General features: G+C 43.7%; 56 protein-coding genes (2 of these 56 cut by a window edge). 33 read left to right on the plus strand and 23 right to left on the minus strand.

Annotated elements, in window-relative coordinates; all coding sequences use genetic code 11:
* The 4 genes from ACED28_RS06950 to ACED28_RS06965 form a co-directional block, all read left to right on the plus strand.
* A protein-coding gene (locus tag ACED28_RS06950; RefSeq protein WP_009845706.1) for a hypothetical protein crosses the window boundary here: on the plus strand, positions 1-286 show its 3' portion. 191 nt of this gene lie to the left of the window's left edge; the window shows 286 of its 477 coding nt (coding positions 192-477); its start codon lies off the left edge, out of view; it ends in the stop codon at positions 284-286.
* Positions 287-571: 285 nt separating this feature from the next.
* On the plus strand, positions 572-841 hold the full coding sequence (locus tag ACED28_RS06955) for a PTS sugar transporter subunit IIB (RefSeq protein WP_009845707.1): 270 nt from the start codon (positions 572-574) through the stop codon (positions 839-841).
* A 10-nt stretch (positions 842-851) separates the two neighbouring features.
* On the plus strand, positions 852-2,108 hold the full coding sequence (locus ACED28_RS06960; protein ID WP_371709550.1) for a PTS ascorbate transporter subunit IIC: 1,257 nt from the start codon (positions 852-854) through the stop codon (positions 2,106-2,108).
* The gene (locus tag ACED28_RS06965; protein WP_371709551.1) at positions 2,105-2,554 is read left to right on the plus strand and encodes a PTS sugar transporter subunit IIA; all 450 of its coding nucleotides are present in this window, start codon (positions 2,105-2,107) and stop codon (positions 2,552-2,554) included. The genes ACED28_RS06960 and ACED28_RS06965 overlap by 4 nt, the downstream gene beginning before the upstream one ends.
* A 195-nt stretch (positions 2,555-2,749) precedes the next feature.
* On the opposite strand, the gene ACED28_RS06970 is transcribed toward ACED28_RS06965, so the two are convergent.
* Positions 2,750-3,763, minus strand: a complete 1,014-nt coding sequence (locus tag ACED28_RS06970; protein ID WP_135383670.1) for a succinylglutamate desuccinylase/aspartoacylase family protein — start codon at positions 3,761-3,763, stop codon at positions 2,750-2,752.
* 376 nt (positions 3,764-4,139) lie between these two features.
* On the opposite strand from ACED28_RS06970, the gene ACED28_RS06975 reads away from it, so the two are divergent.
* The 3 genes from ACED28_RS06975 (at position 4,140) to ACED28_RS06985 (ending at position 6,861) form a co-directional block, all read left to right on the plus strand.
* Positions 4,140-5,129 carry a porin gene (locus ACED28_RS06975; RefSeq protein WP_371709552.1) on the plus strand — a complete coding sequence of 330 codons (990 nt, stop codon included), beginning with the start codon at positions 4,140-4,142 and terminating at the stop codon, positions 5,127-5,129.
* Between the two features lie 155 nt (positions 5,130-5,284).
* Positions 5,285-6,175 carry a DMT family transporter gene (locus ACED28_RS06980; protein ID WP_371709553.1) on the plus strand — a complete coding sequence of 297 codons (891 nt, stop codon included), beginning with the start codon at positions 5,285-5,287 and terminating at the stop codon, positions 6,173-6,175.
* 68 nt (positions 6,176-6,243) lie between these two features.
* Positions 6,244-6,861, plus strand: coding sequence for a glutaredoxin domain-containing protein (locus ACED28_RS06985; RefSeq protein ID WP_012600280.1), 618 nt, complete (start codon positions 6,244-6,246; stop codon positions 6,859-6,861).
* Positions 6,862-7,017: 156 nt separating this feature from the next.
* On the opposite strand, the gene ACED28_RS06990 is transcribed toward ACED28_RS06985, so the two are convergent.
* From ACED28_RS06990 to ACED28_RS07000, 3 genes are all read right to left on the minus strand, one after another.
* Entirely contained in the window at positions 7,018-7,152 is a 135-nt protein-coding gene (locus ACED28_RS06990; RefSeq protein ID WP_004731825.1) for a hypothetical protein, read from the minus strand.
* 337 nt (positions 7,153-7,489) lie between these two features.
* Positions 7,490-7,840: a hypothetical protein gene (locus ACED28_RS06995; protein ID WP_004731829.1), complete on the minus strand. Its 351-nt coding sequence runs from the start codon at positions 7,838-7,840 to the stop codon at positions 7,490-7,492.
* A 122-nt stretch (positions 7,841-7,962) separates the two neighbouring features.
* Positions 7,963-9,168, minus strand: coding sequence for a multidrug effflux MFS transporter (locus ACED28_RS07000; protein ID WP_012600277.1), 1,206 nt, complete (start codon positions 9,166-9,168; stop codon positions 7,963-7,965).
* Between the two features lie 108 nt (positions 9,169-9,276).
* Here ACED28_RS07000 and ACED28_RS07005 point away from each other — a divergent pair, with 108 nt between their 5' ends.
* On the plus strand, positions 9,277-10,173 hold the full coding sequence (locus tag ACED28_RS07005) for a LysR family transcriptional regulator (RefSeq protein ID WP_102257522.1): 897 nt from the start codon (positions 9,277-9,279) through the stop codon (positions 10,171-10,173).
* A gap of 180 nt (positions 10,174-10,353) precedes the next feature.
* A complete protein-coding gene (locus tag ACED28_RS07010) occupies positions 10,354-12,198 on the plus strand; it encodes a bifunctional diguanylate cyclase/phosphodiesterase (protein ID WP_102257523.1) in 1,845 nt (614 codons plus the stop codon).
* Positions 12,199-12,362: 164 nt separating this feature from the next.
* Here the strand turns inward: ACED28_RS07010 and ACED28_RS07015 are convergent, their stop codons facing one another.
* The 3 genes from ACED28_RS07015 to ACED28_RS07025 form a co-directional block, all read right to left on the minus strand.
* The gene (locus tag ACED28_RS07015; protein ID WP_371707051.1) at positions 12,363-13,655 is read right to left on the minus strand and encodes a peptidoglycan DD-metalloendopeptidase family protein; all 1,293 of its coding nucleotides are present in this window, start codon (positions 13,653-13,655) and stop codon (positions 12,363-12,365) included.
* Between the two features lie 245 nt (positions 13,656-13,900).
* Positions 13,901-14,200: an isoamylase early set domain-containing protein gene (locus ACED28_RS07020; protein ID WP_012600273.1), complete on the minus strand. Its 300-nt coding sequence runs from the start codon at positions 14,198-14,200 to the stop codon at positions 13,901-13,903.
* 123 nt (positions 14,201-14,323) lie between these two features.
* The gene (locus ACED28_RS07025) at positions 14,324-14,971 is read right to left on the minus strand and encodes a hypothetical protein (RefSeq protein WP_371709554.1); all 648 of its coding nucleotides are present in this window, start codon (positions 14,969-14,971) and stop codon (positions 14,324-14,326) included.
* A 32-nt stretch (positions 14,972-15,003) separates the two neighbouring features.
* Here ACED28_RS07025 and ACED28_RS07030 point away from each other — a divergent pair, with 32 nt between their 5' ends.
* From ACED28_RS07030 to ACED28_RS07045, 4 genes are all read left to right on the plus strand, one after another.
* Positions 15,004-15,486: a GFA family protein gene (locus ACED28_RS07030; RefSeq protein WP_206208321.1), complete on the plus strand. Its 483-nt coding sequence runs from the start codon at positions 15,004-15,006 to the stop codon at positions 15,484-15,486.
* Between the two features lie 150 nt (positions 15,487-15,636).
* Positions 15,637-16,311 carry a YoaK family protein gene (locus ACED28_RS07035; RefSeq protein ID WP_009845723.1) on the plus strand — a complete coding sequence of 225 codons (675 nt, stop codon included), beginning with the start codon at positions 15,637-15,639 and terminating at the stop codon, positions 16,309-16,311.
* A 228-nt stretch (positions 16,312-16,539) separates the two neighbouring features.
* On the plus strand, positions 16,540-17,910 hold the full coding sequence (locus ACED28_RS07040) for a YjiH family protein (protein ID WP_012600269.1): 1,371 nt from the start codon (positions 16,540-16,542) through the stop codon (positions 17,908-17,910).
* Between the two features lie 431 nt (positions 17,911-18,341).
* Positions 18,342-20,213, plus strand: a complete 1,872-nt coding sequence (locus ACED28_RS07045; protein WP_012600268.1) for a methyl-accepting chemotaxis protein — start codon at positions 18,342-18,344, stop codon at positions 20,211-20,213.
* A 152-nt stretch (positions 20,214-20,365) separates the two neighbouring features.
* Here ACED28_RS07045 and ACED28_RS07050 read toward each other — a convergent pair whose 3' ends face one another.
* Together ACED28_RS07050 and ppiC are read right to left on the minus strand one after the other, a co-directional pair.
* Complete coding sequence (locus ACED28_RS07050; protein WP_371707050.1) at positions 20,366-21,751, minus strand: alpha-amylase family glycosyl hydrolase; 1,386 nt, start codon at positions 21,749-21,751, stop codon at positions 20,366-20,368.
* Positions 21,752-22,034: 283 nt separating this feature from the next.
* On the minus strand, positions 22,035-22,313 hold the full coding sequence (gene ppiC / locus ACED28_RS07055; RefSeq protein WP_009845728.1) for a peptidylprolyl isomerase PpiC: 279 nt from the start codon (positions 22,311-22,313) through the stop codon (positions 22,035-22,037).
* A 283-nt stretch (positions 22,314-22,596) separates the two neighbouring features.
* Here ppiC and ACED28_RS07060 point away from each other — a divergent pair, with 283 nt between their 5' ends.
* Positions 22,597-23,511 carry a chemotaxis protein gene (locus ACED28_RS07060; protein WP_371709555.1) on the plus strand — a complete coding sequence of 305 codons (915 nt, stop codon included), beginning with the start codon at positions 22,597-22,599 and terminating at the stop codon, positions 23,509-23,511.
* Between the two features lie 53 nt (positions 23,512-23,564).
* On the opposite strand, the gene hutZ is transcribed toward ACED28_RS07060, so the two are convergent.
* From hutZ to hutW, 3 genes are all read right to left on the minus strand, one after another.
* Positions 23,565-24,095: a heme utilization protein HutZ gene (gene hutZ / locus ACED28_RS07065; protein WP_017102763.1), complete on the minus strand. Its 531-nt coding sequence runs from the start codon at positions 24,093-24,095 to the stop codon at positions 23,565-23,567.
* A 141-nt stretch (positions 24,096-24,236) separates the two neighbouring features.
* Positions 24,237-24,758 carry a heme utilization cystosolic carrier protein HutX gene (gene hutX / locus ACED28_RS07070; protein ID WP_012600264.1) on the minus strand — a complete coding sequence of 174 codons (522 nt, stop codon included), beginning with the start codon at positions 24,756-24,758 and terminating at the stop codon, positions 24,237-24,239.
* Between the two features lie 58 nt (positions 24,759-24,816).
* A complete protein-coding gene (gene hutW, locus ACED28_RS07075; RefSeq protein WP_017102761.1) occupies positions 24,817-26,226 on the minus strand; it encodes a heme anaerobic degradation radical SAM methyltransferase ChuW/HutW in 1,410 nt (469 codons plus the stop codon).
* Positions 26,227-26,386: 160 nt separating this feature from the next.
* On the opposite strand from hutW, the gene ACED28_RS07080 reads away from it, so the two are divergent.
* The 6 genes from ACED28_RS07080 to ACED28_RS07105 all read left to right on the plus strand — a co-directional run bounded on the left by ACED28_RS07080 (position 26,387) and on the right by ACED28_RS07105 (position 31,271).
* Positions 26,387-27,148: an energy transducer TonB gene (locus tag ACED28_RS07080; RefSeq protein WP_029222881.1), complete on the plus strand. Its 762-nt coding sequence runs from the start codon at positions 26,387-26,389 to the stop codon at positions 27,146-27,148.
* A 2-nt stretch (positions 27,149-27,150) separates the two neighbouring features.
* A complete protein-coding gene (locus tag ACED28_RS07085) occupies positions 27,151-27,852 on the plus strand; it encodes a MotA/TolQ/ExbB proton channel family protein (RefSeq protein WP_012600261.1) in 702 nt (233 codons plus the stop codon).
* The gene (locus tag ACED28_RS07090; RefSeq protein ID WP_009845734.1) at positions 27,849-28,262 is read left to right on the plus strand and encodes a biopolymer transporter ExbD; all 414 of its coding nucleotides are present in this window, start codon (positions 27,849-27,851) and stop codon (positions 28,260-28,262) included. Before ACED28_RS07085 ends, ACED28_RS07090 begins: the two co-directional genes overlap by 4 nt.
* A gap of 175 nt (positions 28,263-28,437) precedes the next feature.
* A complete protein-coding gene (locus tag ACED28_RS07095) occupies positions 28,438-29,328 on the plus strand; it encodes a hemin ABC transporter substrate-binding protein (protein ID WP_371709557.1) in 891 nt (296 codons plus the stop codon).
* Positions 29,329-29,451: 123 nt separating this feature from the next.
* Entirely contained in the window at positions 29,452-30,489 is a 1,038-nt protein-coding gene (locus ACED28_RS07100) for an iron ABC transporter permease (RefSeq protein ID WP_029225469.1), read from the plus strand.
* A complete protein-coding gene (locus tag ACED28_RS07105) occupies positions 30,489-31,271 on the plus strand; it encodes a heme ABC transporter ATP-binding protein (protein ID WP_017100823.1) in 783 nt (260 codons plus the stop codon). The genes ACED28_RS07100 and ACED28_RS07105 overlap by 1 nt, the downstream gene beginning before the upstream one ends.
* A gap of 393 nt (positions 31,272-31,664) precedes the next feature.
* On the opposite strand, the gene ACED28_RS07110 is transcribed toward ACED28_RS07105, so the two are convergent.
* Complete coding sequence (locus ACED28_RS07110; RefSeq protein WP_009845738.1) at positions 31,665-32,126, minus strand: TetR/AcrR family transcriptional regulator; 462 nt, start codon at positions 32,124-32,126, stop codon at positions 31,665-31,667.
* Between the two features lie 529 nt (positions 32,127-32,655).
* On the opposite strand from ACED28_RS07110, the gene ACED28_RS07115 reads away from it, so the two are divergent.
* Positions 32,656-32,955: a YfcZ/YiiS family protein gene (locus tag ACED28_RS07115; RefSeq protein ID WP_009845739.1), complete on the plus strand. Its 300-nt coding sequence runs from the start codon at positions 32,656-32,658 to the stop codon at positions 32,953-32,955.
* A 36-nt stretch (positions 32,956-32,991) separates the two neighbouring features.
* Here ACED28_RS07115 and ACED28_RS07120 read toward each other — a convergent pair whose 3' ends face one another.
* Entirely contained in the window at positions 32,992-33,294 is a 303-nt protein-coding gene (locus ACED28_RS07120) for a YnjH family protein (protein WP_012600256.1), read from the minus strand.
* Positions 33,295-33,395: 101 nt separating this feature from the next.
* Here ACED28_RS07120 and ACED28_RS07125 point away from each other — a divergent pair, with 101 nt between their 5' ends.
* A complete protein-coding gene (locus tag ACED28_RS07125; protein WP_017102755.1) occupies positions 33,396-33,995 on the plus strand; it encodes a hypothetical protein in 600 nt (199 codons plus the stop codon).
* Between the two features lie 133 nt (positions 33,996-34,128).
* Here the strand turns inward: ACED28_RS07125 and ACED28_RS07130 are convergent, their stop codons facing one another.
* Positions 34,129-35,235, minus strand: coding sequence for a 1-acyl-sn-glycerol-3-phosphate acyltransferase (locus ACED28_RS07130; protein ID WP_029223825.1), 1,107 nt, complete (start codon positions 35,233-35,235; stop codon positions 34,129-34,131).
* Between the two features lie 175 nt (positions 35,236-35,410).
* Here ACED28_RS07130 and ACED28_RS07135 point away from each other — a divergent pair, with 175 nt between their 5' ends.
* The gene (locus ACED28_RS07135; protein ID WP_017097078.1) at positions 35,411-36,037 is read left to right on the plus strand and encodes a hypothetical protein; all 627 of its coding nucleotides are present in this window, start codon (positions 35,411-35,413) and stop codon (positions 36,035-36,037) included.
* A 122-nt stretch (positions 36,038-36,159) separates the two neighbouring features.
* On the opposite strand, the gene ACED28_RS07140 is transcribed toward ACED28_RS07135, so the two are convergent.
* Together ACED28_RS07140 and ACED28_RS07145 are read right to left on the minus strand one after the other, a co-directional pair.
* Entirely contained in the window at positions 36,160-36,651 is a 492-nt protein-coding gene (locus ACED28_RS07140; RefSeq protein WP_371709558.1) for a hypothetical protein, read from the minus strand.
* 22 nt (positions 36,652-36,673) lie between these two features.
* Positions 36,674-37,195 carry a nicotinate-nicotinamide nucleotide adenylyltransferase gene (locus tag ACED28_RS07145; protein ID WP_009845745.1) on the minus strand — a complete coding sequence of 174 codons (522 nt, stop codon included), beginning with the start codon at positions 37,193-37,195 and terminating at the stop codon, positions 36,674-36,676.
* A 109-nt stretch (positions 37,196-37,304) separates the two neighbouring features.
* On the opposite strand from ACED28_RS07145, the gene nadE reads away from it, so the two are divergent.
* Complete coding sequence (gene nadE / locus ACED28_RS07150; protein ID WP_371709559.1) at positions 37,305-38,135, plus strand: ammonia-dependent NAD(+) synthetase; 831 nt, start codon at positions 37,305-37,307, stop codon at positions 38,133-38,135.
* Positions 38,136-38,242: 107 nt separating this feature from the next.
* Here the strand turns inward: nadE and ACED28_RS07155 are convergent, their stop codons facing one another.
* The gene (locus ACED28_RS07155; protein WP_371709560.1) at positions 38,243-40,084 is read right to left on the minus strand and encodes an MOSC N-terminal beta barrel domain-containing protein; all 1,842 of its coding nucleotides are present in this window, start codon (positions 40,082-40,084) and stop codon (positions 38,243-38,245) included.
* 218 nt (positions 40,085-40,302) lie between these two features.
* Between ACED28_RS07155 and ACED28_RS07160 the strand changes: the two genes are divergently transcribed.
* From ACED28_RS07160 to ACED28_RS07175, 4 genes are all read left to right on the plus strand, one after another.
* A complete protein-coding gene (locus ACED28_RS07160) occupies positions 40,303-40,461 on the plus strand; it encodes a YqaE/Pmp3 family membrane protein (protein WP_008215717.1) in 159 nt (52 codons plus the stop codon).
* Positions 40,462-40,653: 192 nt separating this feature from the next.
* Positions 40,654-41,682 (plus strand): dihydroorotase, encoded by a 1,029-nt coding sequence (pyrC, locus tag ACED28_RS07165; protein WP_371709561.1) that lies wholly within the window; start codon positions 40,654-40,656, stop codon positions 41,680-41,682.
* 171 nt (positions 41,683-41,853) lie between these two features.
* Entirely contained in the window at positions 41,854-43,071 is a 1,218-nt protein-coding gene (locus ACED28_RS07170; RefSeq protein ID WP_241909256.1) for a GGDEF domain-containing protein, read from the plus strand.
* A 224-nt stretch (positions 43,072-43,295) separates the two neighbouring features.
* Positions 43,296-44,222, plus strand: coding sequence for a M14 family metallocarboxypeptidase (locus tag ACED28_RS07175; RefSeq protein WP_371709562.1), 927 nt, complete (start codon positions 43,296-43,298; stop codon positions 44,220-44,222).
* A 203-nt stretch (positions 44,223-44,425) separates the two neighbouring features.
* Here the strand turns inward: ACED28_RS07175 and ACED28_RS07180 are convergent, their stop codons facing one another.
* Entirely contained in the window at positions 44,426-46,033 is a 1,608-nt protein-coding gene (locus tag ACED28_RS07180; RefSeq protein ID WP_269334650.1) for a BCCT family transporter, read from the minus strand.
* 484 nt (positions 46,034-46,517) lie between these two features.
* The gene (locus ACED28_RS07185) at positions 46,518-47,090 is read right to left on the minus strand and encodes a malate synthase (protein ID WP_004731899.1); all 573 of its coding nucleotides are present in this window, start codon (positions 47,088-47,090) and stop codon (positions 46,518-46,520) included.
* A 469-nt stretch (positions 47,091-47,559) separates the two neighbouring features.
* Here ACED28_RS07185 and ACED28_RS07190 point away from each other — a divergent pair, with 469 nt between their 5' ends.
* Positions 47,560-48,987 carry an NAD-dependent succinate-semialdehyde dehydrogenase gene (locus tag ACED28_RS07190; protein WP_371709563.1) on the plus strand — a complete coding sequence of 476 codons (1,428 nt, stop codon included), beginning with the start codon at positions 47,560-47,562 and terminating at the stop codon, positions 48,985-48,987.
* Positions 48,988-49,147: 160 nt separating this feature from the next.
* On the opposite strand, the gene ACED28_RS07195 is transcribed toward ACED28_RS07190, so the two are convergent.
* Both ACED28_RS07195 and ACED28_RS07200 read right to left on the minus strand, forming a co-directional pair.
* Positions 49,148-51,334 carry a malate synthase G gene (locus ACED28_RS07195; protein WP_371709564.1) on the minus strand — a complete coding sequence of 729 codons (2,187 nt, stop codon included), beginning with the start codon at positions 51,332-51,334 and terminating at the stop codon, positions 49,148-49,150.
* 174 nt (positions 51,335-51,508) lie between these two features.
* Positions 51,509-52,462 (minus strand): LysR family transcriptional regulator, encoded by a 954-nt coding sequence (locus ACED28_RS07200; RefSeq protein WP_009845781.1) that lies wholly within the window; start codon positions 52,460-52,462, stop codon positions 51,509-51,511.
* Between the two features lie 141 nt (positions 52,463-52,603).
* Between ACED28_RS07200 and ACED28_RS07205 the strand changes: the two genes are divergently transcribed.
* Both ACED28_RS07205 and ACED28_RS07210 read left to right on the plus strand, forming a co-directional pair.
* Positions 52,604-54,202, plus strand: a complete 1,599-nt coding sequence (locus ACED28_RS07205) for an isocitrate lyase (protein WP_017102743.1) — start codon at positions 52,604-52,606, stop codon at positions 54,200-54,202.
* A gap of 212 nt (positions 54,203-54,414) precedes the next feature.
* Entirely contained in the window at positions 54,415-55,008 is a 594-nt protein-coding gene (locus tag ACED28_RS07210; RefSeq protein ID WP_032499336.1) for a hypothetical protein, read from the plus strand.
* A 125-nt stretch (positions 55,009-55,133) separates the two neighbouring features.
* Here ACED28_RS07210 and ACED28_RS07215 read toward each other — a convergent pair whose 3' ends face one another.
* Positions 55,134-55,526: a cystatin domain-containing protein gene (locus ACED28_RS07215; RefSeq protein WP_009845784.1), complete on the minus strand. Its 393-nt coding sequence runs from the start codon at positions 55,524-55,526 to the stop codon at positions 55,134-55,136.
* 416 nt (positions 55,527-55,942) lie between these two features.
* Here ACED28_RS07215 and luxM point away from each other — a divergent pair, with 416 nt between their 5' ends.
* Positions 55,943-57,130 carry an acyl-homoserine-lactone synthase LuxM gene (gene luxM / locus ACED28_RS07220; protein ID WP_122046182.1) on the plus strand — a complete coding sequence of 396 codons (1,188 nt, stop codon included), beginning with the start codon at positions 55,943-55,945 and terminating at the stop codon, positions 57,128-57,130.
* Positions 57,127-57,671, plus strand: partial view of a response regulator gene (locus tag ACED28_RS07225; RefSeq protein ID WP_032499780.1) — the start only. 2,113 nt of this gene lie beyond the right edge of the window; the window shows 545 of its 2,658 coding nt (coding positions 1-545); the start codon lies at positions 57,127-57,129; its stop codon lies off the right edge, out of view. Before luxM ends, ACED28_RS07225 begins: the two co-directional genes overlap by 4 nt.

Genomic DNA, 57,671 nt, shown 5'->3' on the forward strand with positions numbered 1-57,671 from the left:
AATTATGATTGGTGAAAAGGTTGAATCCGTTAAGCATGGCATATTAACTATTACCCAAGTTGAATCTGAAAATATTGTGGTTCTGACCAATATCAATAATGAAGAAATTAGAATGTTATTGCCTGCCGTACAGAAAATGAAAGATAAAACCGAAGAAATAGATGGTGAAAATGTTACCTCGCCAAAACCGACTTCTCTTAGCCAACTAACTAAAAGAAATAAAAAGACCAAAGACGTTAATAGCATGCTTAAGAAAATGCTTACCGACTACGGTCGATACGATTAATTCTCTATTTTCTTCAACAGACCCTCTATATATTTACATTCCAATAGACAAATACACTCCCCCCCAACCTTTCTCAATAGATACGTTGCATATTCGTGTGAAAAGTTAAATTTGATCAAAGTCTCACTCTGGATTTTCACCACACACAAGCGAGACCTCCGTCACAATCTCATTTTAGCTTTGTGATGGAGATATTATTGAAATCTCAATATTTCCATTACTATGCTCCCACACAATAAGAGAACGCAGTTTCTCAACCCCTAAAATCCAATTGAGACAAATATTATGAAAAAGATTCTTGTAGTTTGCGGTAACGGCCTTGGTACTTCACTAATGATGGAAATGGCAGTGAAAGAAGTGGCTAAAAAAATCGGTTTCGAAGCGGAAGTTGATCACGAAGATCTGTCATCAGCTGCATCAAGCAACGCGGATATTTGGGTAGCAGCGACAGACGTTGCAAACCAACTGAAAGAAGGCGGAAAAGAGAACATAATCAGCCTTAAAAATATTTTTGACAAAGCATCAATCGAAGAACAACTAAAAACTTTCATGTAAGGTCAAAATTATGCAGAACTTTTTCGAATTCATGCTCGGCTTATTAAAAGAGCCAGCAATCATGGTAGGCTTAATTGCTTTCATTGGCCTTGTTGCACAGAAAGCTGATATTTCCACCATTCTAAAAGGCACAATTAAAACCGTAATGGGTTTCCTAATTTTAGGTTTTGGTGCTGGCGCTCTTGTTGGCGCACTAAATAACTTCTCAGTTGTATTTACTGAAGCATTCGGCGTAAGTGGTGTTATTCCAAATAACGAAGCAATTGTTGCATTAGCACAAGAAGCATTCGGTTATGAAATGGCTCTAATTATGTTCTTCGCATTCGTTGTGAATATTTTATTGGCTCGTATTACTCCTTTAAAATATATTTTCTTAACGGGTCACCACACAATGTTCATGTCTATGCTAGTAGCGGTAATTCTGTCTACAGCAAACATTGAAGGCACAGTTCTAGTCGCAATCGGCTCTATCATTGTGGGTACATTAATGGTTGTGATGCCAGCGCTAGGCCAAAAGTACACTGAAAAAGTGATGAGTACTGATCAACTGGCTATCGGTCACTTCTCGACACTGTCTTACATCGTGTCTGGCTTCATTGGTAGCAAATTCGGTGACACATCAAAATCAACAGAAGACATCCAAGTTCCTAAAAGCTTAATGTTCCTGCGTGATACGCCAGTAGCCGTAGCAACAACAATGGCTATCTTCTTCATGCTTGCGTCTATTATTGCGGGCGGCGAGTTTGTAGAAACAGTATCAAGCGGTCAAAACTGGGTTGTATTTACCTTCATGCAATCTCTAATCTTTGCTGGTGGTGTTTACATCGTATTGCAAGGTGTGAAGATGCTAATTGCTGAAATCGTTCCTGCATTTAAAGGTATCTCTGACAAACTAGTACCAGGAGCAAAACCTGCTCTAGACTGCCCTATGGTATTCCCAGTAGCACCAAACGCGGTACTAATCGGTTTCCTTTGTTCTTTCGCGGCTGGCCTACTAGCAATGGCAGTTCAAGGTGCACTTGGGTGGACAATCATTGTAGCGGGTGTGGTTCCACACTTCTTCGTAGGTGGTGCGGCAGGTGTTTACGGTAACGCTACTGGCGGTCTACGTGGTGCAATTCTAGGTTCATTCACGCAAGGTCTGTGTATCTCTTTCCTACCAATGCTACTACTTCCAGTACTAGGTGGTCTTGGGCTTGAAGCGACAACATTTGCTGACTTCGACTTCGGTGTTGTTGGTCTGATTCTAGGATGGATTGTTTCATGAGCCTATTCGATTTAATCGGTAACCAAGGCGTTATCATCAACTCTGAAGAGAACCTAACGGTTGATGCTGCGATTGATTTAACCTGTTCAACACTGTTAGCAAGCAAGAAAATTGAAGCAAGCTATGTTGAAGCTATCAAGCAAAAGCACAAAGACATCGGCGCGTACTATGTTCTAGCACCAAAGATTGCGATGCCTCATGCTCGTCCTGAAGATGGTGTGAACGAAGCATCACTGCAGGTGACAGTATTCAAAAAGGGTGTTGATTTAGAGTCGAAAGACAACGGTGACGTTTACCTTTCAATCACTCTGGCAGCGATGGACTCAGATAGCCATATCCATACTATTATGGCGCTATCAGAGTTGTTCCAAAATGATGATGACATTGATGCCATTATCGCAGCGGAAACAGAGCAAGAGATCATCGAGATCTTAAAGCGATACTAGTTACGCTAGAAACTGTTACTTCAGAGAAAAGCTATCAGACCGAGCCCTGCTCGGTCTTTTTTTTACGCGTTTCAAATGACGATGCACCAGATGAACAAAGAGACACCTGCCAAAGAGTTTTTCAACTCAGTACTTACCAATTAGGAGCTTACCACTTAAGAGCTTTCAACTGCGAGCTTCTCACCTAAAAGCAGCTCAACTCAATAATCGACAGACAAGAGCCCCTGGCTCCCTTAATGCATCCACGTTATAGCTAAGTACACGTCCGGCAGACGGCGCATGATAACGACGACATTCATTACCAAAAGCGTCGTATTGAATCGCCAAAAGATCATCTTGCTCTACGCTTTGTAAAAGCTCGACCTGAGGCAACACAAACCCACCAATATCAGCGCGGATAGACACTACATTATTGCCCTCTATCCAATCTATACTCGGCAGTGGCTTTTTGTCTCGTAAACCTTCAGCATCAAGCATCTCGTAGTAAGAAAGAATATTAAAAACACCATCTACGGCTCGTTGAATCATGTCAGGTTGAGTAAATTTCCCCATCCCGACTTCCACTGTAATGCTCGGAATTCCACTTCGATTCCAGACCGTTTCAAGAATACCCGGATCGCCGGGATCATTAAGAACACAATCGGGCTGCATTAACCTCGCCATCTCCAAACATTGCTCTACTCGGTAATCAGCAAACACATAAAGTGGATACACGGCACCACGAGTTTGGGTATGCAGATCAACAGCAAATGTCGCGTTGTGTTTGAGTAAGCGATCCCACAGAGATGCGACGAATCGCTCCGCGGCTAAGCCGTGTGCATCCCCCGGAAAGAGTCGATTAAGGTTGGCAGGGCAAGAGCCCGGATCCGAAGAGATAAAATCGCGGCTGTGGTTAAGCAAGCCAGACAAATTCACAGTTGGTACAACTGTCACCGTGCCTTTTAATGTGTTGCCTACTAAATCTCGGATAATTTGCTGAGCAGCCAACACACCGTTTAGCTCATCACCATGAATCCCGGCAGTGATCAGCAACTTCGGGCCGTCTTGACTGCCTTTGAAAACAGAAACCGGCATGTTTTTAGGTTGCCCTAACCCATCACTGGTTACTTGAAACCAAAACTGATGCTCTCCAATCGGTAAGTCTTCAACATTTAAGGCGCCAATAACCTGCCTACCTTGTAAAACATCGCCTAAGTACTCTGTTTTCATCCAACGTCTCCATCTTGTTGAGCAAAATTTATTCTTTTCTAAGTTTTGGCATCATAGAGGATATCTTAATCAGTACAAACAGTTAATAAGATGAAGAAGCTCTAACCTCACCATAAGGTTCACTCATATCATTATCACCTCACCCAAATAGAAACTTGAAAAAGTAACCGAATAAGGAAATACGAGTGGTATACCCATTCACAAACCACTCAGGTTCCTGAAATAAAAGTGCAATAAAATCAACACTTAAAAAGTTCCCTATTCACGAAAATGTAATTTTACAGAAATGAAAGCTTAATTTAGCTGCTCTAGATTAGTTTCATATCGAAACGGAGAGCGCATTGCTCACGGATTTTAAAATACAAGGTAAGTGATTATGAAAAAGGCAGTTCTAGCTTCTGCAGTGGTAGCGGCACTAGTTTCAGGTTCATCGTTAGCAGCAACGGTTTACAGCTCTGATGGTACAGAACTTAAAATTGGCGGTCGTGCAGAATTCCGTGGTGATTTCATTGGTTCCGGTGGTGCTGAAGTTGAAGGTTCAATGAAAGATAAAACTCGTTTCCGTTTAAACCTTGGTGGTAAAACAGAACTTACAGATACTGCAACGGCATTCGGTTTCTACGAAGCTGAGCAAGACACAGGTTCTGATAAGTTTGAAAACCGTTACATGTACGCAGGTGTTGATTTTGACGGTCAAGCCATTTCTGTCGGTCGCCAAGATATGGCTTCAGTTATCGTATCTGACTTTACGGATATCACTGAGTTTTCTGGTGTGCAGCAAGCATTCGGTGCAGCTTCTGATAAAGAAGATGGCGTATTTGCGTACCGTGGCGGTTTTGATGCTCTGCAACTAGAAGCCACTTACCAAACCAACAGCAAAAAAGACTCTGACGGCTACGGCATTTCTGGTGTTTACTCACTGCCAATGGGCTTAGTTCTTGGCCTAGCCTACTCAGGTGAAGACCTAGGGGAAAATAAAGGTAGCGCAGACCAAATCCTTGCCGGCCTAGCGTATTCTCTAGACAACCTGTACTTAGCTGCGACTTATTCAACAGGCGACCTAGATGATAAAGCGACAGGTACCGATGCTAAGTCATTCACTGCTATGGAGTTTGCAGCGCAATACAAATTCACCAAGCAAGTATCTGCTGCAGTCGTATATACTTACCAGGAAGATGAAATCAACAGCGGAGCAAAAGTAGACGCTGTCGACGGTATTGAATTAGCCGGTTACTACAAACTAAACAGCAATTTCCGCACATACCTTTCTTACTACGTTAACGGTTTAGACGAAGTTAAAAATGCAAAAGGTATCGTGACAGCTGGTGAAGACACACTTCGCCTAGGTGTCCGCTACGATTTCTAATCTAAATCGACTTTAGATAGAGACTAGAAAGGTTGGGCGGTTGCTCAACCTTTTTTCATATTCAAATATTCTGACCAACTTCATCAATGCTTTTTCTGGTTAAGTGGTGCTAAATCCGTATCATAGGTGAACCACATCAAATAATTAGAAGCATCATGTCACAACACCATCCGATCCAAGGCGCTAGCTGGATGCTAACCGCAGGCCTAGCCTTTGCCGTTATTAATAGCCTAACTCAAGTCGCTAGCATTCATTTCGGACTTACTTCTACCACCGTTGCCGTCATTCAATACGCCATCGCGTTGTTCGCTATTCTTCCTTATCTGAAAACGCTGGGCATTCGCCACGCGCTAAAAACCGACAACCTAAAGTTGCACGTATTCCGTGTCTTCTTGTCTGTTATTGGTATTCAACTTTGGATATGGGCATTGGCTTACCCAGTACCTATTTGGCAAGGCATTGCCCTTCTCATGACGTCGCCATTGTTTGCAACCATAGGCTCAGGACTTTTCCTCAAAGAGAAAGTTGGGGCAGCTCGCTGGGGCGCGACCTTAGCCGGCTTCGCTGGTGCTATGGTGATTCTAGAGCCGTGGGCAGAAGACTTTAACTGGGCAACACTGCTACCGGTTGGCGCAGCTTTCTTCTGGGCATGCTACTCACTCATGGTGAAAAAACTCTCTTCGCAAGACAGTCCTTCAACCATGGTGGTGTACTTGCTGCTATTGATCACACCATTTAACATCCTGCTTGCCGCGCCAGATTGGCAGACTCCAAGCGGCGGTACAATTTGGGCTATCTTGATTGTTGTCGGTGTTATGACGGCACTCGCTCAATGGGCAATTGTAAAAGCCTACTCAGTTGCTGATGCTTCGTTTGTGCAACCTTTTGACCACGCGAAATTACCGTTAAATGTTCTAGCGGGTTGGATTGTATTTAGTTGGGTTCCACCGGGTCGTTTATGGCTAGGGGCTGCTATTATTATTGCGTCAGTTGCATTTATTACCCATTGGGAAACGAAAAAACCGGCGAAAATAAAGAAAGTTTAGGATCGATGAAATAAATAGTTCGACTGTCCGTTCTATATGGATAAGAGAATTCAAACGAGGCCGTAAGCATGAAGAAACCAGTCAAGATTACACTATACCGTTGGGCAGGCAGCTGGGGTCCATTTAAAGTTAATATCCCATGTGGGGAATGTACCCTTACCAAAGACATTCTTAAGGATACTTTTGAGAATGAGTTATCAGATGTCGATGTCGAACTGGAAGTGAAAGATTGGTTGTCTCACTGGTGGGAGCCGCTAAAACTGGGTTCTTGGCATGCTCCAATCCTTGTTGTTGAAGGCAAGGTTGTAAGCCAAGGCGAAGCGCTTAACCGCGGTGTGTTAGTTCAATCCGTGATCAAAGAGTGGACCAAACGCGACAGCCTAAAAGGCAACATCGTTTATGGTAAAGCGACCTGCCCATTCTGCGTTAAGGCAAAGAAAATGCTTGATGAAGCGGGTGTTGAATACCAATACCACGATGTCGTAAAAGACAGCGCAGCTTTGTATCGCATGATTCCAGAGGTCAAAGCGCACATTGGTGAGAAAACACCAGTAACCGTTCCTCAGATCTGGCTCGATGGTAAATACATCGGTGGAGCAGACAACTTAGAAGCATGGATGAAAGAAAATGGTTTAGATACCATCCCGAATAATGTTGTCGACCTATCCAACCAATCGACAGGTTAAACTCACACAGAGTTACAAATCCGATCGGGAATTAATCAGTGTTTTTTGTGTCCATCCACAACAAAACGAGCGATGACCTTCATTAATCGCTAAAACGAAAAAGGCCTTAAACTTCATCGAGTTTAAGGCCTTTTTAAATTCCGTTTTTGAAAATGCTTATTTCGCCATTTTCTTCATCATTCGCTTAAAGAATGATGCTTTTTTTGGCTTTGGCTTGCCATACAATGCTTCGTGCATCATGTTTTTTGCTACCATTTGACCAAGGTATGCGTGGCCTAGTTCGTAATTCATGCTTATCTCCGCACATAATCGATTTTCTTATGCGCGGATTCTACACTTAAAGCGGCCAAAAACAAGATCTAAATCACATTTTAGTGCAAATGACTCATCCTATTGCAACGTCCGTATTCTTGTTTCTGCGTAAATCAGCATTGTATCGTTATATCAATGAGTTAATGTTAAGTCCGTCTAACCTTGATTCACCATACCCATTTGCAATCCAAGACATTGGTTTAGACATTCATAAAAAAAGCAGCTCAAGAGAGCTGCTTTTTAAATACTTAGCTTAGAAACACTGACCTTAAAAAGGACACTATTCGCTAATGCCTAATAGTTAGTAACTAAAACACTAGCTACGCTTTGGCTGTCTGTAAGTTTTACCCGCAATTTGGTATGTGTCTTTTTGCTTTAATTCAAACATAGTTTCAAAGAACCAAGCTGCAAATTTGATTAAGTCATCGCCTTCATTCATGACATGTTCGATGTACTCTTGCTCTTCGCCTTGTTCATTTTCTTGAAGCGTCACGTGGTAAATACGCTTTTCGCCTTCAACTTCAGCTAGCGCAAATTGACCTGTTAGTGATCCAGCAGCCTCAGCGACTTCTGTATCCTCATTGGATTTCAATAACTCAAGTGCTTGAGGCAGGCCATCTAGTGCGCAGATAGCTTTTACCAGTACTTCAAATTCATTTTGCTGCATGTTTATTACCTATTAAATGGACGCTGGTATTGTAGAAAACCATCCATACAAATACAACGTATTAACGACTGTATGCTGAACTATAGCGAGCTAGCTGTTTAACTGGTCTGTACTTCAGCTGCTTAACTGTACTCAACTTCGGTAGCTGTGGCTTTCTTATTCATTCTCGTTGAAGACCAAAGTACTGTAGCCATACAAGCGCCAATAATCAGATAAAACACGCCGAGCTGTAGGTGAGTCGTCACCCAACTCTCGACTAGATATCCACCAAGTAAACCCGCCAAACACATCTGAATTGAACCTGACAGTGCCGACACCGCGCCCGCTTTCTTCTTATGAGGTTCTAATAGCATACTGATCGATAGAGGGAAGGAGATACCTTGAGCGATAGCTAACCACGTAAATGCCCACACTAAGTTAAAGATGGATAACTCATGAGTAAGTAACCAAGTCCCTGAAGCTAAAATGATCAAAATCGCAAGACTCATCAATTGTGGTGTACTAAACCTACGATTGAGCAAGTTCAAAGCCACGCTACCAATCAGTAAGCCAGCCGAAGGGACTATCATCAACGATCCGTATTCAGCGGCTGTCAGCCCCAATTGCTCTTGCATTAAGAATGGAAACAGCGATAGCGACACCAAACTCGCCATGTAACTCATCCAATTATAACTGGCACTGGTCAACACTTGGCGATTCGTCAACAAACGGCCATAGTTCTTGACCACTTGACTGACTTCAAAGCGGCTCTTCCCGTATGGTAAAGTTTCATGAAGAACAAAATAGCCGAGAGTGAATATCGCCAGTAAATACACAAGAACAAACAGGAACACCGCCTGCCAACCGAGGTGGAATGAGATCCAACCACCAAACACGGGCGCAATAATCGGCATGATCGAAGCGGTGACCGAAATATAAGACAGTGCTTTGGTCAGTTGAAGGCCATCATAGCTGTCGCGCAGCACACTTCGCCCAAGAACCGAGGCACTACCCGCACCTAGACCTTGCAACAAGCGACCAACCTCTAACGCCGTCATGTTGTCGGAAAAAACAACACAAACAACAGTACCAATCAAATAAACACCCTGACCTAACAAGAAGATAGGTCTTCTCCCCACGGCATCGGACATCGGCCCGTAAAATAGCTGAGACAAGCCAAAACCCACAAGAAACAGCGTAACGAGCAGCTGTACATCTACCTGAGTCACACTTAAGTCTGAAGCAATTAGCGGCAATGATGGTAAATAGATACTCACCCCTACCTGTCCTGTAGCTATGATCATCATGGCTAAGAGTAGCGGTGTTTTTTTAAAGGTCGATTGGCTCAAAAAATTCCCTATTCGTTTGTTATTTGTTCATCAGATGAGTTTACATTCAAAACCAATAATTGATAATTAGCTAAATTGGAATTTAATTAAGTCCCAACAGGAAATAGTATGGATTGGATTCTTAACGTAAAAAGTTATGTAAAAGTGGTGGAAGAAGGCAGCTTCAATGGCGCAGCGCGTAAACTCAATACCACCAGCTCAGCGATCAGCAAAAGAGTGAACTGGTTAGAAGAACGTATTGGCACTCAACTATTAAAGCGCACCACGCGCTCAATCAGCCAAACCGAAGCGGGGGCTCTCTTTTATCTGCGAGCCAAAGATCAGCTCGATAATTGGCAATCGATTATTGATGAAACCCGATCGGTTAACCAAACGCCTGCGGGCCTGCTAAAGATTGGCGCAACCATTGCTGTTGGTTCTAAGTTTCTCGTGCAATACATGGACGACTTCTTAGAAAAGTATCCAGACATTAAAGTACAGCTTATCACCACCACGCCAGGTCAATTACCTGAGCTTGGCTTGGACCTGGTGATCAGTCGTGAACTGGAACAACTCAACTCGTTAAGCTTCAAGAAAACACCACTATTTGAACACAAAGCCAGCTTTTATGCCGCTCCCAGTTACTTGGCTAAACATGGTTATCCCATCAACGAGCAAGACTTAGAACAGCACAACTCCTTAATATGGGGAGAGCGTCCTATTCGTGAAGTCACGCTAACTAAAGGACAACGCATCACTTTGAACGGTAACTTTGCGACCACCAATCCTGAGGCTTTGTTTCATGCCGCGAAGCGAGGAATGGGCGTACTGTTAACCATCAAAGCAATGATCAAAGAGGATCTTAAACAAGGGACACTGGTTCCAGTATTACCAAATATAACAGCCGACGAAGTGATGGTTTACGCGTACTACCCTAAGCTTGACTACTCACATACACGAACCAAGCTATTTTTAGACCACCTAAAAGATAGGCTAGACAAAGAAAGAAATAGTCAAATTTTTTGAAATATATCGCACTAAATTTGAAAAATCACACAACACGATCGATAATAAACTAGACGCATATCAAAATTATTAATGCAAGTTGCATTGTTAATATTTAAGACGGTGCTGCTACAAGATCGTATACACAAGATCATACACATACAGCTTACACACGATTCTGGTTGGCTACGGATGGTGACTATGACTCAACATACACGCAATTGCATGATAGACACAGAGCGCATTGGCCGCTTACTCAAATTGGAAGGTATCGACCTTTTAGAGTCTGCCGTGCTTACTTTGCATCAAACCTTCGGTACTCAATACACCAGTATCATTGAGAAAAAGCACTTCCCCGATCAAATGGTTCCTTTGGTCATTGCCCATTCTGACCATGTACTGCATGACAAAATAAACGCACGCCATGGTCACATATACCAACAAGCCGTTAATCAAAAACACCCAGATTGCTCATTTGCTCAGTATATCGTTCAGTCACTCCCAACATCAGCATTTAGACAGGAAATCACCTCACAGAACTCAATCGCTATCCCAGCACGCAGTCAAAGTGGCGAAGTCATGGGTGTGCTTTTCTCAACCTTTAGTTCGCCTATGAGTACAGATCAGCAACAAGACGTGATAAAACACCACCAGTTGTTCGCAGATATCGTCATTCACACCTTGCGTGAAATGTGGTTCAACGACCGTTCTGAGCAACTGGTTAATCAACTCAGTTACGAAGTATCACACGATAGTCTAACTGGGCTATTAAACCGTAGCTGCTTATCAGACACCTTGGAATCGATCACTCAGCAGAGTGTCACTCCCTTCACGCTCGCTCTGCTCGACATCAATAGCTTCAAAGCCATTAATGATATGCACGGTAATTATATTGGCGATAAGGTGCTTCAGTTCGTTGCAGAGACCTTGCGCCGAACCTTGCCCGACAACAACCTGACGTTCCGGACGGCTGGCAATGAGTTCGCATTCATTACCTATCATTCAGACCCAATAGCGGTTTGCAAACAAATACTGGATAAGATAAAGCAAGGTTACACTAGTATTGATATCAAAATCGATTTCGACGTCAGCATCGGCATTGCCCGGTCAGATGGAGACAATAAAGACGTAGAGCAAATCATCTTCAACACCAGTTTGGCGCTAAAAGAGTGCCAGCATAGTCAAGATACTCATATTCAATGTTACGACACTCACCTAAGGGTTCGTTACCAAAGGAAAGCCGAGTTAATCGCCGCCTTACGAAGTGAGCTTGATAGCACCATATCAGACAGTCAGGCACCTAATGACAATGGAATGTACGTGGTTGTACAACCAATCGTTGATCACATTGATACACGATGGGATTACTTCGAGGTGTTAACTCGTTGGAAAACCACAAGACATGGCGACATCTCGCCAGTGGAGTTCATTCAGGTAGCGGAAGAATCGGGGTTGATTGTGGAACTGGGTGAACGGATCATCGAATTGGTATGCCGCGCTAAAACAACATTGGAGCGAGGCTTAGGCTACAAAGTTAAGCTTGGAATAAACTGCTCCGCTCACGAGCTTACCGATTCTAAGCGTTATATTTCCTATCTCACTCGAACGATTGAACAGCATCACTTTAAAGCAAACGAGTTTGTCATTGAGCTAACCGAAACCGTGCTGTTATCTCCAACTCAAGAAACAAAGTCAGCACTCGACTTTCTAAGGGGACAAGGGTTCACGATCGCTCTAGATGATTTCGGTACTGGTTACTCAAGCTTAAATTACATTCATAGCTACCCTATCGATTGTATTAAGATTGATGCCACCTTTATTCGAAATTTGCTGACAAACTCAACATCCGAAAGTGTTGTGTGGTTGATTGTTCAACTGGCACACAGACTCAATGTGTCATTGGTTGCGGAAGGCGTAGAGAAGCGTGAGCAATTAGAAAAGCTGCACGCAATGGGGTGTGACAAAATTCAAGGATACCTCTACTCTCCACCTATGCGACCAGAAGCTATCGTTAGCTACGTCACTCACTCAGAACCTCTAGCCTAAACGCCGTTTACTACCTCAACCTAAAATCAAAAAGCCGCGAGCGTATCACTAAACATTTAAGTATTTAGTTCTGCACTCACGGCTTTAAAGGCTACATCATTACTCGCAACCATCTAGCTAACGGTTACCTTGACGGCATACAGTCAGCTATTAGCTATTAGCTATTAGCTATTATTCGATTGTTTTTCTAGAGCTTTCTTTAATAGCTTGTCGGCTTCATCTCTAGCGGCTACGAATGTCGCTTTTTCCTTTTTAGGTACGGAATCGGCCATCGGAATATTTGCTTTCATTGCATTGACAGGACGACCACGTTCGATCAATTCGTAATGTAAGTGCGCCCCCGTCACTCGGCCCGTTTTACCTGATAAGCCAATACGCTGACCACGAGATACCGTTTGTCCTTTACGAACGAGGATCTTACTCAAGTGTAGGTAGCGTGTTTTGTATGTGCTGCCATGCTGAATCACCACATAGTTACCCGCATATGGGTGCTTACGAGTCATGATCACTTTACCATCACCTGTTGCTTGAACGGGTGTGCCAATTGGCGTCGCGAAATCTGTGCCGTTATGCGGAGAGACTCGCCCAGTCACAGGGTGTAAGCGCTTAGGATTAAACTGAGAACTTTGACGCCAGCCACTGCTCACAGGGTAACGTTGGAAAGCGCGTTGTAAGCTATCACCATTGGCATCGTAATATTGCCCGTCAGTGTGTAAGTACGCTGAAACAACACGGTTACGGTTCATGATCTTGATGGCTTCTATTTCACGTTTCCCGGTTGCGACACCATCAACGAATTGCGCTTTTTGAAGCACTTCAAACTGATCACCCGCACGTAAGTCTCGGCTGAAATTCAGCTTATCTTTGAGAAGAGTCACAATATGGTCAATCTCAATACTGTTCAGGCCAACTTTGTTCGCTGACATAGAGAAACTGCCTTGAATATCACCCACTAGAGGTTTCTGCTTCCATTCACCCGGAATAGAAATATCTTCGAATTCGTAGCTGCCGTCATCAAGCAGTCGATAAACCACTTTGTCCGCGACACTAAATTGAAGTTCCATTTTTGAAAGGTTGCCCGTCGCTTCGTCACGCCAAAAGCGTAATGTATTACCCGGACGAAGCGTGTCTAACGCAAGGAAGTTCAAATCGGTTTCCATCACGCTCATCATCGAGTTATAAGAAAACCCAAGCTGAGTGAAGATGCTACTTAAGTTATCACCTGATTGAATTTGATATTCAAACGTCGGTGGCTCAATAACGGTAGCAGAAGGAGGTGACAGAATTGACTCAATAACGGTTGAGTCTGGCAAATCAAGATCGATCGTTTTCGTCAGACTTGATTGTGAATATTGCAAAGCAACACTAATCACTGCAATAAGTGGCAGTCCTAAAATTGCTGCTTTTTTTACAGGTGAAAGCTCAGCAAACGGAGAGGAAAATATTTTTGAATACACGGTAAACAGGTCTTTCTACGATATAAAAGCACAGGATATGCTTTTCAGGCGTATAAATCATCATTGCATTGTCATAATATGATGTGAATCTGCGCAATCTCGGCTAAGTCATTGAGTTACCGTTAATGAAATAGGCACAACTCAAAAAATTAATGAACCAACGATTTAGACATTAAAAAGCAGAAACATCTAGTTCCTGCTTTTTAACTAATTCATACTATTTCAATTAAGTCATGCTATTTCAATTAAACGTTAACTGTCGATACCAAGCAATTATCTTCACCAAATTCATTCGGGATATAACGATCAGCATTCGCATCGTTCACCCATTGTTGATCATCAACTAGGTAGCGAAATTGAAACTCGCCATCTTTCGGAAGACGAGTTTTAAACTTGTAAACCTTCCCTTTCGCCAGTTTTTTCATTGGGGTCGCTTTCCAATCCAGAAAGTCGGCAACGATTGATACAGAATTAGCTTCTTGAGCTTCTAGCTCGAAAGTCACTTCAACTTCATCTTTCGTCTTAAAAAAACGTTTATTAATCATTCGCAAGCTCCATTTGTAAAGTAAGCAGACACAAAGCTAAGTGTGTCTAAATTTCATTCATCTACTTAAGATAATATGTAATTTAGCTCACATAAACAACAGTTCCTTGCTCTAACAAAAATGTCATTGCTCATCAATTGATTGCGTATTGAAAGAAAAACTCATTAACACCTTTTCAGATTGCAATTCTGGAAAAGATTGTTCCGCAGAATGTCGAGTAAAGCCGATAAAACCTTCCCCAGAGAGTTTGCTTTGTGAATCGAGCAGCTGAGTAATCTCTAAAGTTTGGATTCTCACACGGTCACCAAGAAAGAATTGGTCAACTAACACGACGCGGCTTCGATGCTGGTCATGTTTAAACAGGCCAAGATAATAGAAAACGCCACTGCCTTGGTTAGATACCCACATAGGTGCAACAAAGAAACTCGCCTTGCCTAACGTGACACTTGAAAGGTTGTTGGTGTCTACGGTGACCACACCACGCTCAACACCGGAGTCATAGCGTCCAAACGCGATTGATCTTGGTCCATCGACTTCATTAATAAAGGCGTACGCGTTGGTTTCAGGAACTTTGATTGTCCATGGGTTAGTCGTCTTCAAATCAAAAACGGTTTCAACAACAGGGTCATAACTGACTTGAGAAGAAGGAAACTTCGCCAAGATCTCTTCGTCACTTAAGCTAAAGCGATAAATACCCGCCAGTATCACCACAACCAGCATGATAATAGGAATCAGTAAAATCAGAGGTATAGGTAAGATTTTCTTTTTCATGAGCAATTATATTCTTTTGTTTTCATCCAGTTGTGCAGACCATAAAGGGCTTTAGTATAATTATCAATACAGGGTTAACCAGAAGTGGAGCACGGATGGATATCAATCATATTAAAGAGAAGAATATCAGAAGTTGCGAATGCCGCTGTGGAGCCGTCAATTTAGTCTGCAGAGGCGAGCCTCAACGCACCTCCGTATGCCATTGTTATGAATGTCAGAAGCGCACCGGAAGTGTGTTCGGGGTTCAGGCTCGATTTCCCATAGAACAAGTGACACTCAACGGAGAGGTCACCTCCTTTTCACGTATCAGTGACACGGGAAATGAAGTCACCTACCAGTTTTGCCCTAAATGTGGCACTACCATGCTATTGCAGTCGGTTGCCGCCGCCGATTTTTATGTCGTCCCGCTCGGACTATTTAAAGAGCAAGACTTTCCGCTACCAAGCTTTTCAGTCTACGAAGAACGCAAACACGGATGGGTCAAATTTGAACACCAGATGAGTCACTACAACTAGCCTGTTACTGACCATTTTCTCTATAAAGCAACAGTATTGGAACAAACTGCAAGACTGTTGCCTAAGATCAAATATCAACGTTCTACAACGCTAGCGTATCTTTTCGCTAGCGTTATAATCTGCTCCTCTTTTTAACCCAGGGTGAACCACATGATTTCTAAACTACCTCGCTGGGTTGAATACGGCGCCTTACTGTTAGCGGGCCTTGCTGGCAGCGTTAATGCTATTGGTTTACTCGGCTTCCAACATCAAGCTATCTCCCATATTTCAGGCACCATGTCTTTACTTGGCAGCAGCCTACTCACGCCGACTTCAACTTCTATGCACCTCCTGCTAATCATTATGAGCTTTATGCTAGGTGCCGCGTTCAGTGGATTCTTTATCGAAAATCAAGCATTGAAGTTAGGACGCCGTTACGGTGTTGCGCTATGTATTGAGGGTGGATTGCTGTTCTTGGCGCTTTGGGCACTGTTACAAGGCTACACTTCAGGCCAGTATTTCGCTTCAGCCGCGTGTGGGTTGCAGAACGCAATGATCACCACCTATAGCGGGGCGATCATTCGCACCACACACATGAGCGGGATCATCACAGACCTTGGGATCATGATTGGCGCACGCTTAAAGGGGATGCCTTTTGACCGCCGTAAAGCCAAACTTCTTATGTTCATCGTTGTTGGCTTTCTGTTTGGTGGTTTAAGTGGTGCTTGCCTGTTCCAGCGCTTTGAAATTTTGGCACTGGCTTTCCCTGCCTCTTTCGCGTTCATTGTCGCGTTTAGCTACTGGCTCTACCTAACTTATCGAACTGAAGCCTCAGTAAATTTATAAACGCCTAGTAATAACCATGAGAATATGTAACATCTGCAACACTTTATTCTAAACTCATAATTTGTTGCAGAATAACCTGCGTGAATATTTAGCGATATTTGATGAATAGTATTGCAAGTGATATTAATACTCGGTAATCTTGCACCCAATGAGAAAATACGGATGTTTAGAGAATAAAAATGCCAAGGATGTGGCTTTTTTACATGTAGAAATACGAGAATAATTAACATGTCTAACAACACGAATACTGCTCAACCAGAGAAATCTAAAGGCAGTTTCTGGGTTTTCTTAATCCCATCTCTGATTGGTTTGTTCCTCTTCATGGCGCCAATTAGCTACCAAGGTGATCTCACGATCCCTGTCGCTATTCTAGCCAAATCAATTCAAGCGGTTTTCGGTGAGTCTCTAGTTGCTATTATCACTGCAATCGTTGCCTTCATGTCTGTAGCTTCCGTGTTAAGCACCATTTTCAAACCTACATTCATTACATCGAATTCATTTCTAAACGGCCTTTTCAACCCATCTCCACTGTGGTTGTTGGTTCGTATTATCGGTGGTGCTGCAGCATTCATGGCTTTCTTCCAAGTTGGCCCTGAGTTTATCTGGGAAGAAAACACCGGTGGTCTCGTGTTAGAGGGCCTATTGCCGACTCTATTTTCAGTATTCATCTTTGCCGGTTTACTATTACCACTTCTACTTAACTTCGGTTTGTTAGAACTGTTTGGCACCTTACTAAGTAAAGTGATGCGTCCAATCTTCAACCTGCCGGGTCGTAGTGCTATCGATTGTATGGCTTCTTGGTTAGGTGACGGCAGCGTTGGTATCCTGCTTACAAGCAAACAGTACGAGAAGAAATTCTACACTCAACGTGAAGCCGCTGTTGTTGGTACGACTTTCTCAGCAGTATCTATCACGTTCAGCCTTGTAGTGATTGCTCAAGTAGAACTAGAGCACCTATTCCTACCTTTCTACGCAGCAATCTGCTTAGCAGGTATTGTGGCCGCGGTAATCATCCCTCGCCTTCCTCCACTGAGCATGAAGAAAGACACCTTCATTGATGGTACAAAACCTCACAAAGATGCTGATGCAATCCCAGCGGGTCACTCGACTTTCTCTTGGGGTCTTGAACTCGCGGTAAATAAGGCATCACAAGTTAAGTCTGCTAAGTCTGTATTTGGTGAAGGCATTCGTAACGCAGTCGACATGGTATTTGGCGTTCTTCCTGTTGTAATGGGTCTAGGTACAATGGCATTGGTTATTGCAGAATACACATCTGTGTTCTCATTCCTAGGTCAGCCTTTCATTCCATTCCTTGAGCTACTTGGAGTACCTGAAGCGGTTGCAGCATCTGAAACCATTGTTGTTGGTTTTGCGGATATGTTCATCCCAGCGATCCTTGCCGCTTCTATCGACAACGAGATGACTCGCTTTGTTATTGCAGCAATGTCGGTAACTCAGCTGATCTACATGTCTGAAGTAGGCGCTCTACTTCTAGGCAGTAAGATTCCAGTGAACATCTTAGAACTGTTTATTATCTTTATTCTACGTACGTTAATTACGCTTCCAGTTATCGCAGGTGTAGCGCATCTAATATTTTAAATTAGACGTACTGATACAGTGTAATAAATAACCTGATTTGTAATAGCCTCACTTTTGTGGGGCTTTTTTTCGCCTAATATATTCACTCTCCGGTTTAAAATATCGCCAATATACGAATTGAGAATATCATTTGATTTCATATTAATTCCCTTACACCTCTCCCTCATATAATAAACCACACGCATACTCGCCAAATTAATACCCTCCTCACTTTCTTTACCTTTGATTAAGCTAACTCTTCAACTCATTGAACCAAATAGCAAAAGTAGCAAGTATGTAATTAACTGAATTTTACGTTGTGCGGATTGTTGTATTTTTGTAGTCTATTTTGTGAAATTACATTCAAGTAAACTTCAACCCTGTCGATATATATAATTACAAAACACGATTAACTTTAGTTTTCGCAAAGCTTGTGAGAAGAGGAAAACACAATGAAATTTAGCCATAAGGTGGTTGCAGCATCATCAGCCTTGCTATTAGTGACAGTATCATTGCTTTCAATACAGCAACTTTACACCGTAAAAAGTGCTGTAGAGAACCACGTCAATGCAAGCCTGAAAGAGATGGTCTCTGGTATTAAGAACACCGTAGCATCAGAGATGAATGCTAAGAAAGCACTGGCTCAGTCGACGACTGAAGTCATCGAAATCAACCCTCAAGATCGTACCTACGTTCAAAACATCCTAGAAAAGCCAAAACTTAAAGGCAGCTTTCTCGCGGTTGGTTTTGGTTATGACGCAAACGGTTTCGTTATTGAAAATGATGATGGTTGGGAAGCTGGCCCGGATTACGACCCACGAATCCGCCCTTGGTTCATTGATGCTAAGTCCAAAAACAGTTTAGTTGTTACCGACCCTTATGTGGACGTATCAAGCAAGAAAGTCATCATTTCAATTGGTACGCCAGTGCAAGAAAACGGCCGTTTCACTGCAGGTATGTTCTACGACCTAGAACTAACCAACCTTGCGACCTTGGTAAACCAAGTGAACTTGTTTGACGCGGGTTACTTATTCCTAGTCACTGCCGACGGCACGACGATTGCTCACCCTAATGCTAAGAACAATGGCGAAACGCTATCAAGCTACCTGCCACAAGCGACTATTCGCGAGGGATCTCAACAAATTGAAGTCGACGGTAAAAAGTTCCTAGTGAACTTCACTCACATCCCAAGTGAAGATTGGTACATCGGCGCAATACTTGATGAAGAGATCGCATTCCAAACGGTTGAAGATCTGAAAAACAGCTCGATAATCTACTCTTTAATTGCGGTTATTCTCAGCATCATTGCATTAACCGTCCTTATTCGTGTGTTAATGCGCCCGCTTGAGACGCTTAACCAAGCCATTCAAGATGTTGCGAGCGGACAAGGTGACTTAACTAAACGTCTAGATACCAATACAGATAAAGAGTTCTCTGACCTTGCGAAAGGCTTCAACACCTTTACTGAAAACCTGCAAAATCAAATCATTCAATCCAAAGCGATTGGTGTTGAGATTAAACGTGGCACTGAAATCACAGTAAAAGGCGCGGGTGAGTCAGCGAATGCGATGAATACTCAGCTGCAAGAGCTTGAACAGCTAGCCACCGCAATGAACGAGATGGCCGTTACCGCAACGGAAGTAGCAAACAACGCTCAAGGCGCAGCCGCCGCGGCTCGTGAAGCTGACGATGCGACACTAGACGGTACATCTGTAGTAAGTGACACGACTCAAGCGATTGATAACCTTTCAGCGCGTATCGACCAAGCGGTTGCAGAAGTACAAGTACTTGAATCAGCAACAGCAAATATCGAGACGATTCTTAAAGTAATCAACGATATCGCAGACCAAACCAACCTACTTGCATTGAATGCTGCTATTGAAGCGGCGCGTGCTGGTGAATCGGGCCGTGGTTTCGCTGTCGTTGCCGATGAAGTTCGCACACTAGCGCAACGTACTCAAGAATCGACCACAGAGATCCGCAACATGATTGAGCAGCTCCAAGCGGGTGCAAGCTCTGTATCTAACGCGATGAATCAAAGTAAAGACACAGCCACTGACGCCGTTGAACGCGCTCAGCAAGCAAACTCTTCACTTGACCGCATCCGCGACGCGATTCAGCGCATCTCTGATATGAATATTCAGATTGCTTCAGCAGCTGAAGAGCAGAGTTTAGTAGCGGAAGAGATCAACAACAACACAGTTAAGATCAAAGACCTTTCAACACAGGTATCGAACGCAGCTCAAGACGCAAACACAGCAATGCAAGTTCAAACTGACAATGTTCGCCAACAAGACGAACTATTAAACAAGTTTACGGTTTAACCGCCTTAGCGTTTAGCTAACTAACACCTTGTTTAACTAACACCCTGTTTAGTAAGCAATAAACAGCTTTAAATAAAAAAACCCGCTTACTGGTAATCAGTAAGCGGGGTTTTCTTTGCAAAATTTGCTTTCTAACTCGTAACAGGCTCGAGCTAGTTGGTCGTCAGCATCATGCACTGGTTAGATTCAACCTTAATAGTTAAGTCCTTACCAACACATTCGAACACTTCGCCAGACAACAGATCCGTCACAGCGCCTGTCCAATTTAATGAGGCCGTCTTGCTTCGTTTCGATTTATTAATCACCACAATGCCTTTGTCGCCACGAACAAACACCAACAAGTCATCATTGGCTTCAACCACCTGCATCGCTTCGCCATGAACATGGTTATGGAATTGAATCATGTTTTTCATATAAGGCGCTTGCCAGTCGTTAAGCCAACGAGGTTGGCCACTCTTGTCCAGAATACCGCTGGTGCTGAGCTCACTGTAAACAAGCGGCACACCGCCATCTCGTCCAAGAATAAAGGCGTGAGCTAATTGCTCGTCGACTTCATCCATCACATGTTCCAAAAACACCTCGTTATTTGGAATGTCATGAGTGACAGCAAAAGTGATCGCTCGCATGTTCGACAGAGCTTGACCAAAACAGTATGGGTTGATCAGAGACTTAAAACTGCCCTGCTCTTCAAAAGCTTTGAAGATGGTATTGAATAGCGGAAAATCATACGCCCCTAAACGAGTGTGTTTAAGGTAAGGCTCGAGGAACAGTTCGTACTCTTCTTTGGTTGCACCACCGTCAGTAATGATCTCGCCAAAGATATGCATTTCTTCACAGATATCATCAGTCCAAACCTTACGTAGATGTGACAGTGTCATGTGTTTCGCTGCGTCGATGCGAAACCCTTTCACACCAATCACTTTCAAGGCTTTTAGGTAAGCTCGCTGCTGTGTAACCACATTGTCGTTGTCTAACAGCGTTGGCAGGCCTGGATCGCTTGCTCCACCAGTAATACGTCCGTTTTGCACCTCCCAAGTGTCTTTCCAGTTCTTGATACCAAACGCTTCGACAAAGTCGTTCTCATCAAACAAAGGTTTAGAAAGATCACCAAACAAACGAACGGATTCGTAATACTCAGAATCTTGTTGGTAAGACGCCATGTCTTGTTGATTTGGATACGTCAAATCACCGCGAATACTCGACTCGTTAGCCATGTGGTTAAACACAACGTCCACATAGGTACGAAGCCCATGTTGCTTTAACGTGTTCACCATTGCAGTGAAGTCTTGCGTATCACCAAGCTGATTATCGATCACACGATAATCTTGGGGTTGATAGCGCTGCCACCATTGGGTACCTGTATCTCGATCACAGCCTTTAGGCCCTCGTAACGACTTCATTGCCGGCGAGACTAAAACAGATTTATAACCCAACTCTTGAATCAGAGAGGCGTTCTTCATTACGTCAGCGTAGCACCAGTCAAAAGCATGCAATATAACATCTGTCGCTGGGGTGCTTAACATAGCTGAACTCTCCATGTTGTTCTCCTACCAAACTCGTTTACAGCTTTCTAGATAAATACAAAGGCTAAAAGGCAAAGCTGCATAAATTTCCTTAAGAATGGTGTTTATTATATGAGTTACTCATTAAAACCCCTCCTCCTCCCACCGATTAGTCAAGGTGGATAGTTAAGGGCGTAGCGCCAATTATCGCATAACGTCTGGGATGAACACTCAGCCATAATGTTTTTAAATGCGCCCAAAAATGACAAAAAAGGAGCGTATCTACGCTCCTTTTATTCAATCTAACACATATCAATGACTAAGTTCGGTAAAGAACCTTCACTACGTGCCAGCCAAATTTTGTTTTTACCAGGTGTGGTACAAGCGTCTCGCCAGAGAAACAAATCTTATCAAACTGAGGCACCATTTGACCTTTTTTGAACTCGCCTAGGTCGCCGCCCTTTTTACCAGATGGACAGGTTGAATGCTTCTTCGCTAGCGTTTGAAATTTAGCGCCCTTTTTAAGCTGCGTCATGATGTCTTCTGCTAATTCTTTATGCTTCACCAATATATGAAGCGCTGCTGCTGTTCTTGCCATGATAATTCTCAGTTTGTTGCGGTCAGTTTATTTGTGATGATTACGTAGAATTCATCAGAGTACTGACTGTTGTAATTCAGCTTACGGCTAACGACTTGTCGACAAAAGTCCATCAAACGCCTGCGTTTAGCGTGATTTTAACCCAAGAATCGTCATTCTTCACTCTATAACCGAAAACAACCCCCTTAAAGATCTTTAAAAACCGCATAGTGACTTGCTGCGAATGCCATTTCCCTTTAAATTAATCCTTATAGATTAAGCGCGTATTAAGTAGGAGCCACTTATGGCCAAACCGATAAGTAAAGCGAGTCAGTCACAGGGAATGCTGATGTTCAAGTTATCCCTCACTCAAAGTTTTGCGATAGGCACGCTTAAGGTCAGAGAAATCGTTCCTTTCCAGCCAATGACCCAAATCCCTTACTCTCATCACCACGTGATTGGTACCGTCACTATTCGCGAACTTACGGTTCCAGTTATTGATATGTCTGCGGCTATTGGGTTTCGACCGATCACACCGACTGAATACCAAGACTGTGTGCTCATCGTGACAGATTGCTTAAGAACCGTTGTCGCATTCTTGGTTCGTTCGATTGATAAAATCATTGAATGTGACTGGAAGAGCATTGAGTCGCCACCCGCGAGTGTAGGAACCAATGTGTTTGTTACCGGCATTACACGTTTTGAAGATCGTATCGTGCAGATGCTCGACGTAGAGTTATTACTTTCTAAGATTTACCCTGCTTATGAAAACGCACATATTCCGATGCTGACAGATGTCGAGAGAGAACGCCTAAAAGCGCTGAACATTCTATTGGTTGATGACTCTTTGATTGCACGAAAGCAGCTGTCTGATGCCTTAGACAGCATCAACATCCCTTATAGCATTTGTAACAACGGTTTAGATGCTATTGACCTGATGCGAGGTGAGGCTGCAAAAGGTACAGCAATTGATCTTCTCGTGAGTGATATCGAGATGCCCGGGTTAGATGGTTATGAACTTGCATTTGAAGTACAAAACGACAGCGCACTCAATCATGCCTACTGTATTTTACATACTTCACTATCCAGTGAGATCTGTGTTGACCGAGCTAATCAGGTGGGTGCACATGAAGCGCTAGAGAAATTCAATGCAGGCGAATTAATCGAAGCCATGTTGCGCGGAGCGAAAGTCCTAAACGACGCGGCTATGACTGCTTAGACACAAAAAAGCCCTCACATTAGAGGGCTCCTAAAGTAATCCGTTAAACGAGCTTACTCGTTAGACACTTTTTTGTGACCTTCTTGCAGGTGAACGAAATCCACTAAGTCGTCGCCAGATACTTGGTATGCCTGACCGAAACCTTTTACGAACAGGCCATTCTCTGCTTTAAGGTTGAATAGAGAAAAATCTTGAAGTTGGCTTAAACCATCAATAATCTCACCAAAACGTTCTTGCATCTGGCCAATAACTTGAGTCCAAAGCTCCGTTTCACGCTCTACAACACTTGCTTGTGCATCAAAGGTTAGACGCTTACGTGCATAAAGCTGCTTAGAGCTCTCTTCATCTTCGATCATCATCAAAGAGACTTGTGGGTTCGCTTTTAAGTTACGAGCATGACGAGCAACGTCAGAAATTAGAACAAAGTAACCTTCTTGGTTCTGAACGAAAGGGGCGTAACTTACGTTCGGGCGACCTTCTTCATCAACCGTTGCAAGTTGAAGGGTACGGCGCTCTTGGCGAAATTCTTTGATTTCTGGACCTAGGCGACCTTGTAGGCGTTCTTGTTTTACTTGTTGTTCCATCGATAATTCCTTTCTTCACTTTCTCTTATTTATTATTTTTACCCGAGGTTGAGCGTTCATTAGTAAACTAAGTGGACCTCGAGCATTCATATTTTCTTTAAGCTAGCTGGCAATCTTATTTAAGCTTGATGTTGACTGTACTTAAGCTCGTTCTTTTAGTGCTTTGAAGCGTTCAACTTGGTCGACAATCAGCTCTCGCTTTTCATTGCGACCTAGGTAAATCTTAAAAATGTTCTCGCCTGTTTCACTGAAGAAACCGAAGTAATGACTTTCACGCCCCATGAACGCCTTGCTCACCAAACCAATATGTTTGATGTTATCCAGTTTTAAGTGGCCATGCAGCTCGCCTTCTTTACCCATCAGATTGTAGTAACCACGCGCTACTTTGCCTTTAGGAAACGGCGCCTTTACTTCAAAGATTGAGCCAAATGAATGCATAATTGTGGTCACTGGGCCCCAACCAACCAAACCTTCTAGAATATCTTGAGCACGGCTGCCATCTAGCATCACCGCCATGTCTCCAGGAAAAGCAGCCACTACTTCAACTTCTGAAACTCCTAGCTTCTCAGCAATCGCAGTAGGAAGTAGTTTTGGTTCTTCTTCTAGAATGCCTGCGACACGTTGTTCTAAAGTTTCTGTCATTGCGAATGTTGTATCTGTCATTGAATAAGTTTCCGTATAAACGAGTGATTGACGTAAGTTATAAACTAAAAATTCGAGATTAAGCGTGCTTCAAACTTGCATGCGGGTGAGCACCCAAGCCAGAGGCAGTTGGTGCTGGGTGCAAGGTCTGATATTCCGTGTTAAGCACTTGAATCACACTCTGTGCAAGACTTACCGCCCAGAAACTGCCAGCTATAGTCAGGCTCAGGTAATCTTCCGAAAGATCAACTAGGCCATTCTTTTCCCAATGTGAAAACAGAGGCTTCAGGTAGTCAAACGTGTCTTGCCCCATAAAACTCGGCAACGTACTTCTTCTTACAACACCAGAATCAAAACCGGCTTTCAATGAAGAGAAGATTGGCTCTAGTGAGCTTTGCTTGGTCATCATGGCTATTGGCAATTGACCTTGCTTTATAGACTCCATGTAGCTGTCTAAAGTTCGATGTTGCATCACACCATGACCACCGATGTTGCCACCAGCGCCACAACCAATGGGTAGAACTTCGGCATAAGTTTTCGCTAAGCTGTTGTAAATGCTGCGTTCGCGGTTATCACGAGTCCAGTGATTCACGCTCAGTTGCTTAACCTTGTGCTTTGCCATGAACTCAACGCCCGCCAAGTACATACTCGCCTTATCTGGCGTATTAGCCGGTGGTGGGATTTTTCCTTTCTCAACAAGATTAAGCATAGGCGCGTTGCCCGAAACAATCAGTTGGTAGAGGTCGATACCGTGTGCGCCAGTCGACATGTAGTCTTCTAAATCTTGTTGAAATACTTCCATAGACTGGTGTGGCAACCCGTATAGCAAATCAAGAACGATAGGCGCTTGTTCAGTGCGACTCAGTGAACTGATACGTTCCAACACAACTTCTCGGTCATCCAAGCGCTTAGCACTACGTCGAACTTGAGTATTGAAACTTTGAATACCGAATGAGAAACGATTGAAGCCACCTTCCAGCGAACGATCAAACGTCTCGTCGCCAAATCGATTAATACGCCCTTCTAAGGTCATTTCCACATCGTTCGCTAATGGGAAGTATTGACGAATAGCCTTACCTAACAGCTCAACTTGTAGAGGAGATAAATCGGTGGGTGTTCCACCACCAATATAGACGGCGTGAAATAGTCCAGACTGAGCCCAAGAGGTTTTAGCTTTTTGCTTTAGCTCAACCATCAGTGCATCAAAATACTCATCCACTAATTTACGGCTTGCGGCATTTTGGAAGAAATTGCAGAACGTACAACGCACGCGACAAAAAGGAATATGGATATACAAACAACGTTTATCCTGTTTCTTTCCTTCACTCAGCATCAATTCATCAAAGATTTCCAATTTCTTGCTCGGGTCGACCGGGATTGAGCTTCCCCCAGCATGTGCAGATTGCTTTTTGGCAAATGCAAAACGAAGTGGGTCTGGGCTAGAAACGCCCAGAATTAATTCGTCAAACTTATATATATCAACGCTCATATAATCTCTCTAAACACTTATATAGCAAAGCCTGGAAGACTGTTTGCTAAAACTGAGAGAATCATAAATAGACGCAAATGATAATGCAATTGATAATTGATCTTATTTAGATTCTAAGCAATAATCCGATACATATTTTAGATTTGGTGAAGGATTGAATGTGAACGTACCTAGATATGTTATTGCAGGCGGTGCATCGTTAGTGATTCATGCGGCGATGTTATTTGTCGCTCAAGAATCCAAAGTCTTTGCAATGCCAGCAGGTAGCCAATCGAACACGGTATCGATCAACTTCACTCCAAAGAGCGTTCCCTCACAAGCTCAGAAAAAAACCGTTACAGAGCCAGTTGAGCCTGAGCCAATCAAGGAAACGCTCTCACACCCAGAACCTAAACCTGTCGAACCGAAAGCAGTAGAGCCAAAGCAAGCTAAACCTGCACCAAAGAAAAAAGCGATCACCAATAAACCTCAGCCCAAGAAAGTAGAGAAAAAGGTTGTGGAGAAGACAGCCGAGAAAAAGCCGATTCAAAAAAAACCGGTGACTCAACCAGAAAAGCTGGCCGACAAAAAAGTCGATAAAAATATGGACGAGTCCGCCAACCAACCTCGACAAGTTAATCAAGGCGTATCTAACCAAGAGCCGGTGTTAATCACTAGGCCCTCTTTTTCAGCTCGTCCAACGCCACCAAGCTACCCACGCCAAGCAAGGCGCCGAGGCGTTGAAGGTGTCGCAACTTATGAGGTCTGGTTAGACGCTGAAGGAAAACAAATTAAACAGGCATTAGTCAACTCATCAGGCGCACTAATGCTCGACAACGCTGCCTTGAAAGCCATTAAGAAATGGAAGTTCTCACCTCATACTGTAAATGGTCGAGCAATTGCTCACCGTGTGCAAATACCTGTTCGTTTTAAGTTGGATTAACCATGCAACAAATCAGTTACTTACAAGATCAACTTGGCCTAATGACATGGCCTCTTCTTATCTGTTCAGCATTAACAGCAATGATCATCGCAGAGCGTATCTTCCAAGTCATGCTAAGCATTGGGGTTGGCAAACGCGCTATTCGTCATGAGCTCAATCAGATTTCACCAACCAATAGCAAAGAAATCGAAGCATTAGCACAATCTATTTCTGGTAAACGACCTCTGCTGTACAAGGGCGTGTCGATGCTGCTTGCTCACCACTCTTTCTCAAAAGGTTTACGTGAAGATGCAGCAGGGATTTGGCTACAAGAGAAACGCCACCAGCTTCATGCAGGTTTAAGATTGCTTGGCTTGATCGGCGTCATCAGCCCGCTAATTGGCCTGCTTGGCACAGTACTTGGGCTTATTGAGATGTTTAAAGGCGTTGCCGCTACAACAGGCAGCATCACGCCTAATGATTTGGCAGACGGTCTTGGATTAGCAATGAGAACCACTGCTGCGGGTTTGATGATTGCGCTTCCTGCGATTTCAGGAGCTCAACTACTCGGGTTATGGGCCGATCGAGTGCTAGCTCAGTTAGAACACACTCTGAATTATGTGAATGTTTGGCTAGAAGGCATGTCAATTCAAACCAGTCAGTCTGGCGACACTCAAGGGACTCCTGTCAGCAAAGCCTCTATCGGTGATGTGAGCCAAGCATGATTAAAACGCCCCACTCATCTCAAACACAGAGCTTAGTTCCGGATTTAACACCCTTACTGGACATTATATTTATCGTGATGGTTTTCCTTCTACTGACAGCATCAGTGAAGTTGGAGTCATTAGAGGTGGAGCTTCCGAGTTCTGATATTAAAAACGTTTCTGAAGTTCATAAAGATTCGATTAGCGTCAATATCTTAGATCACGAACCTTACTGGGCGATCAACGGCCAAGAGTACATCGACTGGGAAAACTTCAAGATCGCACTGTTAGAAGAAACAGGCACATCGGATAAGAAACCGATCATCATTGGCGCCGATAAAGCAGCTAACGTTGAGAACTTAGTGAAGTTGTTGTCGTTCTTACAAGAAAACGGTATTCCAGCAACCCAATTACTCACGGAGGAAGGCTAGAACGACTCTTAAATTTTCATGAGACCTAGCACCTTTTATGAGATTGGACTCTTTATTGATAAGACCAAATAACCAAAGCCAGCTCTCTATCGATTCAAACTCAACATGCGGACAGGCTGATCACAAAGCATCTTCGCGATTACTCTCCATCAAAAGAAAGTACAAATAAATTATTATGAAAGACTTAAAAGTGCTCAATAAATTAAAGAACAACAAACATTTACTCGCAATCGCCGCGATGGGGTTGGTACTTGCAGCACCTATCGCCAATGCTGACGACACAAAACAACCTAGAATCATCAGTGCTGGCAGCGCAGTTACCGAATTAGTTCTTGCTTTGGGTGCTGAAGAGCAGTTGATTGCAATTGATGTGACCAGTCACTTACCTCAATCAAAAACGCTACCAAAGATTGGTTACCACCGAAACCTTTCTGCAGAAGGGTTGATTGCCTTATCGCCAACCACACTGATTGGCTCAGATGAGATGGGGCCAGACAACGCCATTTCTCAATTAAAATCTGTGGGTATCGATGTCGAGATCGTTAACACCGAAGCAAACGTTGAAGGGCTATTGAAGCGTATCGATCAAATTGCAAAGATTACCCATACCGAAGCTCACTCACAGCAAGTTAAAGCAGAAGTAAATCAGAAGATTGCGGCACTGGAAGCTAACCAAGTACCCAACAACGAAGCGAAGAAAGTTCTGTTCCTATTACTGCATGAAGGCCGTCCTGCAAACGTTGCTGGCGGTGAAACATCACCCAACGCTATCATTGAACTGGCTGGCGGTGTTAACCCTGCGGCTCAAAGCCTAACGTCATACAAGCCATTATCGATGGAATCACTGGTAGAAATGCAACCAGATGTGATTTTAGTCAGTGGCCGTAGCTACCAGAAAATGGGCGGCGCTGATGCCATTCTTAAATCGTTACCTATGCTAGCGGCAACCCCAGCAGGCATGAACAAGCAAATCATTACCGTAAAGGGCAGCGCTCTAGTTGGAGGGCTTGGTCTTGAAAGCCTTTCTGAAGCGAAGCGAATAAACGCACTTATCTATCCGCTATAACTTATCTATCCGCTATAACTCACTACCCTATTTTTACTGTTACTTGCTCAATCCTCATTACTGCGTCGCTTTCGCAAAATCGGTTACGAGGATTGAAGCTAGTGATAGACATTGAGGCTCTTTATGTTGTTACGATCCGTCCCACTAAAAACATCGATGTTAGGCTTTGGCGCTATCCTAGTCTTAACCGCGCTGTACTCGGTCACCGTTGGGCCTATGGACATAAGCTTAGCTGACAGCGCAGCCAGCCTATTCCAACCCAGCAATGACTTAGCTCCCCACATCAATTTGGTGATTCAAGAGATCCGCTTACCGAGAACCATCTTATGTATGCTAATCGGCGCGATTCTCGCATTATGTGGTGCGGTCATGCAGGGACTGTTTCGAAACCCGCTTGCAGAACCTGGGATCATAGGCGTCTCTGCCGGAGCTGCATTAGGCGCGGCGTTGGCCATTGTTCTTTTCTCTGAGCTTTCACTTCAATACCCTGCTTTTATGAACTTTGCGGCCGTACCAGTATTTGCCTTTTTAGGTGGCGCTTTAACCACCCTGCTAGTTTATAAGCTAGGTACGGGAAAATTTGGTACCTCGGTGACCATCATGTTATTAGCGGGTGTTGCGATCAGTGCATTGTCAGGCGCAGGTATTGGCTTCTTGAATTTCATTGCTGATGACCAAATGCTACGTGATCTTTCGTTGTGGTCGATGGGTTCATTGGCGGGTGCTAAGTGGTCCGGAATTTTACTTGCTGCTGTCACACTCGTTGGATTGTTTGTTGTTTTCTACCGCCAAGCAATGTCACTGAATGCTCTATTACTGGGCGAGTCAGAAGCGCAACACCTTGGCATCCCAGTACAGAAACTCAAGCGAAAGCTGATTCTACTGACGGCTGCGGGCGTTGGTATCACGGTTAGCTTGTCTGGCATGATTGGCTTCATCGGACTGGTTATTCCTCATTTAGGTCGTATGTTGGCTGGCCCTGACCACCGAATTCTGTTGCCACTATCAGCAGTGTTAGGCGCGTTACTATTAACAGCTGCAGACATGGCCTCACGCGTGGCACTGGCTCCAGCTGAATTGCCAGTTGGTATTGTCACTGCAATCATCGGCGCTCCATTTTTCTTGTATCTACTATTTCAACAGAAAGGGAGAATCCTTTAATGTTTCCTGCAGCGTTAAAAGCAACCGACATCGAAGTGAAGTTCGGCAACAAAGTGATTTTAGATGGCGTTTCTATTGAGATTGAAGCAGGAAAGGTAACCACACTACTTGGACCAAACGGCGCAGGAAAAAGTACGCTGCTGAAAGCTTTATGTCAGGAGATATCGAGCACTGGTGATATTCAGTATTTTGGACACACCAAAAACAAGTGGTCTTCTCAAAAGTTGGCTAAGCACTTGGCGATGCTTCCTCAACATAGTACGTTGACCTTCCCTTTTCTGGCACACGAAGTTGTCGAGCTTGGTGGTATCCCGTTGCAAGAGTCCAACAAGAAGCTCACTAGCATAGCTAGCCAGAAAATGGATGTTGCCGATGTGTCTCACCTAAGCAAAAGGCTCTACCCTTCTCTATCTGGCGGTGAAAAACAGCGTGTTCACTTGGCTCGAGTGCTAACCCAACTTCACTATTCTGGTGACCAATGTATCTTGATGCTTGATGAACCCACATCAGCACTGGATCTTGCCCATCAGCACAACACGTTAAAGATCGCGAGAGAGTTAGCCGACAACCACAATGCCGCGGTTATCGTAGTTTTACATGACTTAAACCTAGCCGCTCAATACTCAGATCGATTGATAGTTTTGAAAGAGGGAAACTTAGTTTGCGATGGCAGCCCTTGGGAAGCACTTAAGCCTTCGATGATTGAAGATGTGTACGGCTACATAAGTATTGTAGAAAAGCACCCAACCATGAACTTCCCCCAGGTTCATCCCGCACAATAAGCTCGATTAAGAACAGGTTCGTTTTGAGTATTCGCTTTCTCTAACAACCACACCATTCACCGCCTCGATTTCTTCGAGGCTTTTTATTGTCTCACAGCCCCTCTCTCGCCTTAAAATCAATTTTGTTAGCTACCATGGCAATACCCCTTAAAACGGCTCACCTTGAGCGTTTGAGGCTCTAGAAATAAACACCATCAGTTAATGTTAGTAAGCTTTTAGTTACTCAGAAAGATGCAGGCGAAACCCTAAATATCTAAAAAGAAAAGAAATAACTTTATTCAGCACAAAGACAAGATAACGACAACGGTGTGAGAGCTAGAGGAAAAAAGAAAGAAAAGTGAAACTACAGGTACAAAAAAAGCCCCCTCAGGAGCTTCTTTCATTGCGTGTTGATTATTGGCTCATATGAATCAATGACTTACCAATCAACCACTCTAGTTCTTTACCACTAGCATCACCAAACTGAGTTTCAGTTAGCTTGTACAAGCGGTCGATACCGTTTGCCGCAAACTCATGTGCATTCTCGGCAGTAACGATATGATGGAAAAGTAAACGTAAGATCGCTAGGAACTCAGCATCTTCAAGTGCTGCAACCCAGCTAGCCGAAAATGCATCAAGGCCATTTTCAAAGTCAATGTGTTCCATAAACATCTTGAAAATACGACCGTCTAGAGCAGCAGTAAAATCCGTTTTCTTTGGAAAGTGATGACTTATACCTGTACGAGAAACGCCTGTTTGTTGACTCAACGTCGTGTATGACATTTTGTCGTAACCCAATCTCAATAACTGGTCTACAACGGCATCCATGATCTTCTGGATCGTGATTTCTGTATCTTCTTTACTACGCTTTGGCATATTCAGGTTCTTCTCTTTGTAAATCCATCTAACTCAACCGAATGAAGTCAGAATGAAAATCGTTATCAGCATTATGTGAGCAAGGTATTTTTTCGCAAGTATTTCCATTAAATACCCACAAATACTTTGTACGAACAATTTTACAGTGTTGCCTCTTTGGGCACTTTGTTTAATTATTCTTCGAAAATCACCTTACAATCCTAAGTCGATAAGTTTAAATAACTACTTAGAATATGAAATACCCAACGAAAAATTCATTGTATAAATAACTGTCAAGCGATAGATACTCTTATAAAATCAATCCTGGCGCAACTAAGTGAATGATATTCTGACAAATAAATAACGTACCTCTTCAGGAAAACGTGATATTAATCACATACATATTTATCGTCGCGAATATACATATTCATTAAATATCCTATCAAACAGCATAGCATACCAGTAAAAATTAGTTCAAAGATTTTGATTTTTGTAGATACAGTTCAAATTGCTCGCTAGAATAACCGCAGACTTTGTAAGAGGATTATTTATGAGCCAAGATATTGGTAACAATGATGTATGTGAGGCTTGCGGCTGCGCAGGTGAAATCGGGTTTATCATTAAAGAAGGCGACGATGTTGCCGAAGTAACGGTTTACGGTAACTCTAAAGCACTCATTGAAACTGAGTTTGCTAAGTACGTTGAGCTTGCTAAACAAGTGTCTAGCAACGTTGAGTTTGAAGCATCAGAACTGACAGAAGAAAGCACAGAATTAAATGCTCGCTTTAAGTTTGAAGTCAGCGCTGAGAAGATTATTTTCGAACTTAAGACTCGCTCTCTAGCACGTTAATATAAGCACCAACACTCATACCAATGAAAGACGAGTTTATTTCTCGTCTTTTTTTATAATCTCAATCCAGCCTAGAGCACCATTGGTCTCAAAATCATTTTCGGCAGCACATCGAATCAACACTCCTGAAACTTCAACGACCGCACCTAGGCTATAGGCCTTATCATCATAATAACAAACTCGTTGCTGTGAACCACTCTGAGTGACGACGACTGCAGCCTTAGCGGGCGTTGATATTATTTTATTAGCATTCGCTGATGCTGAACAAAATACAGAAGTTACAATCACAAAGCCTTTTAGAATTTGACGCTTTATTTCAATCACAGATTCGCCTTTCATTGTGTTCTATTCTTTTTTACCGACCAACAAATGAGTAAAACACTATGCGAGAATAATTTTTTCATTATAGTGTTAACGTCTATCGTAATAAGAAGCTTGTTATGCTCCGAATAATCGTACTTATTATTGGTTCTTTAACCATAACAAATGTGACTGCAGAACCACTCGATCAGTATCAAATATTGAACCATCTGGATAATTACGGAAACTTATATTTACGAAATAAGCCCTATACATCACTACCGACAGGATTGGTCGTCGATGGCAATTTAAATATAGAAAACACCGCAATCACTCGCCTTCCCAAAGGGTTGGAAGTTAACGGAAGCCTTAAAGGCGGTAACAGCCTACTAGCCCGAGTTCCATCGGGCGTAAAAATAAAAGGCTACGCCGACTTGATAGGAAGTAAGATTACCCGTTGGCCAAGAGGTGTGAGAGTGGGTGGATTCATCAACCTCACAGATACCCCCCTAATACGGCTTCCCAACGGCTTTAGAGTAAAAGGAGACCTAAGCGTGATCCGTACTCCTTTAACCGAGCTACCAAACGGGATAGTGGTTGATGGCGATTTATATATTGGCGGATCTGCAATTACAGAATTTCCCGATACCATGACGGTCAAAGGCAATATCTACCTAGGTGGTAACACGATTACCACGTGGCCGACCCAATTAGATCTTGGTGGTGCTGTTGCTCGCTAACCTGCCGTTCGATTCATTGATTGATTGATTGACGGTAATAGCAGTACTTAGAAAAAGACACCTATACCGCTATAAAAAAGGAGCCTTAGGCTCCTTTTTCAATTCAATCAACGAACTTGTTTGCTAACGCTCGTTAACCAATATTCTTCACTGGGTTCGCATAGCTATCGATCAAGTACTGACGAGCACCTTGTGGCAAACTCGATAGTTTATCTTCAAACTCTTGCTTCACCGCAGCTGTAATCGACTCGTCTTCTTTTTCTGCAGCCAGTAAGTTCACAGGAAATAGTTTGTAGTTATCATGGATCTGGCGGTCAATCTCTTGAGCAAGTGCTTCAGGCGTATCGAAATCTTGGTCAATAACCTGACCAAAACCAACATGAACACGCCCTTTATTACCGATGATGCCTTGAATGATACTTTCGATATCTTCAAACTCACCCTTTTCGTAACTGCCGTTTACGTCTTTTTCAAAAAGCTCTATTGCTTTCGCGGTGTCACATGGATCGTTTTCGTATGAAATAGCCACAGGAACGATCTTCAATGATTTCACGTACTCAGGAAATACGATTTTTTGCTTACGCCCTTCAACATGGAACATCTTCAGAATTGCTGGCTCTGTGAAGTCATTGCCGTCTTTTGCACGACCTTCTTTCTGAGCGATCCAAATAGAGTTACCTGTTTCTAGAGAGTGCTTAATGTACGAAGACAATTGTCCAAGCGCTTTCATCATTTCACGTGGCCCTTTTAGAGAACGCTTTACGATGAAGCTTTTGTTCAGACGCATCAATTCAGTCGCACATGGCTTCTTTAGTAGGTTATCACCAATGGCAATACGGCAAGTTTGATGATTTTTCAGATGCAAAGCGTAATTAACTAACGCTGGATCCATAGCAATGTCACGATGGTTTGATACAAACAGGTACGCTTGGTTCGCATCCAGTGACTCTAAACCCGTGTATGTCACCCCTTTGGTGGTTTTAGCGAGCGTATCGCGTAAGTACTTTTTCACTTCGATCTGAATGGATTCAACGCTAGTCAGCTTGCTCCATTTCATTTTCAAGTACACTCGCAAGATCGGGCTCATTAACGCTTTGAACCAAGACGCATGGTTTGAAAAACGATAGTGCAAGATCGCACTGATAAATTCTTCATCATTAATAAGACGGTTTAGTGCCGCTGGAATTTCATCATCGCCGTAAGGACGAATATCAACATATGGATCGGTTGGAGAGGTCATTTTTTCATTCATATAATAAAAAGCTGGCTCATTCTACGCGTTGTTTTGACTTATCGCAGCTACAGAGCCCATACTTTTGACAAGGTCAGACCAGAAACATCGAAAATGCCCTGTTATTATTGGCATTCTTTAAGATTAACGGTAATCTTGACGCCCCAAGACTAAGGTACTATCTATGAACTTCGCTATTGAATATACATCGGCTTACTTTTCACACCTGGTGATTACACCACGCAAAAAAGTACTTAAGCATAGCCTTGTATCGGTTCAAAGTGGTTTGGTTTTGATTAAGCTGGGCAAACAAGAGTATGCCGTCGAGCCAGGTCAGAGCGTCTGGGTTCCATATGACTGCCTAACATCACTGACCTACTTTCCAAACACACAGGTCAATCGTGTCGACTTTTCTGTGCGCTTGACGGATTCATTCCCAAGACAAGCGGGATACGTCACGCAAACGAACCTCTCTTCTGCGTTGCTAGAAAAGCTAGAAGTTACTAAGTCTCGTAGTCTAAAAACGAATAATACTGAGCAAGCGTTTAAAGATATGCTTTCTGTATTGAAGCAAGAAGTGTTGTCGTTTAAACCACTGCTTTGTGAAAGTGCTCTGTCTCAGCGATTCAATCAATGGAATGTTGATGATTCGAACTTACCGCAAGAGCACACATTGGTGATGGTAATGCGCGAGGCGAAGAAACGAATGCAATCAGGTCAGAAACGTACTCTTGTGATTGATGACCTGTTCTCAGGTAAAGAAGAAGAGTTCGAGCAACTGTGCATGCTCGTGTTTGGTGAAGATTTATAGCTTGGCGGTAAGTGAGAGCTGGTATTAAAACTAGCAAGCCAAATACTAAAAAGCCGCAAAAACTCAGTTTTCGCGGCTTTTTTAATTCTTAGCACTTAGACAGAAAAGAATGAACTACCTGTCTAGAATGGCAGCTCAACCTGCATCATTAAGTCTGCATCACTAGAGTCATGCCAACGGTAATCAAAACGCATACGCGGCTGCCCTTCTACTTTATCACCAAAACCTATGCTCAGCTGAAGACCATGGTTCATCAACCACTCTTCTGTCGACATATTATACTGTTCATCTTCCAGCTCTTCTGGAAACCACATACCGAGACCAACATAGTTAGACTCAATGCTCTGAGTTAACAAAGGCGCATCTTTGCTTTGAATAACCCAATCAGACCAGTAATCAGGCTTAGTTTGAGGTTCTGGTTCGCTTAACCCACTAAGCTCCAACATACTTTGGCCGAAAGCTTCAAGGCTCGTAGAAAAGTCTAAACAGCTATTTTCGTCATCAGAAGTCAGCATTACCGAATCTAGGCTAAAAAAATCACACTCAGCATATGCAGGTAAACTGCATGCTGCAATGATCATCGTCGCTGGTATCGCGCGCTTTAGCATAGTCATCAGACCTCTTGAGTGAGTGAATCTACATTATTGTATACAGTCCACTATCTTGCAATATCTTTGTAACTGACTTTGTACTCAGTTTTGCAACATCGCTTCCACTTATCAGTGCATTGCGGATATCAGTACTACGAATTTTCACTTTTTCAGGGCAAGCCATTACAGACCACTGCTCAGTAATCTCATCTGATTTATAAAAAGATGAGAACTTAAAGAAGTTGTCAGGACCTATAACGAACGTGAGTTCCGCATCACGATGTAACTTCTGAAGTGCGCTGAGCACCGCATAAGTCGTTACGCTTTCACCTGGAGTAAATAGGCTCTTTTCGACCAAAGAAAGCTCCACTTGCTCCAATGAAAGATCGCTAATAAATGCGTTAACTAACTGACATCTCGTATCAAAGTCTAGCATCTCTTTTCCCCAAGCATGTGCAATACTTGGAACGAGCAGGATTTTGTCAAAGTGAGCCAATGAATCAATCACACTTTTATGCCCTAAACTCGGTGGATTAAACGCACTACCGAAAATGGCTATTTTTTCCATTACTTATTACTGCCTTCTCTTTCTAAGCTTGTGCAAAGAGGTTTTTAAATCGGATGATTTAGGTATGATAACACTAGATTTTTAATTTGCTTGCAGGAAAGGAATACGAATGGAACAGTTAATTCGTGACGAAATGCGCGTACTACCTTCAATTGACCCTCACTTCGAAGTGACTCGTCGTGTGGAGTTTATCAAAACGAAACTTCAACAGTCAGGATGCAAATCACTGATCCTTGGTATCAGTGGTGGTGTCGACTCAACAACCTGTGGCCGCTTGGCACAGATGGCCGTTGATAGCCTAAATGAAAGCGCTGGTAGCGACGAGTACCAATTCATCGCGGTTCGTCTACCTTACGGTGAACAAAAAGATGAAGACGAAGCACAGCTTGCTCTCTCTTTCATTCAGCCTTCTCAATCTGTTTCTGTCAACATTAAAGCGGGTGTTGACGGGCTTCACGCAGCCTCTCACGTTGCTCTTGAAGGCACAGGTCTACTACCAACAGATTCAGCAAAAATCGACTTTGTGAAAGGCAACGTGAAAGCTCGTGCTCGCATGATCGCACAATACGAAATTGCTGGTTACGTTGGTGGTCTTGTCATCGGTACCGACCACTCAGCGGAAAACATCACTGGTTTCTACACTAAGCACGGTGACGGCGCATGTGATTTAGCACCACTATTTGGTTTGAACAAACGCCAAGTTCGTGAGCTTGCAGCAACGTTGGGCGCTCCAGAGCAACTTGTTAAGAAAGTACCCACTGCTGATCTAGAAGAGCTTGATCCACAGAAAGCCGATGAAGCAGCATTGAACCTTTCTTACGATCAAATCGATGATTTCCTTGAAGGTAAAACAGTACCTCAAGACGTATCCGATCGCTTAGTTGGCATCTACAAAGTAACACAGCACAAGCGTCAACCAACCCCAACGATCTACGATTAATCTTTGAATTAGCTCAGAATCAAAAAGGCCGGAAGCTCATTTACGAACTTCCGGCCTTTTCTATTTAGTGTTCTTTAATGCGTTTTTCGTAATGATCTAACGAGTCGTTAATCTACAACTTCGATATCGGTTTGAGGCACGCTACAACACGCCAAGATCTGCCCCATATTACGTTCATGATCTTGCAATGCAGGGACATCCGGTTGATGAACTTGTCCGGACTCAAGCGTCACTTTACAAGCACCGCAGAAACCCGCACGACAACTTGAAGCAATAGACACCCCCGCCGACTCCGCTTGCTCTAGCAAGGTTGATTGATTATTACCTTCGAACAGGTAGCCGTTCACACTTAACTGTAGCTGCTTCACCGTCTCTTCTGTTGACTGAGCGACACCAAACGCTTCTTGATGGTAATGCTGAGGGTTGAGCCCCATTTGAATCAGCAGTTTCTTAGCATTATCCATAAAGCCGTCAGGGCCACACACGAACGCTTGGCGCTTGTGTAACTCTTCAACTTTAGCGACATGAGACACGCTCAAACGGCCAGACAGACCATCCCACTCTTTGGTTGGTTGGCTTAATGAATAAATCACACGAAGACCCGCGTGCTCACTGGCGATCTTATCAATCTCAGCTTGGTAAGGGATGTCTTCTTCACTGCTACACTGATGGTAGAAAACCACATCACCAATCTGGCCATGATCGGCCAAATAACGAAGCATCGACAACATTGGCGTAATGCCGCTGCCTGCAGACAAAAGCAGTAACGGGTGAGTTGGATTCGCTTCTAAGTAGAACGCACCATCTGGATTTTGAGCAACCAAAGTATCACCTACTTGGAAGTGATCATTTAACCAGTTAGAGATTTGACCATCGTCCACTCGCTTCACTGAAATCGCTAAACGACCCGATCGTGAAGGACTAGAAGATAACGTGTAACGACGAGAAACCTTCTCGCCATCAATCACCATCTCAATCGGAAGATGTTGCCCTGGCTGATAGCTTGGCAATGAATGGTTTTCTTTGGCAGGCTCTAACCAAAAGGTCGTAAAGTCACGAGCGATCTCTTCACGCTCAACACACGTTAAATGTAACGACTCAACCCAAGTGTCTTCGTAGTGTTCTTTCTCTTTGGTTTCGAGTACTTCAACCACATCACCCGCTTTAACCAAACCTTCATTTTTAGCCACAAGATTCTGACCAAAGAAAACGCCACCACGCTCGTTAGCTCTGAATGTAGAGAAGGTATTAAGAGGCTCTTTTGTTGATCTAAATTCGCCACGCTCAACATCAACTGTCGTTAGGATACAACGCTCGCAAGGCTTCACCGCTTCGAACTCAACCTCACCGATACGGATACGCTTCCAACCATCTTCAGCAAAAGCTTCTGTATTCGAAACAACAAAGTTGGTCCGGAACTGATCCATAGAGTGAACTTCAGGGCTGCGGCGATTAAGCTCATCTAGAGAGGCTTGGCTGATCACTAACATTGGATAGCCGTCAGCGAAACTGACATTATGGCCAAGCTTTTCACGCACTCGATTCGATTGCTCACCAGAAAACAGCAACTCAACACGAACTCCGAGCACATCACTGAACCAATCATCGGCTTCATCATTGGTGGTGTAAGCCGTAAAATTGTCTTTCCAAACCGTTGCTGGTGCTTCTTGCATCTTGAAATTTGCATACTTTAGACGCAGCGGCTCTTTACCTTCATAAGTAAAGATCAAACCGTCTGGTTGCAGGCTTGAAGATACCTTGACCATTTTCGGATACTTACGCGCTGTCACCATTGAGCCATCAGCCAGTGCCAACATAAAACGTCTGTCGAAAGTAAGACCCTGTTTTTCGACCCAAGCAGAAGAGAGTGCGATCCCGCCCACTGATTTAACCGGAAACACATTGATTTGAGATAAAGAGGGAGCTTGATCTAAAGGTGACTGCGACATAACGATTCCAATGTTTTGTTGTTTGTCCCAATGCTAACAAATGGTTATAAATAGATAAACTGGCAGGCATTAAACACTTGATACTAAGCTAATATCTTGAGATGTTTAAATCACTGCCTTGTATACATTAAGACAGCAATGCATTAACACTCTCTATACGTTCTATAATATGAACACGGTTATCGCATTGAACTTTCATTGAATAAAAAGGATTTATCATGAACAAACTCGTCATTATCATTTTATGTGTATTGCTTCCGCCCGTTGGTGTGTTCTTCGCTCGCGGTGCAGGTAAAGATTTGCTGATTAACATCGTCCTGACCTTCTTCTTCTGGGTTCCAGGAATGATCCATGGTCTGTGGGTAGCCACCCGCTAACCCTTATTAACAAATAGATACCGAATAAAATATCCATAAAAACAAGCTCCTAACCCTGAAGAGTTAAAAATAGGATGAAATGAAAGTGCTTTTCCACTATCATCCTGTCGCCTAAACGTAAGCGATTGCTTTCACAGATTTCGCTGAGTTTAGGCTCCAACTACATAACACTTCAAATGGTGGGAGCCTTCAATGACACAACTTACGATTACTCGTCCTGACGACTGGCACGTTCATCTACGCGATGGCGAAGTATTAAAAGATACAGTCCGCGATATCAGCCGCTACAATGGTCGAGCGTTAATCATGCCAAACACCATCCCACCGGTAACCGATACCGAAATGGCTCTTGCTTACCGTGAACGCATCATGGCAGAGCAGCCAAGTGAACAGTTCCAGCCTCTAATGGCACTTTACCTAACAGACAACACAACACCTGATGAAATTCGCAAAGCGAAAGAATCTGGCGCTGTTGTAGCGGCGAAGCTATACCCTGCTGGCGCGACGACAAACTCGGATTCAGGTGTAACTTCAGCTCAAAAGATCTACCACGTACTAGAAGCGATGCAAGAAGTGGGTATGTTGCTGCTGGTACACGGTGAAGTAACGGCTCACGATGTTGATATCTTTGACCGTGAAAAAGAGTTCCTAGACACGGTTCTAGCACCGATTGTTAACGACTTCCCTAACCTGAAGATCGTTCTAGAGCACATCACGACTGCAGATGCAGCGACTTTCGTTAAGAACGCTAACGAGAACGTAGCGGCAACCATCACAGCTCACCACTTGCTTTACAACCGTAACCACATGCTGGTTGGCGGCATTAAGCCACATTTCTACTGCCTACCTATCCTTAAGCGCAACACACACCAGTTAGCACTTATCGAAGCGGCAACAAGCGGTAGCAAGAAGTTCTTCTTGGGTACCGATTCTGCGCCACACGCGAAAGGCGCTAAAGAGTCAGCATGTGGTTGTGCAGGTTCTTACACAGCACACGCTGCGGTTGAACTGTACGCTGAAGTATTCGATTTAGAAGGCAAGATTGAGAACTTGGAAGCGTTTGCAAGCCACAATGGTCCGGATTTCTACGGCATGCCACATAATGCAGACACAATCACGCTCGTTAAAGAAGAGTGGAATGTTGCTGAAACCATGCCTTTCGGTTCAGACATCGTTGTGCCAATCCGTGGCGGTGAAACGATTGCTTGGGCTGTAAAATAGTAGTCCGATGTTGTAAAGCTTAAGCGCTCATTACAACTTATAAAACACTAAGCCCTTCACATAAGTGAAGGGCTTTTTTATTATCTCTTAATACCCTTGATTCTAGGCAATTAGCGCCTAACCTTACCTTATAACCACCCAAAAAGTACGGTTAAAAATCAGCGGTAAAATATGACTCTAGACTTAGATATTCGAACTTTGTGTTTAATTATGGTGTTTTTGTCTGGTACGTACTGTATCGGTCTAGTAATCAAACAACAAAGCCAAGCTCGTATTCTAGGAATGCGCAGTTTTTTCTGTGCCATATTTTTATTAATGGTAGGGTTTTCATTACTGAGCTTTGGCTCCCACATTTCACCTTGGCTCTCAAAAATAACATCAAATATGGCAATAGCCGGCGGATTCGCTTCAATGGTGTTTAGCCTGACTCAATTAAGACAATCGCCCTCGCTCTATAGCGTTTGCGTTTTCTTGGGATTACCAGTCGTCATCGTTACCTTGATTTACTTCACCCTCTACGATGCATCAACCAATGCGAGAGTGATAACGATGAGTTTTTATATCACGTTATGTACTGTGGCCAGTGTATTGGTCATAAAAACAGGCACTGTCGCTGATGTCAAAGCAGCGCTTGTACTATTGATGAGTGTATTCAGTGCTCACTCTATTTTCATGCTAGTTAGGATCTGGATAACCCTTAAGGAACCTAATATTGACGACTTTTTACAAGCAAGTAGCATCCATCAACTTGCGTTCATCATGACTGCTATTTTGCTTAGCACGATCGGCTTCACTTACAACTGGCTTCTAAACGCCAGATTGATGCAATCACTTTATAGCTCATCAATGAAAGACAGCTTAACCCAGTTGTATAATCGCCGCGCTATGAATGAAATGTTAAGACGAGAATGGATGCGCAGCGTAAGGCATCATCACCCCTTATCGGTGATCATTCTCGATATCGACCACTTTAAACAGGTCAACGATCAACATGGTCACCAGACTGGCGATCAAGTATTGAAAAAAATAGGCATCATTCTCCAACACAACCTTAGAGCCGCAGATATACCGTTCCGCTATGGCGGCGAAGAGTTCTTGATTGTATTGCCTGATACCCGTATCGGTGAAGCATGTAAGGTAGCTGAGAAGTTACGAATAATTATCGAAGAGACCAAGTTTTGGCGACAGCAAAGTGCCAATCTGACAGCAAGTTTTGGGCTGTCTGAACTTTGGGCTGAAGACAAGGTTCCCAGTATGATTAAACGCGCGGATGAAGCCTTATATTACGCAAAAGAAAATGGTCGAAATACGGTCTGTGCTTTAACTGATGAGCAAGGAAAATTGACAAAGCAGGACTTACCTTCCCTTGCTTCACCAGTGCAACACTAGTTTTATAGAAAGCACCGATTTCGGTATCGGACGTTAGCATTTGATATAACCTAGAAAAAGGAAAAACTCATTACAAAAAAAGCAGCACAGCAAACGAGGCTATCCATAAACAACATTAAAAATACCAATCGCTTGTAACATAAGTCCACTCAATAAGAGTTGCACGATACTCTTCTGCTGATTATTCTCACTCAATCGCAACTTACTCCACAGAGATAAAAACAATGGAAAGTACTTACACCTACCCTATCGGTAAACCGGGACAAAAGTGGCAACAAGCAGAACGTGAAGCATGGTTTGCTCAAAGAACGGTTAAGCGTGAATACCAACAAGAAATTGTGCCAAAGATTAAAGCACTTGCAGACCGTTTTGACATCGAACAATACGGCGCACTGAGCTACGACGAAGCTCGCTTCCCACTTTTCGCAATTAAGAGCAAAAACTGGGACGAGTCAAAGCCGACCATTCTCGTTACAGGTGGCGTTCACGGTTACGAAACCAGTGGTGTGCATGGCGCTATCAAATTTGCAGCGACCCAAGCAGAGAAATACGCAGCGCACTTCAACATTGTAGTAGCACCTTGTGTAAGCCCTTGGGGTTACGAAGTGATCAACCGCTGGAACCCAAATGCTGTTGATCCAAACCGTTCTTTCTATGACGATACGCCAGCAGAAGAATCAGCAAACCTACGAGCTTTAGTGGCCTCTTTGCCAGAAGTATTGGTTCACGTTGACCTGCATGAGACGACAGACTCTGATGAAACTGAATTCCGACCCGCACTCGCTGCTCGTGATGGTATTGAGTACATCGAAGGTATGATCCCAGATGGTTTCTACACGGTTGGCGATACAGAAAACCCGCAACCAGAATTCCAAGCGGCAGTCATTGCTTCAGTAGAAAAAGTAACGCACATTGCGCCTGCGGATGACGAAGGCAAGATCATTGGTTCAGATGTCACTCAACACGGTGTGATCAACTACCCAATGAAGAAGCTTGGCTTATGTGGCGGCGTGACCGACTGTAAGTACGGAACAACCACAGAGGTTTACCCAGACAGCGACAAAGTGACTGACGAAGAGTGTAATGACGCTCAAGTTGCAGCGGTAGTCGGTGCTTTGGATTACGTAATTCAACATGAATTGAACGCGTAAGCTATTAGCTAATAGCTGCTCCCTAAAACTAAAAAGAGCCACAAGTGACGATTCACTTGTGGCTCTTTTTTTTGTCTTTTCTACTTGTCTTTGATTTCTTCTTGGGCATAAAAAAGCTCCCTTGCACACAGCACAAGAGAGCTTTGAAATAACGCTGAATAAGGAGTAATTAGCGAACTATATACTCCCCATACTCGATTACTTTATTTAGCGATTTCACTAACGTTTTCTTGTCCTTTATCTACTTCAGTCAGTAGACCTTTCAACAAGCTAAAACAGCCAATCAGAAGAATGATCGTAAACGGCAGTGCAGCAATGATCGTGATCGATTGCAGAGCTTGGATAGATTGAGTACCACCAATCCACAGCATTACCATTGCGATAGCACCTGAGATAACCGCCCAAACCACTTTCTGTTTAACAGGAACTTCAAGCTTACCACCCGCCGTCATGCCATCGATAACGATAGAGCCTGAGTCTAACGTTGTAACGAAGAACACAATGATCAGTGCGACCGCGAGAACTGACAGAATGCTACCGAACGAGTAAGCATCTAGCATGTAGAACAAGCTTAGAGATACGTCTGTAATGCCTTGGTCGAGGCCAAGTTGTCCCACATGGTTAATTACTTGCTCGATAGCCACACCACCGAAGATCGACATCCAAGCCGACGTCACCAATGTTGGGATAATCAGTACGCAAAGTAGGAACTCACGAACCGTCCGGCCCTTAGAAATACGCGCTACGAACATACCGAAGAATGGTGCATACGCAACCCACCATGCCCAGTAGAACACAGTCCAGCCATGCAGCCATGTTGTGTCTTCACGACCCGCACTTTGGCTCAAAGCTACGATGTTTTTCACATAGCCCGTTGCCGCAGTCGCCACAGAATCAAGCACTGTCGTAAAGTTCAATACAGCGATAAGACCAAGGAATACGAACGCTATAACCATGTTCAGGTTACTTAGGAACTTAACACCACCGTCCATGCCACGCATAACAGAGATGATCGCCAAACCCATAATCAAAACGATAATAGATTGCTGAAGGTAGATGTTGTTTTCCAAGCCAAACACGTGGCTAATACCACTTGCTGCTTGCGTACCACCTAGGCCCAATGAAGTCGCAAGGCCAAACAGAGTAACCAGTACCGTTAGTACGTCGATCACATCACCTGTTTTACCCCAAACTCGTTCACCCAGTATTGGGTAAAACACAGAACGCATTGATAGCGGTAAGCCTTTGTTGTAAACAAAGTACGCTAGACAAAGCGCCGTCATGCCATAGATAGCCCATGCATGAAAGCCCCAGTGGAATACGGTTGCACCAAGTGCCAGTTCACGGCCTGCTTCTGTAAAAGGTTCCGCATCTAATGGTGTTCCGAACCAGTTCGTGAAGAACGCGGTTGGCTCAGCAACACCCCAGAAAATAAGCCCGATACCCATACCGGCTGCGAATAACATCGCAATCCAAGATGACATCGAATAGTCCGCCGTCGCATCTTCGCCACCTAGGCGAATCTTACCCAACGGTGAAAATGCTAGAACAACAGCAAACGCTAGCATGATGTTAGCTCCCCACATAAACAGGAAGTCAAACTTTGATAAAACAGCACCCTTAATAGAATCAATAGCAGCTTTAGCGTCTGCTGGAGGAAGAGCAAGAAGAGTGATGATGAAGAGAAGAGATAAGCCTACTGAGGCTATGAAGACGGTGTTGTGGACATCCATGCCCCATTTACTGACGTTATCTTGACCAACTTGATAGTCAGTAGAATCGATACTGTATTTTTTTGATTTAAAACTCATAAATTATGATGTTCGCATATCCGAATCAACGAATATAAGGACGCTCTCCATATCCAATTACTACTTGATTGGCTCGCCGCACCACCTAAATAGAGGCGATAAAAATCACAATGATTGGTGATAAATGGACTTATTGGCTCAATCCCAAGGCGCGGATTATAGCACAGCTCAAAGCATTTTGACTGAGTTTTAGCTCAATAGTCACCCAAACCACCGTCAATAGTGATAGTCAAGCCAATAAAAACAGAATAAAATAAACAAATAAACATGTTTAAATACAGCACTTTAAATAAAAATAACGCACTGTAAAATCTCATGCAAACTTTCTAAAGATAAAATCAACAACAGCCTAATTTATTTATAGCTCTAACAAAAAAGCCCCGCTATAGGGGCGGGGAAATTACCAAAGGTAAAAGAGAAATCAGTATTCAAATGTCAGTGCTACGTCTAGCAGAGCAGCACTTCACATTTCAAAGACAGCACATTAGATCGCGAAGCAAAAACCTAGGTTATAGTCTTCGCCATTTTTTGCCGTGAACTCTTTATCTTCACTTGAAGCGTTCGGTCGACCGCTTTCATCGCCTTTCACTAAGCTCACCCAGTGACGGATGCCAGAAGAACGGCTCGCCTCAGTTTGGCCAAACGTGGTGCATGTCTCTAACTGGATATCTTGAATATCAACCAATTCTAAGTAGCCAGTGCCTTTACGAGCACCGATTGTCACTTCAACGTGTGTACCGCTTTCATCACGAAATAGGATTGCTGAAGGCTTAGACTTATCGCCGGTGAAAGCAACAAAGTGCTTCGCTCGTTTTAGGCCAGTATGTTCGCCATTTTTGAAGTAAACCTGCACATGTCGATAATCAATCTCATAGCTCACTGCGTCTTCGTGTGAACCAGCCTCAAGAGGAAATAGAGTATCAAGCAACTGTTTCGCCATTTTTTGTTTTTCGAGCTGCTTGTCTGCTTTCACCATTTCTACGGCAAAGACAGCTTCAGCAATAAATGTTGAATGGTTTCTGTGAAGTTCTGTTCTGTCTAGTGTCAGCATATTCATAGTCTTTCCCTCTTACGGCTTTGAATTTCATGTAGGTCAAAAATCCTGATTGACCCTTTTCAAAATTGTTCTTTACTGTGTTGCTTCCATGTATTTCATACTACTTGTATTTTCGAAACAATTTCACAACAAAAATTTCACAGTGTTAATTTTACTAAATTGCTTTTTTACACAAACCGGAATTTTGAGCCCCCAGCCCTTTATCTAACTGGGTTGAGGACTCAGTAGAAACACTTTTACGTGTTGTTTGAATTTGTGTAATAACCGATTCAATCACAGTCAACACGCAGCGCTATGGTAATCATTTCAAGAAAAAGGGTAGGTGTTTTCATCTTGAAAACAAGAAACACTGTATTATTGAGTAGTAACCACAATCTTCGACCAATCAACGGTTGGTCGAAGTCATTTAAACACTCGCCAACCCGCATATAAGCAACACGTCTAAAGTAATCACAACAAAGGAATCACGATGCTAAACATTAAGAACCAGCACTTACTCTCTTTTATGGTGACAGAAACGAACAACGCAGTTGCAGTCACAAACCCTGCGACAGGTGAACTCGTCGGACACGCACCTATTTCATCACAAGCAGAGTTAGCAAACGCGATTGAACGTGCTCATGTTGCACAGAAAGAGTGGGCCAAGGTTCCAGCTAAATCTCGTGCTGCATCACTACACCGTTGGCACCAACTGATCCTTGAAAACAAAGAAGATCTGGCTCGAATCATGACGATTGAGCAGGGTAAACCGTTAGCAGAAGCGACAGGCGAAGTCGTGTATGGCGCGAGCTTTATTGAGTGGTTCGCAGAAGAAGCCAAGCGTACTTATGGTGATTCTATTCCTAGCACAGTCGCTGGCAAACGCTTGGTGACCATCAAGCAGCCTATTGGAGTCGCGTGTGCAATTACGCCATGGAACTTCCCTATTGCAATGATCACTCGTAAAGCAGCACCTGCCCTAGCCGCTGGTTGTAGCTTCGTCGTAAAACCTTCAGATGAAACACCGCTTTCTGCATTTGCTGTGGTTGAACTGGCTTACCAAGCGGGTATTCCGAAAGATCTATTACAAGTGGTGCTTGGCGACAGCCCTGAACAGATCGGTGAGCTTTTCACATCACACCCACGGATCAAAAAGATCTCTTTTACTGGTTCGACTCGAGTCGGCAGTATCTTGATGGCTCAAGCGGCAAAAGGCATCAAACGCACTTCTATGGAGCTCGGTGGCAACGCACCTTTTATTGTGTTTGACGATGCAGACATCGACGCGGCCGTTCAAGGCGCAATGGCGTCAAAATTCCGTAATGCGGGACAAACATGTGTCTGTGCAAACCGATTCTACGTTCACAGTAAGGTATACGATGAGTTCGTGGCTAAATTCGATAAAGCGGTTCAACAGCTTAAGATTGGTAACGGCTTAGATGAAGGCGTCACTATTGGCCCGGTTATCAGTGAAAGAGCGAAACAAAACATTCAAGGTTTGATTGACCGAGCGATTGAACAAGGCGCGACACCTGTGACGCCAACTCAAGAGCTTGATGGGCTTTTCCTTCAGCCTGTTATTTTAAAAAATGTGAAACACAGCATGGACATTGTTCAGCAAGAGATCTTTGGCCCTGTCGCTCCTGTGATGCAATTCGAGACAGACGAAGAGCTTATTGAGATGGCAAACGACACCATTTATGGATTAGCGTCGTACTTCTACAGTCAGAACATTCATCGAGTATGGAACATCGCAGAGGCACTTGAGTACGGTATGGTCGGTATTAATGATGGCCTCATCTCAACCGAGGTCGCGCCCTTCGGCGGTGTTAAGCAATCAGGTATTGGCCGTGAAGGCGCAAAAGAAGGCATCGATGAATACATGGATATTAAGTATCTGTGTTTTGGTAGTAACTAGGTCTCGGAAGTGATTAGGGCTCAGAAATAATTAAGTCTTAGTGATCACTAACCTGCCCCACTCCCCACCTTTCCCACCACAAAAATGAATCAAAAAAAAGCCGCGCTATAAAAGCGCGGCACCTTGGGCTCGGTTCAAAAAGAGGTACTTCTTTTATTATTTATTGTGCGGTTCCTTTTAGCTTCAGTCGCATCGCATGCAACACTGGCTCGGTATAACCACTAGGTTGAGCGCAACCTTCGAATACCAGCTGGCAAGCCGCTGAGAAAGCGATGCTATTTTCAAAATCTGGCGCCATGTTTTGGTAGCTTGGATCCCCAGAGTTTTGCTCATCAACCACAGCTGCCATGCGCTTCATGGTTTTCATTACTTGGGCTTCCTCGCAAATACCGTGACGTAGCCAGTTAGCGATGTGTTGGCTTGAAATACGCAATGTCGCTCGGTCTTCCATTAACCCTACATCGTTAATATCTGGCACTTTCGAACAACCGACTCCTTGGTCAATCCAACGAACTACGTAGCCAAGAATACCTTGAGTATTGTTGTCCAATTCATTTTGGATATCTTTAGCAGTCAGCTTTTGATTACCTAGTAGCGGGATAGTCAGGATATCGTCGACGTTCGCTCTCACACGTTCACGAAGCTCTTTCTGACGGCTAGGAACACTCACCTTGTGATAGTGCAAAGCATGCAAAGTCGCGGCAGTTGGAGAAGGAACCCAAGCGGTATTTGCACCCGCTTGTGGGTGTCCGATTTTCGCATCCATCATCTTCGCCATGTTGTCCGGCTCTGGCCACATGCCTTTACCAATCTGGGCTTTACCTTGCAGGCCACAAGCTAAGCCAAGATCAACGTTCTGATCTTCGTATGCGCCAATCCAAGTCATGGTTTTCAGCTGTGTTTTAGGAGCGAATGGTCCCGCTTCCATACTGGTGTGAATCTCATCACCCGTTCGGTCTAAGAAACCTGTGTTGATGAACACAACACGATCTTTAGCCGCTCGAATACATTCTTTAAGGTTAACCGAAGTACGACGCTCTTCGTCCATGATGCCGACTTTGATCGTGAATCGATCTAGACCTAATGCATCTTCAATGCGACCAAATAGTTCATTGGTGAAGGCGACTTCTTCAGGACCATGCATCTTAGGTTTAACAATATTGATGCTGTTCGCGGTCGAGTTTTGGTACGCGCTGTTACCTTTTAAATCATGCATCGCGATTAGCGAAGTGATCATGCCATCCATAATACCTTCAGGTACTTCATTACCGTCAGCATCAATAATGGCAGGGTTGGTCATTAGATGGCCCACATTACGGATAAACAACATGCTGCGGCCTTTCAGCGAGATCTCGCCTCCCGTCACGCTGGTGTATTGACGATCTGGGTTGAGGTTACGAACGATGGTTTTGCCGTTTTTCTCTAGCGACTCTTGCAGATCACCCTTCATCAAGCCTAACCAGTTACGGTAAGCCAGTGCTTTGTCTTCACCATCAACCGCCGCTACTGAGTCTTCGCAATCCATAATCGTAGTCAGTGCCGATTCCACCAGCACATCTTTAATACCAGCCACATCAACGCTGCCAATTGGCGCGCTCGGGTCAATTTGAATTTCGATATGGAGATTGTTGTGCTTAAGCAGAATGCTTGAAGGCGCACTTGCATCACCTTGGTAACCAATGAACTGGTTGCGATCGATTAGAGTGACTTCTTCGCCGTTGTCTAAGGTCGCTGTCAGTGTATTGCCAATGCTGACGTTGCTGATGCTGTATTTGGTTACGTCTTTATGGGAAACACCGTTGAGAGGTGCAGCATCATCAAGGAAACCTCGAGCGTAGCTCACGACTTTAGCGCCACGTACAGGGTTAAAGCTTCCGCCTTTTTCTGCACCATCACTTTCACTGATGACATCGGTTCCGTAGAGCGCATCGTATAAACTGCCCCAACGCGCATTAGCTGCGTTAAGTGCAAAACGTGCATTCATAATAGGCACAACGAGCTGCGGGCCCGCTTGTGTTGCAATTTCAGGCTCTACGCTTGCAGTGGTAACTTGAAAGTCTTCGCCCTCAGGGACTAAGTAGCCAATCTGCTGTAAGAACTCTTTGTACTCCACAGGATCTAGCGCTTGTCCGGCACGCTCTTGATGCCAAACATCAATTCGATGTTGAAGATCGTCGCGCTTAATAAGCAATGCGCGGTTCTTTGGAGCCAAATCTTCAAGGATGGTTGCAAATGATTGCCAAAAGTCTTCAGCGATAATGCTTGTTCCAGGAATCACCTGCTCATTAATTAATTGGTAGAGGGTGCTATCAATGTTCAAGCTTCCCTGTTGAATACGACTGCTCATAAAATCTCTCTCAAACTAACTGATGACTACTCATTAAATCTACGTAACTGGCTTAAATTCACGTTACTAGCTCAAATTTACTTTACTAACTTAAACTTACGCAACGGACATAAATTTAGCTAATTTATGCCAGTTATACTGGATATTCATATAAAAAATACCCTGCAAACTGTGTTATTCCGTCACACCACTCTCTATTTCATTGGCGACACTTTTAATCAATCGGCGCATCCACTGATGGTCTGGATTGGTTTGTAACAATGGACTCCACGCCATCTTCACCTCAAAGGGTTCAATAGCAAATGGCGCAGGTTTGATTAACAACCGAGGATTATTGCGCTGCAATTGTGCCGCTTTGGTTGGAATGGTCAGGATCAGGTTCTTCTGTTGAGCGAAGAGAATCGCCGACAGGTAGTGTCGTGTGAACACCGTGATATTACGCGTTTTGCCAATGCGCATTAATGCTTCATCTATCCAACCAAGCTTTTGCGCTTCGCTTGGGTTAATCCCAACGCCGGTGCCCATACCCGTCTTACTTACCCAGATATGTTGCGCCTTTAGATAAGACAAAATATCGAAGTTGTCCGCTATCGGGTTATCACAACTAAATAGGCAAGAGAACCCGTCGTGCCAAAGGCTCATCTGATGGAATGACTGTGGAATATCGTCAAAACGGTTGATGATAATATCAACAGTGCCTTGCTCCACATCCTGATAACTCACGTCACTTGGCGTCATAATATCTAAGCGTATTTTCGGTGCTATCTCGCTCAACTTTTTCAATAGCGGCTGAATAATGGTCGACTCAGCATAGTCGCTCGCCATGATACGAAACACACGCTCACTGTCTTCTGCATTAAACTCCGTGGTCGGTTGCAATGTCTTTTCTACATTCGCCAAGATGTTTCTTATCAATGGCTGCAGTTTATGTGCTCGCTCGGTCGGTATCATCCCTTCACTGGTTCTCACCAACAGCGGGTCTTCAAATAGATCACGCAATCGACGCAGGCCATTACTCATGGCTGGCTGAGTTATTCCCAACTGATTTGCTGCTCGTGTTACGTTTCTTTCACGCAGCAACATGTCTAAATACACAAGTAAATTAAGGTCTATACGAGCAATATTCATAAGAAAAATACCGAATATAATAACTATAAATTAACAAAATTATCACATACATGGTTATTCTTTGTCCATGGTTAGATTTAATCCAAATCGAATGACCTCGCCAAATTGGCCAACATGTCCACGTGAAACTAAGGAATAGTTATGTCGCAAATTACACAAGATATCGAAAAGATTGAAGTTGCAAAAAGCGCTGCTGGTGCTCCATGGGATGCAATCAACCCTGAATCTGCAGCTCGTATGCGAGCTCAAAACAAATTCAAAACAGGTCTGGATATTGCGCAATACACGGCAGATATTATGCGTGCAGACATGGCGGCTTACGACGAAGACAGCTCTCAATACACTCAGTCTCTGGGTTGCTGGCACGGTTTCATCGGCCAACAAAAGCTGATTTCGATTAAGAAGCACTTTGATGGCAAGACAGACCGTCGTTACCTATACCTTTCAGGTTGGATGGTCGCGGCACTTCGCTCTGACTTCGGTCCACTTCCAGACCAATCTATGCATGAGAAAACGTCAGTTGCTGGCCTAGTAGAAGAGCTATACACCTTCCTACGTCAAGCGGATGCTCGTGAACTAGGTGGCTTGTTCCGTCAACTAGACGCAGCACGTGAAGCGGGTGATGTGAATCGACAAGACCAAATCCAAGACAAAATCGACAACCACGTAACACACGTAGTACCAATCATTGCGGATATCGATGCAGGTTTCGGTAACGCAGAAGCGACTTACCTAATGGCTAAGCAGATGATTGAAGCGGGTGCATGTTGTCTACAAATCGAAAACCAAGTAGCCGATGAGAAGCAATGTGGTCACCAAGACGGCAAAGTAACGGTTCCTCATGCTGATTTCCACGCAAAACTTCGCGCACTTCGTTACGCTTTCCTTGAACTAGGCATCGACAACGGCATCATCGTTGCTCGTACCGATTCACAAGGTGCTGGCCTAACAAAAGAAATCGCGGTAGTGAAAGAGCCAGGCGACCAAGGTGACATCTACAACTCTTACCTAGATGTTGAAGAGATTGATGTTGCAGATATGGCTGAAGGTGATGTTTGCTTCAACCGTGACGGCAAGCTAGTTCGTCCTAAGCGTCTGCCTTCAGGCTTATACCAATTCCGCGAAGGTACGGGTGAAGACCGCTGTGTATTCGACTGTATTGAAGCAATCAACGCGGGTGCTGACCTTCTTTGGATTGAGACTGAGAAACCACACATCGGTCAAATCAAAGAGATGATGGACGGCGTACGTGAAGTACACCCTAATGCGAAACTGGTTTACAACAACTCTCCATCATTCAACTGGACATTAAACTTCCGCCAACAAGCATACGATGCAATGGCAGCAGAAGGTAAAGATGTATCAGCTTACGACCGTGCAAGCCTAATGAGTGCGGAATACGATGAAACTGAACTGTCTGCAAGCGCTGACGAGAAGATTCGTACATTCCAAGCGGACGCATCTCGCGAAGCGGGTATCTTCCACCACTTGATTACTCTGCCGACTTACCACACAGCAGCACTGTCTACCGACAACCTTGCAAAAGAATACTTCGGTGACCAAGGCATGTTGGGCTACGTTGCTAATGTTCAACGTAAAGAGATTCGCCAAGGTATCGCATGTGTTAAACACCAAAATATGTCTGGTTCAGACATGGGTGACGACCACAAAGAATACTTTGCTGGTGAAAATGCACTAAAAGCAGCGGGTGAAGCGAATACGTCTAATCAATTTGATTAATCGCTAACGCTAAAGCCTCCCCCGCCCTTCTCTCTTACTTAGGTAAGATCCGGGGGAAGGCTTTGAGATAAAGCTACTACTGCCAGCTTTATCTCAAAGCCTCAGATTTGTGTTCCACACCACGGTTAACCGAACAACTTCTGTTTAAGCTAACTGTATACATATTTGTTCAGATTCCTATTTGTTGAGATTCTTATTTTTTGAGAGTGCCTATGACTTCAATACCGACACACCTACAAGATGCAAAAACACTGTTATCAGAAAATGGTTTCGCAACGGGTGATACTTGGTATCACGGCACATCTTCAGCTTTACTCGCGTCTATTCAAGGTCAAGGGCTAAAGCGCTCTGGAGACAAAGCGCTCAATGAAGCCGCTTCAAAAACCATGGCGACCATCGGTAACAACTACACCGAATCGGTTGAACCAGTGTTTCTCACCCAGAGTAAAGAACTGGCGTATTACTGGGCTCAGCAAACCATTCGCGAGCGCAGCACTCGTTTTGAGGGTGAAGAGCGCCCTATCGTATTAGCAGTCAATCTATCTGAAAAACAACAAGCCAAAGTAAGGCCTGACGTTGGCGCAATGAGCCTATTAATGATGAGTGTTGGCGAGCAATTCATGGCTCACTTAACTGAGATCTATCAAAAGAACAACATCGCAGGCCCAAGCATCGAACTGCGCACTGCGGATCGTATGGATTATCTCAATAAACTTGGAATGGCCTACATTGATGAAGACATCAGTCGTGCTTGCGTGCAAGAGCTTTATGAACCAGAGCTGTCAGAGCCGGAACTGACCAGTTAATCAGGTTCATTACGTAAGCACTATTCAGAATAAAAAATGGCTCCTAAGTAGGAGCCATTTTTTATGTGCGAAGTTATTCACATGCTAGTTAATCAATAGACCAGTAAATTTATGGACCAGTTGATCTATGGACACAGACGACCTTGCTGTGCAGGTTGCGTCATTTCAATGTCACCTTGTAGTGAGCGATACACAACGGTATTCCACACTTCACCATTATCCATTTCAAACTCAATAGCGTAATTCAAACCCGCGACAACCTGAGTTCGCACACTCAGAATCTGCTTTAGCTCAGCTGAAGTGTTCATTTGGCCAAGAACTGCATTTAAAGCTTGCTTAGCTTGTGGTGTGATAGCGCTTTGCGACCAACCACCTGTCAGGTTTTTAGTGCTACAGATCGGATTCGTATTCTCTTGTGATTGAACTGGAACCTCAGATTTCTGACTGCATCCTGCTAACACAGCGACACTAAACAAGGTTGCTACTCCAAGTAATGATGTTAATCGTACTTTCTTCATAAATTCTCTCTACCTCTGTCATTCACGAGGCGTTACCCGCAATGATGTTTCATATGCAGACAAGCTTAAACCTCGAATGTCATCACTTCATCAGAAATTATGTTGTAACTAATCTGTAAATACAGAGCACTGTCAGAAAACCAAAGCCGGACAATAAGCAGACAAGTAAGTATTTGAGAATACACTAATTTAGGGGTTCATGAATTGATTGAAAAATGGCGAAACCATGTTGTTTAGGATTAGTACAAGTAGTAAACTCCCACTTTAAATGCAGCTTGTTTTTGAGAAACTAAACGCACAAAAAGCTAGGACAACTTTATAAAGTAACTACTCTCAAACATCAGCCATAGATACATCTCTCATAAACGGGTACAAGTCACATAAAAATAATTAGATAAACTTAGGCGGTTCACTACATGGAATTAATGTCGTCTTTAGGTTCACTGTTGGCTAGCAGCCTGCCTATCGAAAAAAAACAACACGCACTGGTTGAACTCGTACTCCACACTTATCAACCACAACAGCGCACAGCTCTTTTCAAAACCGTGACAGAATATCGTCGAAACCAATTAGAATTGCTTTTCCCTGAACATCAAGCAAAAAGCGACTCAGTAATGTTTGAAGTGATGGACTACCGCGATCTGATTCAGCGCTATCCAAATACCTTATCCACAGAGGTTGCTCTCTTAGAGGAAGCTGTAGGGCAATGCTATATACATTGGTTGGACTTTTGGTGTGAATGTGAAATTTCCGCAATCAAAGCAAAATTACCATTAAGCACCCATGCCCTTTATCCTATGGATCTACCCATTAAAGATAGTGCTTACTATGGTGTGATCATTGACCAAATAGAAAATAGTCAACTCATAGTACAAACGCCAACTCGCCCTCAAGGACTACCAATCAGCGATGCTATTGCTTTAAGCAACCTTGAGGTTTTTATTAAAGGTGAGAAGTGGTATGAGATGCTACCTTTACTCCACTTATCACAAACAGGTAAGCACTTTATTCTACTCAAACACCCAACAGATGAAGCCTTTCCAACCCTAGTCTCTTCAGCCCTAATTCAAGATTGGTCAAAATATGAAACTTGGCTAAGCTACGCCCCCCCTTTCTGTAACGACAAATGGAAGTACAGTTTATCCAGACGTGGCTATGAAGGACTTGCAGAGCTACATATTTTTACTCCGCCGGCCCTATCAAAGTGTGACTCTATTCCAGAGTTCGATAATAAGTTCCAATTACAATTAGCCGAAATGCAAGCTGTATGTGAAATTCTACGCCTAACCGTGAGTGGAAATATTCAACAAAAAGTCTACTTCCTTTATCTTGCTCAAAAAGAGATGCTCAACTTGTTACATCAAGCGGGCTATAAAATTGGTTTCACCATTATAGATCAACCTTTGATACTCGATTTTTACAAGGCTATCGAACCACAAGCATACTTGCCGCTAGGGTCTTGTGACTTGAACGAAACGAACTTACTGACTTACCGCGGGTTATGGAATATTGAACTGATGTTGAAGGCATTCAATCATGTCAACTTTCGAGACTATAGACGGTGCCTCCGTGAAAATAAAAATACAGCGTGGCAAATAATATGAAGACGTTTGATCTTGGGCTAGAGGCGATATTCTATGCTAAAGCCATCACTCTGCTTGCAACGGTCGCTGTTGTTGTAATGTGGCTGTTCTACTATTGTTATCGCCTTAAACAAAAGAACGAAGCGATAGTGGGGACACACCATGTACCTTACATCGCATATTCCATCTGTATTATTACGTGGATCAGCAGTAATGCCTACTTCCACACTGGCTTGTTGCCAGGACTTGGCACCACAGCAGCCATATTCGCAGCAAAGTTGGCCAACCTCAGCTCTTTCCTTGCTTTTGCCTTTGCGTATTACTTCTCGTGTCAGCTCGCAGCCGAAAACCGCAGTGGTAAAATCCATAGGTGGCAACAAACTATTCTCGCGAGCATGACGGGCTACTCTTTCTATATCAATTTGACCCCAGGGTTAACGGTAGAAGATGTCACCATTACGGCTCCAAGCCAATTCGTGATCGAGTTTGGCCCGCATACACCCTACTTTTTCATTGGGGTTATCAGCTTGATTGCCCTTACACTGACTAATCTAGTGACCAT

It is taken from the genome of Vibrio sp. 1F253 (assembly GCF_041439295.1).
GTDB lineage: Bacteria > Pseudomonadota > Gammaproteobacteria > Enterobacterales > Vibrionaceae > Vibrio > Vibrio tasmaniensis_A.

Coding starts and splice junctions, on each gene's coding strand:
- ACED28_RS07095 (WP_371709557.1), top strand. CDS start 28,438: ATGAAAGACTTAAAAGTGCTCAATAAATTAAAGAACAACAAACATTTA.
- ACED28_RS07130 (WP_029223825.1), bottom strand. CDS start 35,235: ATGACCTCTCCAACCGATCCATATGTTGATATTCGTCCTTACGGCGAT.
- ACED28_RS07215 (WP_009845784.1), bottom strand. CDS start 55,526: ATGAAGAAAGTACGATTAACATCATTACTTGGAGTAGCAACCTTGTTT.
- ACED28_RS07105 (WP_017100823.1), top strand. CDS start 30,489: ATGTTTCCTGCAGCGTTAAAAGCAACCGACATCGAAGTGAAGTTCGGC.
- ACED28_RS07020 (WP_012600273.1), bottom strand. CDS start 14,200: ATGATTAATAAACGTTTTTTTAAGACGAAAGATGAAGTTGAAGTGACT.
- ACED28_RS06990 (WP_004731825.1), bottom strand. CDS start 7,152: ATGAATTACGAACTAGGCCACGCATACCTTGGTCAAATGGTAGCAAAA.
- ppiC (WP_009845728.1), bottom strand. CDS start 22,313: ATGGCAAGAACAGCAGCAGCGCTTCATATATTGGTGAAGCATAAAGAA.
- hutX (WP_012600264.1), bottom strand. CDS start 24,758: ATGACAGATACAACATTCGCAATGACAGAAACTTTAGAACAACGTGTC.
- ACED28_RS06960 (WP_371709550.1), top strand. CDS start 852: ATGCAGAACTTTTTCGAATTCATGCTCGGCTTATTAAAAGAGCCAGCA.
- ACED28_RS06970 (WP_135383670.1), bottom strand. CDS start 3,763: ATGAAAACAGAGTACTTAGGCGATGTTTTACAAGGTAGGCAGGTTATT.
- ACED28_RS06965 (WP_371709551.1), top strand. CDS start 2,105: ATGAGCCTATTCGATTTAATCGGTAACCAAGGCGTTATCATCAACTCT.
- ACED28_RS07135 (WP_017097078.1), top strand. CDS start 35,411: ATGAACTTCGCTATTGAATATACATCGGCTTACTTTTCACACCTGGTG.
- ACED28_RS07040 (WP_012600269.1), top strand. CDS start 16,540: ATGTCTAACAACACGAATACTGCTCAACCAGAGAAATCTAAAGGCAGT.
- ACED28_RS07155 (WP_371709560.1), bottom strand. CDS start 40,084: ATGTCGCAGTCACCTTTAGATCAAGCTCCCTCTTTATCTCAAATCAAT.
- ACED28_RS07145 (WP_009845745.1), bottom strand. CDS start 37,195: ATGGAAAAAATAGCCATTTTCGGTAGTGCGTTTAATCCACCGAGTTTA.
- ACED28_RS06975 (WP_371709552.1), top strand. CDS start 4,140: ATGAAAAAGGCAGTTCTAGCTTCTGCAGTGGTAGCGGCACTAGTTTCA.
- ACED28_RS07025 (WP_371709554.1), bottom strand. CDS start 14,971: ATGAAAAAGAAAATCTTACCTATACCTCTGATTTTACTGATTCCTATT.
- ACED28_RS07170 (WP_241909256.1), top strand. CDS start 41,854: ATGACTCTAGACTTAGATATTCGAACTTTGTGTTTAATTATGGTGTTT.
- nadE (WP_371709559.1), top strand. CDS start 37,305: ATGGAACAGTTAATTCGTGACGAAATGCGCGTACTACCTTCAATTGAC.
- ACED28_RS07185 (WP_004731899.1), bottom strand. CDS start 47,090: ATGAATATGCTGACACTAGACAGAACAGAACTTCACAGAAACCATTCA.
- ACED28_RS07100 (WP_029225469.1), top strand. CDS start 29,452: ATGTTGTTACGATCCGTCCCACTAAAAACATCGATGTTAGGCTTTGGC.
- ACED28_RS07005 (WP_102257522.1), top strand. CDS start 9,277: ATGGATTGGATTCTTAACGTAAAAAGTTATGTAAAAGTGGTGGAAGAA.
- ACED28_RS06995 (WP_004731829.1), bottom strand. CDS start 7,840: ATGCAGCAAAATGAATTTGAAGTACTGGTAAAAGCTATCTGCGCACTA.
- ACED28_RS07060 (WP_371709555.1), top strand. CDS start 22,597: ATGGCCAAACCGATAAGTAAAGCGAGTCAGTCACAGGGAATGCTGATG.
- ACED28_RS06980 (WP_371709553.1), top strand. CDS start 5,285: ATGTCACAACACCATCCGATCCAAGGCGCTAGCTGGATGCTAACCGCA.
- ACED28_RS06985 (WP_012600280.1), top strand. CDS start 6,244: ATGAAGAAACCAGTCAAGATTACACTATACCGTTGGGCAGGCAGCTGG.
- ACED28_RS07140 (WP_371709558.1), bottom strand. CDS start 36,651: ATGACTATGCTAAAGCGCGCGATACCAGCGACGATGATCATTGCAGCA.
- ACED28_RS07205 (WP_017102743.1), top strand. CDS start 52,604: ATGTCGCAAATTACACAAGATATCGAAAAGATTGAAGTTGCAAAAAGC.
- ACED28_RS07210 (WP_032499336.1), top strand. CDS start 54,415: ATGACTTCAATACCGACACACCTACAAGATGCAAAAACACTGTTATCA.
- ACED28_RS07175 (WP_371709562.1), top strand. CDS start 43,296: ATGGAAAGTACTTACACCTACCCTATCGGTAAACCGGGACAAAAGTGG.
- ACED28_RS07190 (WP_371709563.1), top strand. CDS start 47,560: ATGCTAAACATTAAGAACCAGCACTTACTCTCTTTTATGGTGACAGAA.
- hutZ (WP_017102763.1), bottom strand. CDS start 24,095: ATGGAACAACAAGTAAAACAAGAACGCCTACAAGGTCGCCTAGGTCCA.
- ACED28_RS07115 (WP_009845739.1), top strand. CDS start 32,656: ATGAGCCAAGATATTGGTAACAATGATGTATGTGAGGCTTGCGGCTGC.
- ACED28_RS07125 (WP_017102755.1), top strand. CDS start 33,396: ATGCTCCGAATAATCGTACTTATTATTGGTTCTTTAACCATAACAAAT.
- ACED28_RS07010 (WP_102257523.1), top strand. CDS start 10,354: ATGACTCAACATACACGCAATTGCATGATAGACACAGAGCGCATTGGC.
- luxM (WP_122046182.1), top strand. CDS start 55,943: ATGGAATTAATGTCGTCTTTAGGTTCACTGTTGGCTAGCAGCCTGCCT.
- ACED28_RS07090 (WP_009845734.1), top strand. CDS start 27,849: ATGATTAAAACGCCCCACTCATCTCAAACACAGAGCTTAGTTCCGGAT.
- ACED28_RS07110 (WP_009845738.1), bottom strand. CDS start 32,126: ATGCCAAAGCGTAGTAAAGAAGATACAGAAATCACGATCCAGAAGATC.
- ACED28_RS07050 (WP_371707050.1), bottom strand. CDS start 21,751: ATGGAGAGTTCAGCTATGTTAAGCACCCCAGCGACAGATGTTATATTG.
- ACED28_RS07180 (WP_269334650.1), bottom strand. CDS start 46,033: ATGAGTTTTAAATCAAAAAAATACAGTATCGATTCTACTGACTATCAA.
- ACED28_RS06955 (WP_009845707.1), top strand. CDS start 572: ATGAAAAAGATTCTTGTAGTTTGCGGTAACGGCCTTGGTACTTCACTA.
- ACED28_RS07045 (WP_012600268.1), top strand. CDS start 18,342: ATGAAATTTAGCCATAAGGTGGTTGCAGCATCATCAGCCTTGCTATTA.
- ACED28_RS07085 (WP_012600261.1), top strand. CDS start 27,151: ATGCAACAAATCAGTTACTTACAAGATCAACTTGGCCTAATGACATGG.
- ACED28_RS07120 (WP_012600256.1), bottom strand. CDS start 33,294: ATGAAAGGCGAATCTGTGATTGAAATAAAGCGTCAAATTCTAAAAGGC.
- hutW (WP_017102761.1), bottom strand. CDS start 26,226: ATGAGCGTTGATATATATAAGTTTGACGAATTAATTCTGGGCGTTTCT.
- pyrC (WP_371709561.1), top strand. CDS start 40,654: ATGACACAACTTACGATTACTCGTCCTGACGACTGGCACGTTCATCTA.
- ACED28_RS07200 (WP_009845781.1), bottom strand. CDS start 52,462: ATGAATATTGCTCGTATAGACCTTAATTTACTTGTGTATTTAGACATG.
- ACED28_RS07035 (WP_009845723.1), top strand. CDS start 15,637: ATGATTTCTAAACTACCTCGCTGGGTTGAATACGGCGCCTTACTGTTA.
- ACED28_RS07160 (WP_008215717.1), top strand. CDS start 40,303: ATGAACAAACTCGTCATTATCATTTTATGTGTATTGCTTCCGCCCGTT.
- ACED28_RS07195 (WP_371709564.1), bottom strand. CDS start 51,334: ATGAGCAGTCGTATTCAACAGGGAAGCTTGAACATTGATAGCACCCTC.